47 protein-coding genes (2 of these 47 cut by a window edge) are annotated in these 57,671 nt (G+C 63.8%); 23 read left to right on the top strand and 24 right to left on the bottom strand.

Annotation, left to right across the window (positions count from 1 at the left end; translation table 11 throughout):
* The 3 genes from AC57B1_RS36045 to AC57B1_RS36035 form a co-directional block, all read right to left on the bottom strand.
* Nucleotides 1-1,171, bottom strand: partial view of an MFS transporter gene (locus tag AC57B1_RS36045; RefSeq protein WP_496420074.1) — the 5' portion only. 767 nt of this gene lie to the left of the window's left edge; only the first 1,171 of its 1,938 coding nucleotides appear in the window; its start codon is at nt 1,169-1,171; its stop codon lies off the left edge, out of view.
* Nucleotides 1,172-1,451: 280 nt separating this feature from the next.
* Nucleotides 1,452-1,913, bottom strand: coding sequence for a CBS domain-containing protein (locus tag AC57B1_RS36040; RefSeq protein WP_091792673.1), 462 nt, complete (start codon nt 1,911-1,913; stop codon nt 1,452-1,454).
* A 110-nt stretch (nt 1,914-2,023) separates the two neighbouring features.
* Complete coding sequence (locus tag AC57B1_RS36035; protein ID WP_177204945.1) at nt 2,024-2,176, bottom strand: hypothetical protein; 153 nt, start codon at nt 2,174-2,176, stop codon at nt 2,024-2,026.
* On the opposite strand from AC57B1_RS36035, the gene AC57B1_RS36030 reads away from it, so the two are divergent.
* The 3 genes from AC57B1_RS36030 to AC57B1_RS36020 all read left to right on the top strand — a co-directional run bounded on the left by AC57B1_RS36030 (nt 2,154) and on the right by AC57B1_RS36020 (nt 4,835).
* Entirely contained in the window at nt 2,154-3,506 is a 1,353-nt protein-coding gene (locus AC57B1_RS36030; protein WP_496420073.1) for an O-acetylhomoserine aminocarboxypropyltransferase, read from the top strand. The two genes, AC57B1_RS36035 and AC57B1_RS36030, sit on opposite strands and share 23 nt — an antisense overlap.
* Complete coding sequence (locus AC57B1_RS36025) at nt 3,503-4,336, top strand: alpha/beta fold hydrolase (protein WP_496420072.1); 834 nt, start codon at nt 3,503-3,505, stop codon at nt 4,334-4,336. The genes AC57B1_RS36030 and AC57B1_RS36025 overlap by 4 nt, the downstream gene beginning before the upstream one ends.
* 178 nt (nt 4,337-4,514) lie before the next feature.
* Nucleotides 4,515-4,835 (top strand): Mpo1-like protein, encoded by a 321-nt coding sequence (locus tag AC57B1_RS36020; protein ID WP_012433756.1) that lies wholly within the window; start codon nt 4,515-4,517, stop codon nt 4,833-4,835.
* Between the two features lie 96 nt (nt 4,836-4,931).
* On the opposite strand, the gene AC57B1_RS36015 is transcribed toward AC57B1_RS36020, so the two are convergent.
* A complete protein-coding gene (locus AC57B1_RS36015; RefSeq protein WP_177205075.1) occupies nt 4,932-6,245 on the bottom strand; it encodes a YihY family inner membrane protein in 1,314 nt (437 codons plus the stop codon).
* A gap of 121 nt (nt 6,246-6,366) precedes the next feature.
* Here AC57B1_RS36015 and wrbA point away from each other — a divergent pair, with 121 nt between their 5' ends.
* From wrbA to AC57B1_RS35990, 5 genes are all read left to right on the top strand, one after another.
* On the top strand, nt 6,367-6,969 hold the full coding sequence (gene wrbA / locus AC57B1_RS36010; RefSeq protein WP_091792670.1) for an NAD(P)H:quinone oxidoreductase: 603 nt from the start codon (nt 6,367-6,369) through the stop codon (nt 6,967-6,969).
* Nucleotides 6,966-7,427, top strand: a complete 462-nt coding sequence (locus AC57B1_RS36005; RefSeq protein ID WP_496420071.1) for a DUF2069 domain-containing protein — start codon at nt 6,966-6,968, stop codon at nt 7,425-7,427. Before wrbA ends, AC57B1_RS36005 begins: the two co-directional genes overlap by 4 nt.
* A 106-nt stretch (nt 7,428-7,533) precedes the next feature.
* On the top strand, nt 7,534-8,952 hold the full coding sequence (locus AC57B1_RS36000) for an FAD-binding oxidoreductase (protein ID WP_496420070.1): 1,419 nt from the start codon (nt 7,534-7,536) through the stop codon (nt 8,950-8,952).
* 50 nt (nt 8,953-9,002) lie between these two features.
* Nucleotides 9,003-9,809, top strand: coding sequence for a metallophosphoesterase (locus AC57B1_RS35995; protein WP_496420069.1), 807 nt, complete (start codon nt 9,003-9,005; stop codon nt 9,807-9,809).
* Between the two features lie 100 nt (nt 9,810-9,909).
* A complete protein-coding gene (locus AC57B1_RS35990; RefSeq protein ID WP_496420068.1) occupies nt 9,910-10,632 on the top strand; it encodes an SOS response-associated peptidase in 723 nt (240 codons plus the stop codon).
* A 205-nt stretch (nt 10,633-10,837) separates the two neighbouring features.
* On the opposite strand, the gene AC57B1_RS35985 is transcribed toward AC57B1_RS35990, so the two are convergent.
* Together AC57B1_RS35985 and AC57B1_RS35980 are read right to left on the bottom strand one after the other, a co-directional pair.
* Nucleotides 10,838-10,996 carry a hypothetical protein gene (locus tag AC57B1_RS35985; RefSeq protein ID WP_177204944.1) on the bottom strand — a complete coding sequence of 53 codons (159 nt, stop codon included), beginning with the start codon at nt 10,994-10,996 and terminating at the stop codon, nt 10,838-10,840.
* Between the two features lie 215 nt (nt 10,997-11,211).
* A complete protein-coding gene (locus AC57B1_RS35980; RefSeq protein WP_408354186.1) occupies nt 11,212-12,150 on the bottom strand; it encodes a LysR family transcriptional regulator in 939 nt (312 codons plus the stop codon).
* 155 nt (nt 12,151-12,305) lie between these two features.
* On the opposite strand from AC57B1_RS35980, the gene AC57B1_RS35975 reads away from it, so the two are divergent.
* The 4 genes from AC57B1_RS35975 to AC57B1_RS35960 are packed head-to-tail and all read left to right on the top strand — an operon-like array spanning nt 12,306 to nt 17,151.
* Nucleotides 12,306-13,859 (top strand): efflux transporter outer membrane subunit, encoded by a 1,554-nt coding sequence (locus tag AC57B1_RS35975; protein WP_091792665.1) that lies wholly within the window; start codon nt 12,306-12,308, stop codon nt 13,857-13,859.
* Nucleotides 13,860-13,861: 2 nt separating this feature from the next.
* On the top strand, nt 13,862-16,072 hold the full coding sequence (locus tag AC57B1_RS35970) for an FUSC family protein (protein WP_408354182.1): 2,211 nt from the start codon (nt 13,862-13,864) through the stop codon (nt 16,070-16,072).
* Nucleotides 16,062-16,262, top strand: a complete 201-nt coding sequence (locus tag AC57B1_RS35965) for a DUF1656 domain-containing protein (protein ID WP_011489172.1) — start codon at nt 16,062-16,064, stop codon at nt 16,260-16,262. The genes AC57B1_RS35970 and AC57B1_RS35965 overlap by 11 nt, the downstream gene beginning before the upstream one ends.
* A 13-nt stretch (nt 16,263-16,275) precedes the next feature.
* Entirely contained in the window at nt 16,276-17,151 is an 876-nt protein-coding gene (locus AC57B1_RS35960; protein WP_091792663.1) for an efflux RND transporter periplasmic adaptor subunit, read from the top strand.
* A 157-nt stretch (nt 17,152-17,308) separates the two neighbouring features.
* On the opposite strand, the gene AC57B1_RS35955 is transcribed toward AC57B1_RS35960, so the two are convergent.
* Nucleotides 17,309-18,985 (bottom strand): methyl-accepting chemotaxis protein, encoded by a 1,677-nt coding sequence (locus AC57B1_RS35955; RefSeq protein WP_408300401.1) that lies wholly within the window; start codon nt 18,983-18,985, stop codon nt 17,309-17,311.
* A 489-nt stretch (nt 18,986-19,474) separates the two neighbouring features.
* Here AC57B1_RS35955 and AC57B1_RS35950 point away from each other — a divergent pair, with 489 nt between their 5' ends.
* Nucleotides 19,475-20,737 (top strand): MFS transporter, encoded by a 1,263-nt coding sequence (locus tag AC57B1_RS35950; protein WP_091792661.1) that lies wholly within the window; start codon nt 19,475-19,477, stop codon nt 20,735-20,737.
* 276 nt (nt 20,738-21,013) lie between these two features.
* Nucleotides 21,014-22,918, top strand: coding sequence for a propionate--CoA ligase (locus AC57B1_RS35945; RefSeq protein WP_496420067.1), 1,905 nt, complete (start codon nt 21,014-21,016; stop codon nt 22,916-22,918).
* Nucleotides 22,919-23,008: 90 nt separating this feature from the next.
* Here AC57B1_RS35945 and AC57B1_RS35940 read toward each other — a convergent pair whose 3' ends face one another.
* The 3 genes from AC57B1_RS35940 to AC57B1_RS35930 form a co-directional block, all read right to left on the bottom strand.
* Nucleotides 23,009-23,824 (bottom strand): 5'-methylthioadenosine/adenosylhomocysteine nucleosidase, encoded by an 816-nt coding sequence (locus AC57B1_RS35940; RefSeq protein WP_496420338.1) that lies wholly within the window; start codon nt 23,822-23,824, stop codon nt 23,009-23,011.
* A gap of 110 nt (nt 23,825-23,934) precedes the next feature.
* Nucleotides 23,935-26,286, bottom strand: coding sequence for a UvrD-helicase domain-containing protein (locus AC57B1_RS35935; RefSeq protein ID WP_091792659.1), 2,352 nt, complete (start codon nt 26,284-26,286; stop codon nt 23,935-23,937).
* A 169-nt stretch (nt 26,287-26,455) separates the two neighbouring features.
* The gene (locus tag AC57B1_RS35930; RefSeq protein WP_496420066.1) at nt 26,456-30,328 is read right to left on the bottom strand and encodes a helix-turn-helix domain-containing protein; all 3,873 of its coding nucleotides are present in this window, start codon (nt 30,326-30,328) and stop codon (nt 26,456-26,458) included.
* Between the two features lie 341 nt (nt 30,329-30,669).
* On the opposite strand from AC57B1_RS35930, the gene AC57B1_RS35925 reads away from it, so the two are divergent.
* Both AC57B1_RS35925 and galU read left to right on the top strand, forming a co-directional pair.
* Nucleotides 30,670-33,549, top strand: a complete 2,880-nt coding sequence (locus tag AC57B1_RS35925; protein ID WP_496420065.1) for a valine--tRNA ligase — start codon at nt 30,670-30,672, stop codon at nt 33,547-33,549.
* Between the two features lie 73 nt (nt 33,550-33,622).
* Entirely contained in the window at nt 33,623-34,504 is an 882-nt protein-coding gene (gene galU, locus AC57B1_RS35920; RefSeq protein WP_091792656.1) for a UTP--glucose-1-phosphate uridylyltransferase GalU, read from the top strand.
* 136 nt (nt 34,505-34,640) lie between these two features.
* Here the strand turns inward: galU and AC57B1_RS35915 are convergent, their stop codons facing one another.
* From AC57B1_RS35915 to AC57B1_RS35900, 4 genes are all read right to left on the bottom strand, one after another.
* Nucleotides 34,641-34,868, bottom strand: a complete 228-nt coding sequence (locus tag AC57B1_RS35915; protein WP_041746333.1) for a sulfurtransferase TusA family protein — start codon at nt 34,866-34,868, stop codon at nt 34,641-34,643.
* Between the two features lie 887 nt (nt 34,869-35,755).
* Nucleotides 35,756-36,799 (bottom strand): Gfo/Idh/MocA family oxidoreductase, encoded by a 1,044-nt coding sequence (locus tag AC57B1_RS35910; RefSeq protein WP_496420064.1) that lies wholly within the window; start codon nt 36,797-36,799, stop codon nt 35,756-35,758.
* A complete protein-coding gene (iolG, locus tag AC57B1_RS35905) occupies nt 36,799-37,815 on the bottom strand; it encodes an inositol 2-dehydrogenase (protein ID WP_408354161.1) in 1,017 nt (338 codons plus the stop codon). The genes AC57B1_RS35910 and iolG overlap by 1 nt, the downstream gene beginning before the upstream one ends.
* Nucleotides 37,808-38,689: a MurR/RpiR family transcriptional regulator gene (locus AC57B1_RS35900; RefSeq protein WP_007181073.1), complete on the bottom strand. Its 882-nt coding sequence runs from the start codon at nt 38,687-38,689 to the stop codon at nt 37,808-37,810. The genes iolG and AC57B1_RS35900 overlap by 8 nt, the downstream gene beginning before the upstream one ends.
* A 276-nt stretch (nt 38,690-38,965) precedes the next feature.
* On the opposite strand from AC57B1_RS35900, the gene AC57B1_RS35895 reads away from it, so the two are divergent.
* The 7 genes from AC57B1_RS35895 to iolB all read left to right on the top strand — a co-directional run bounded on the left by AC57B1_RS35895 (nt 38,966) and on the right by iolB (nt 47,973).
* Nucleotides 38,966-40,012, top strand: coding sequence for a sugar ABC transporter substrate-binding protein (locus tag AC57B1_RS35895; protein ID WP_091792652.1), 1,047 nt, complete (start codon nt 38,966-38,968; stop codon nt 40,010-40,012).
* A 145-nt stretch (nt 40,013-40,157) separates the two neighbouring features.
* Nucleotides 40,158-41,312, top strand: coding sequence for an ABC transporter permease (locus AC57B1_RS35890; RefSeq protein WP_091792651.1), 1,155 nt, complete (start codon nt 40,158-40,160; stop codon nt 41,310-41,312).
* 13 nt (nt 41,313-41,325) lie between these two features.
* On the top strand, nt 41,326-42,162 hold the full coding sequence (locus AC57B1_RS35885; RefSeq protein ID WP_496420063.1) for an ATP-binding cassette domain-containing protein: 837 nt from the start codon (nt 41,326-41,328) through the stop codon (nt 42,160-42,162).
* 64 nt (nt 42,163-42,226) lie between these two features.
* Nucleotides 42,227-44,269: a bifunctional 5-dehydro-2-deoxygluconokinase/5-dehydro-2-deoxyphosphogluconate aldolase gene (locus AC57B1_RS35880; protein ID WP_496420062.1), complete on the top strand. Its 2,043-nt coding sequence runs from the start codon at nt 42,227-42,229 to the stop codon at nt 44,267-44,269.
* On the top strand, nt 44,266-46,239 hold the full coding sequence (gene iolD / locus AC57B1_RS35875) for a 3D-(3,5/4)-trihydroxycyclohexane-1,2-dione acylhydrolase (decyclizing) (protein ID WP_408354148.1): 1,974 nt from the start codon (nt 44,266-44,268) through the stop codon (nt 46,237-46,239). The genes AC57B1_RS35880 and iolD overlap by 4 nt, the downstream gene beginning before the upstream one ends.
* Nucleotides 46,240-46,249: 10 nt before the next feature.
* A complete protein-coding gene (gene iolE / locus AC57B1_RS35870) occupies nt 46,250-47,176 on the top strand; it encodes a myo-inosose-2 dehydratase (protein WP_496420061.1) in 927 nt (308 codons plus the stop codon).
* Nucleotides 47,173-47,973, top strand: a complete 801-nt coding sequence (iolB, locus tag AC57B1_RS35865) for a 5-deoxy-glucuronate isomerase (protein WP_496420060.1) — start codon at nt 47,173-47,175, stop codon at nt 47,971-47,973. Before iolE ends, iolB begins: the two co-directional genes overlap by 4 nt.
* Before the next feature lie 78 nt (nt 47,974-48,051).
* Here the strand turns inward: iolB and AC57B1_RS35860 are convergent, their stop codons facing one another.
* The 10 genes from AC57B1_RS35860 to AC57B1_RS35815 form a co-directional block, all read right to left on the bottom strand.
* On the bottom strand, nt 48,052-50,436 hold the full coding sequence (locus AC57B1_RS35860) for a hypothetical protein (RefSeq protein WP_496420059.1): 2,385 nt from the start codon (nt 50,434-50,436) through the stop codon (nt 48,052-48,054).
* A gap of 194 nt (nt 50,437-50,630) precedes the next feature.
* On the bottom strand, nt 50,631-50,828 hold the full coding sequence (locus AC57B1_RS35855; RefSeq protein ID WP_496420058.1) for a hypothetical protein: 198 nt from the start codon (nt 50,826-50,828) through the stop codon (nt 50,631-50,633).
* The gene (locus tag AC57B1_RS35850) at nt 50,825-51,538 is read right to left on the bottom strand and encodes an ABC transporter ATP-binding protein (RefSeq protein ID WP_496420057.1); all 714 of its coding nucleotides are present in this window, start codon (nt 51,536-51,538) and stop codon (nt 50,825-50,827) included. Before AC57B1_RS35850 ends, AC57B1_RS35855 begins: the two co-directional genes overlap by 4 nt.
* On the bottom strand, nt 51,535-52,287 hold the full coding sequence (locus tag AC57B1_RS35845) for an ABC transporter ATP-binding protein (RefSeq protein WP_496420056.1): 753 nt from the start codon (nt 52,285-52,287) through the stop codon (nt 51,535-51,537). Before AC57B1_RS35845 ends, AC57B1_RS35850 begins: the two co-directional genes overlap by 4 nt.
* A complete protein-coding gene (locus tag AC57B1_RS35840) occupies nt 52,284-53,591 on the bottom strand; it encodes a branched-chain amino acid ABC transporter permease (protein WP_496420337.1) in 1,308 nt (435 codons plus the stop codon). The genes AC57B1_RS35845 and AC57B1_RS35840 overlap by 4 nt, the downstream gene beginning before the upstream one ends.
* Before the next feature lie 18 nt (nt 53,592-53,609).
* Nucleotides 53,610-54,548: a branched-chain amino acid ABC transporter permease gene (locus tag AC57B1_RS35835; RefSeq protein WP_496420055.1), complete on the bottom strand. Its 939-nt coding sequence runs from the start codon at nt 54,546-54,548 to the stop codon at nt 53,610-53,612.
* A gap of 4 nt (nt 54,549-54,552) precedes the next feature.
* The gene (locus AC57B1_RS35830) at nt 54,553-55,002 is read right to left on the bottom strand and encodes an acyl-CoA thioesterase (protein ID WP_496420054.1); all 450 of its coding nucleotides are present in this window, start codon (nt 55,000-55,002) and stop codon (nt 54,553-54,555) included.
* A gap of 53 nt (nt 55,003-55,055) precedes the next feature.
* On the bottom strand, nt 55,056-56,204 hold the full coding sequence (gbd, locus tag AC57B1_RS35825) for a 4-hydroxybutyrate dehydrogenase (RefSeq protein ID WP_496420053.1): 1,149 nt from the start codon (nt 56,202-56,204) through the stop codon (nt 55,056-55,058).
* 48 nt (nt 56,205-56,252) lie between these two features.
* A complete protein-coding gene (locus tag AC57B1_RS35820) occupies nt 56,253-56,783 on the bottom strand; it encodes an NUDIX domain-containing protein (protein ID WP_091792639.1) in 531 nt (176 codons plus the stop codon).
* 66 nt (nt 56,784-56,849) lie between these two features.
* Nucleotides 56,850-57,671, bottom strand: the 3' portion of a protein-coding gene (locus AC57B1_RS35815; protein ID WP_091792638.1) for a threonine aldolase family protein. It continues 210 nt past the right edge of the window; only the last 822 of its 1,032 coding nucleotides appear in the window; its start codon lies off the right edge, out of view; the stop codon is at nt 56,850-56,852.

Below are 57,671 nucleotides of genomic sequence, written 5' to 3'. Positions count from 1 at the left end.
TGATTCGCGCCCGGTGGCTCGGCTGGCTGCGGCTCTGGATCAGCGCATACAGCGGTACGCTGTAGAAGCCGCCGAACATGGCGAGCAGGAAGAGATCAGCCAGCACGCGCCAGTGGGCGGGCCGCACGATGAATTCACCGACGCTCAACAGATGGCCCGCGGGCGGCAGCGCATGGCTCGCGAAAAACAGATCGATCGCGAACACGCTCATGCCGATCGAGCCGAGCGGCACGAGGCCGATTTCGATACGCCGCTTCGAGAGTTTCTCGCACATCAGCGAGCCGAGGCCAATGCCGATCGAAAACGTGCCGAGCAGCACGGTCACCACATCCGGATCGGCGGACAGAACGTTTTTCGCAAAACTGAAAAACGACGACAGGAAGATCGCGCCCACGAACCACAGCCAGGAGATCCCCAGCAGACTCAAAAACACGGTCCGGTTTTCGCGCGCCAGCTTCAGGTTGCGCCACGTCTCGCTGACCGGATTCCAGTTGATGCGCAGATCGGCTTGCGGCGCCGGCGTGAGCGGCACGAAGCTCGACACCACGCGCCCCACCAGCGCGATCGTGACGCAGGCGCCGGCCAGCACCACCGCGCCGTGCTCGACGAAACCGGCGCCCACCCCGCCTACAATCGTACCGATCAGGATCGCCACGAAGGTGCCCATTTCGACCATGCCGTTGCCGCCAACCAGCTCCGAACTCGACAGATGCTGCGGCAGGTATGAGTATTTGACCGGGCCGAACACGGTCGAATGGACGCCCATCAGAAATGTGCACAGGTACAGAAGCGGCGCGCTATGCAGCCAGAAACCCGCGCCGCCGATCAGCATCACCACGATTTCGAAACTCTTGACGAAACGCGTGAGCATTGCCTTGTCGTACTTGTCGGCAATCTGCCCGGAGGTGGCCGATAGCAGCACGAACGGCAGGATGAAGATGGCCGAAATCAGGAACGCCGCCGTTTTCGGATCGACGCCCGAAAAGCGCGCCGCCTGGTAGGTGACGAGCGACGTGAAGCCGATCTTGAAGACGTTGTCGTTCATCGCGCCGAGGAACTGGGTCCAGAAAAACGGCGCGAAACGGCGCTCCCCGAGCAGCCGGAACTGGGAGTCGTGACCCTCGGGTCGACGGGCGGAGCGGCGGGCAGCAGGTAACGGACGATCGCTCATGAAGTTCGGCAAGCAGGCTGGAGAGCAACAAAGATGAAAGCACCATGCGCACAACCCGGCGCGGGCGGTTCGCCGGGCAGCACGTAGCGCCGACCTGGCGGCCGAATAGGCGCACTCGCGCCCGCCTCGGCGCCGAGCCAGCTGGAGAGCCGGATAGGCAAGGCTGAACATGCAGACAAGCCCTGCGCCGGACACAAAAAAAGCGCACGCTTTCGCGCGCGCCTTGACCGCCACTTCGCGCTCACGGCAACGACAGAACGTCGCAGTGAGTCGCCGCGCATTAACGCGCCGGCTGCTGTTCCGGCTGTTCTTCCGGCCAGTCGCGGATATAGGCCTTGAGCATGCGGTTTTCGAAGCCCTGCTCTTCCACCACCGCCTTGGCGACGTCGTAGAACGAGATCACGCCCATCAGCGTGCGGCTCTCCAGCACCGGCAGATAACGCACGTGATGCTCGAGCATCATGCGGCGAACTTCGTTGACGTCTGTTTCAGGCGTGCAGGTGAGCGGATGGTCGTCCATGACCTTGCGGATCGTGGAGGTGCCGACGCTGCCGCCGTTCTTGCTTAGCGTCGAAATAATTTCGCGGAAAGTCAGCATGCCGACGAGATCGCCATATTCCATCACAACCAGCGAGCCGATGTCGTGCTCCGCCATGGTATTGACTGCGTCGTGCAGCGTGGTATCCGGCGTAACCGTGAAAAGGGTGTTGCCTTTGACTTTGAGGATGTCGCTGACTCGCATGATCTGTCTCCCGTAATGCCCGCTAAGCTCGTAATACATCAATGATTTTCGATCCTAGCGGAAAGACCCATAAAAGGAAAGCGGCCCGCCCACCAAGGCGCACCGGCCATTCACCGGTTCGAGCCCGGCTCGCCGCGGCTGTGCGCATCGGGAAAACCGCGCTTGAAGCGCGGCGCGCCGGTGATAGGATGGCCGCCACTTTCACCTTTCGCGAGGCCGTTCGTGGCCTCGCCGCCCACGATGTCCGCCAACCGTTTCGACACGCTTGCGCTGCACGCCGGCGCCGCTCCCGACCCGACCACTGGCGCGCGCGCCACGCCGATCTACCAGACTACCTCGTTTTCGTTCCGCGATTCGGACCACGCCGCGGCGCTCTTCAATATGGAGCGCGCGGGTCACGTCTATTCGCGCATCTCGAATCCGACCGTTGCCGTGTTCGAGGAACGCGTGGCCGCGCTGGAAAACGGCGCGGGCGCGATCGGCACGGCGAGCGGCCAGGCGGCCTTGCATCTGGCCATCGCCACGCTGATGGGCGCAGGCTCGCATATCGTTGCCTCCAGCGCGCTGTACGGCGGCTCGCACAATTTGCTGCACTACACGTTGCGGCGCTTCGGCATCGAGACGACCTTCGTCAAACCGGGCGACCTCAATGCGTGGCGAGCCGCGCTGCGCCCGAATACGCGACTGCTGTTCGGCGAGACGCTCGGCAATCCGGGGCTCGACGTGCTCGATATCGCGGCCGTGGCGCAGATCGCGCATGAGCATCGCGTGCCGCTGCTGGTCGACTCGACCTTTACCACGCCGTACCTGCTCAAGCCCTTCGAGCACGGCGCGGACTTCGTTTATCACTCGGCCACCAAGTTCCTCGGTGGCCATGGCACGACGATCGGCGGCGTGCTGGTGGACGGCGGCACGTTCGACTTCGAAGCCTCCGGGCGTTTCCCCGAATTCACCGAGCCTTACGACGGCTTTCACGGCATGGTGTTCACCGAGGAAAGCACCGTCGCTCCGTTCCTCTTGCGTGCGCGCCGCGAGGGTCTGCGCGACTTCGGCGCATGCCTGCATCCGCAGGCGGCGTGGCAACTGCTGCAAGGCATCGAAACACTGCCTTTGCGGATGGAGCGGCACGTTGCCAACACGCGCCGGGTGGTCGAATTCCTCGCCGGTCACGCCGCGGTCGAAACCGTCGCCTATCCGGAATTGCCGACGCACCCCGACCACGCGCTCGCGAGGCGCCTGCTGCCACGTGGCGCCGGCGCCGTGTTCAGCTTCAATCTGCGCGGCGACCGCGCCGCCGGACGCAGCTTCATCGAAGCGCTCTCGCTGTTCTCGCATCTCGCGAACGTGGGCGACGCGCGCTCACTGGTCATCCATCCCGCATCGACCACGCACTTTCGCATGGACGCCGCCGCGCTCGCCGCGGCCGGCATCGCCGAAGGCACGATCCGCCTTTCGATCGGCCTCGAAGATCCCGGCGATCTGATCGACGACCTCAAGCGTGCGCTGAAGGCGTCGCAAAAAGCGAGCAGTTCGAGCGCGCTGCACAGCGGCGCATCCGGCACTCCCCCCCAACCCCGCCCGGAGTCCGCATGATCCTCACCGTTCAAGGCAAGCTCGCCTATGCCTACACCGGCGGCAGAGCGTTCGACGCGCGCCTGCCAACCGCCGTATTCATCCACGGCGCCGAGCATGATCACAGCGTATGGGCGCTGCAAACCCGCTACTTCGCGCATCACGGTTTCGGCGTGCTGGCCGTGGATTTGCCCGGCCACTGCCGCAGCAGCGGGCCGGCCCTGACCACCGTGCCGGCCATGGCTGACTGGCTGGCCGCGCTGCTCGACGCCGCGGGTGTGCAACGCGCCTTCGTAGCCGGCCACAGCATGGGTTCGCTGATCGCGCTCGACTTCGCCGGCCGCTATCCCGAGCGGGCAACGCACCTCGCCCTGCTCGCCACGGCGATGCCGATGACCGTCTCCGATGCACTGCTCGACGCCGCTCTGAACCGTGAACCCGAAGCGATCGGCATGGTCAACCAGTGGTCGCATTCGACCATTGCGGCCAAGCCTTCCTGCCCGGGCCCCGGCTTCTGGCTGCACGGCATGAACCAGCGGCTCATGGAGCGCGTCTCGGCGCGCGGTGAACCGCACCTGTTCCATACCGACTTCGCCGCCTGCAATAGTTACGCGGACGGCCTCGCCCGTGCCGGGCAGGTGCGCTGCGCCACGCGCCTGATCGTGGGGCGGCGTGACGCGATGACGCCGCCGCGCGCAACCAGGGCGCTCGCGGGCGCGCTGGAGCAAACAGGCGTACCGGTCGACACGGTCACGCTCGAAGCCGGCCACGCGTTGATGACCGAGCAACCCGACGCCACGCTCGACGCCCTCTTCAGCTTCGCGACCAGAACTCCTCACACGGTTCGATGAACGTTGCGAGCCATCACGATAATTGCGCCGGGAGCGCTGCGCCATCGGCCGAATGGCCAGGTTGCGCGCATGGCCCGATAGCCGCACAATGGATCAAGCCTGTCCTGTTTCGAGCGCGTGTGTCCGGCATGCCGGCGCACGCCGGAGCATCGAGAAGCGTAGCAATCCGGAGGCCGTGATGGCTCAAACCGCGCACACCGATCACTTCGCGAGTTTCGCGGAGTTCTATCCGTACTATCTGAGCGAGCATCGCAATACGGTCTCGCGGCGGCTGCACTTCGTGGGATCGCTCGGCGTGATCGGCTGTCTTGCCATGGCGCTCGCCACCGGCGACTGGCTCTGGCTGCCCGCTGCCGTGATCTGCGGATACGGCTTCGCCTGGGTCGGGCATTTCTTCTTCGAGAAGAATCGGCCGGCTACCTTCCGGCATCCGCTTTACAGCCTGATGGGTGATTGGGTGATGTTCAAGGACATTTGCGTCGGCAAGATTTCGTTGTAGCGAAGCGCTAGCTTTTCCACTGCTTCGAAGTTTCCGCTGCGGCCGCCTTTCGCTGCATCAGCGCTCGCACGCTGCCTCAACCCGCCTCGTCCGGCATCACGCCGCATGCTGCGGCATGGAAGGCGCGCCAGACTCGTCCTCCGCAGCGCGCGCGGCACGGTCGGCTGCTCGCGCGGCAAGTAAGGCGGCGAGCGTCACTTTCAGCTTGTCGTTTTCGAGCGCCGCCAGCAGCATTTCTCCGTCCACACGCGTGGACGCCAGCTCGAGCTGATATCCGAGTTCCGCGCGGTCGATTACGAACAGTCCGAACAGGCGCTCGACAGTGATTTGCGCCGGATTCGCCAGCAGCAGGAAATGCGGACGCGAGTCGTCCTCCTGCAAGCGTGCGATCCACTCGATCTCTTCGAGCTTTTCCAGCAGGTTGAGCGTGGTGTCCATATCGCGGCGAAGCATGCGTGAAAGTTCGGGCACCGTATAGCCGCGCTTGCCGGCGTCGCGTGCTTCCGAGAGGCGCGCGAGCAGTTCGAGCGAGTCGAACAGATTGCTGCCTTCGAAGGTGGGCCGGTGAAACTGCCCAATGCGAATGGCCGGCAACGCGGACGCGATCATCGCGCCCGCCAGCGTGATGAACCAGCACAGGTACATCCACAGCAAAAACAGCGGCACGGCCGCAAATGCGCCATACACCGCGGTGTAGGTTGGAATGCGCCGCACGTAATAACCGAAGCCGCGTTTCGCAAGCTCGAAAGCGATCGCGGCAGTCACACCGCCGATCACCGCGTCGCGCCATTCCACTCGGCAATTCGGCAGGTACACGTAGAGAATCGTAAATGCGACCGCGGTGAGCGGGAGCGCGGCGCCCGCGAGCGCCCACTCGATGACCGGCGTCATGCGCTGGGCCGCCGTGAAGGTCATGGATTGCGTGAACAGGTACGATGAAATCGACAGGCTCACGCCGATCAGGATCGGGCCAAGCGTGATGATCGCCCAGTACACCAGAATGCGCTGCGCGATTGGCCGCGCCTTGCGCACGCGCCAGATCACGTTGAACGCGGACTCGACCGTCATCATCGTCATCACGGCGGTGACGAACAGAAAAATCATACCGATGGTGGTGAGACCCTTCGCCTTCGAAGCAAACTGATTCAGATAATTGAAGATCTGACTGTTGAGCTGCGCGGGCATCAGATGATCGGCAAGAAAAATCTGCAGCGACATCTGGAAGGAAGCAAAGATCGGAAACGCAGTGAACAACGCGAACGCGACGGTCGCGAGCGGCACGAGCGAGAGCATGGTGGTGAACGTGAGACTGCCGGCCACCTGCGGAATGCGGTCTTCGCTGCTGCGCTGCGCGGCAAACTGCGCGAGGCGTTTGAGCGTGTCGAGATCGAAACGCACCCTGGACAACAAACCCACCTCCCTCGTTTCCTTTGCTGGTGTTTCAGGACCGCGCGCGAGACCTGGCCGAACGGCTATGTGTGGCCTGTGGAGCGGACCCAACCCCTATAATACCTGTTCACCGATGAGGCCTATGAAAGACATTCTCGTGCTCTATTACAGCCGTCACGGCGCCACGCGCGAACTCGCGCTGGCGATCGCGCACGGCGTCGACAGCGTTCCCGGCATGCAGGCGCGCGTGCGTACCGTGCCGGCGGTGTCCACCGTCTGCGAAGCGACCCAGCCCGACATTCCCGCCGAAGGGCCGCCCTTCGTCGAACTGCGTGACCTCGAAGAATGCGCCGGCCTCGCGCTCGGTTCGCCTACCCGCTTCGGCAACATGGCCGCGTCGCTCAAATACTTTCTCGACGGCACCACGCCGCAGTGGCTTTCCGGCGCCCTCTCCGGCAAGCCCGCCTGCGTGTTCACTTCCACCGGCAGTCTGCACGGCGGTCAGGAATCCACGCTGCTCTCCATGATGCTGCCGCTTCTGCATCACGGCATGCTGATCGTCGGCATTCCGTACACGGAGAGCGCGCTGAGCACCACGCAAACCGGCGGCACGCCTTACGGCGCGTCGCATTTCGCACGCGCGGGCAGCGCCGAACACGGCATCTCCGCGGACGAAAAGACGCTCGCCATCGCGCTCGGCGCCCGCGTCGCGCGCACGGCGGCATCCATGAGCGAAAGGCCGTGAACGAGCCGAACGCCCAACCGGCCGCCGACCAGGCAACGCGCGCGCCGAGCGCCACACACGCAGCGTCCGTGCAGCGAAATCGCGCCGCCGCGCTCGGCGCCACCACTGCGCTGGCTGTGCTGATCGCGCTGTGCGTCGTGTGGGAATGGTGGCTCGCGCCGCTGCGGCCCGGCGGTTCGGCGCTCGTGCTCAAGGCCGTGCCGTTGCTGGTCGCTCTGCCGGGCGTCTGGCGGCAGCGGCTTTACACGCTGCAATGGGCTTCGATGTTGATCCTGCTGTATTTTGCCGAAGGCGTGGTGCGCGGCTGGAGCGACCGCGAGCTGAGCGCCGGTCTCGGCTGGCTGGAGGCCGTGCTCTCCGTGGTCTTTTTCGTTTGCGCGCTGGCCTATGTCGCGCCATTCAAACGCGCGGCAAAACGGGCTGCGAAAGAGGCCGCAAAAGAGGCCGCAACAGGCTAAAAAAACAGGCGGCGAAACAAGCCAACACGACCATCTGAACAGAACGCCGCGACATTTCTCCCGAACACGCTGACCGACCAAGCCCGAACACGCTGACTGAGCCAACATGACCCAAACCGCTTTTCTCGCCGCCTGCCGCGACGCCATCGGCGCCGCGCAAGTGCTGACCGATCCGCACGACACCGCCCCTTACCTGACCGACTGGCGGCGCCGCTACACCGGCGCGGCATGCGCAGTGCTCTGTCCCGCCACGCCTGACGAAGTCGCGGCGCTCGTGAAGCTCGCCGTCGAGCATCGCATCGCGCTAGTCCCGCAAGGGGGCAACACGGGCCTTGCCGGCGGCGCCACGCCGGACGCAAGCGGCGCGCAAGCGGTCATCAGCTTGCGGCGTCTGAACCGGGTGCGTGACATCGATCCGCACAACAACACGATCACGGTCGAAGCCGGCGTCATCCTCGCGGAAGTGCAGAAGCACGCCGAAGAAGCCGGCCGGCTGTTTCCGTTGAGCCTCGCCGCCGAAGGCAGTTGCACGATCGGCGGCAATCTCGCCACCAATGCGGGCGGCACCGGCGTGCTCCGCTATGGCAACACGCGCGAACTGTGTCTCGGCTTAGAAGTCGTCACCCCGCAGGGCGAACTGTGGGACGGCCTGCGCGGCCTGCGCAAGGACAACACCGGCTACGATCTGCGCGACCTGTTCATCGGCGCGGAAGGCACGCTCGGCATCATCACCGCTGCCGTGCTGAAGTTGCATCCACAACCAGCCGCGCGCGTCACGGCGCTCGCCGCGCTCGCGTCGCCGCACGCCGCGCTCGATTTTCTCTCACTCACGCAGCGCGTCGCCGGGCCGCTCCTGACCGGTTTCGAATTGATGTCGGATTTCTGCCTGCGTCTGGTCGGCCGGCATTTCGAGCAGATGCGCTATCCGTTCGCCGAGCCGCACGCGCAGGTCGTGCTGCTCGAACTGTCGGACAGCGAAAGCGAGGAGCACGCACGCGAACTGTTCGAGCGTTTAATGGAAACGGCGCTGGAAGAAGGCCTGGTGCAGGACGCGGTGGTCGCGGAAAACCTCAGCCAGTCGCGGGCGTTCTGGAACCTGCGCGAACACATTCCGCTCGCCCAGGCCGAAGAAGGGCTGAACATCAAGCACGATATCGCGGTGCCGATCTCGCGCATCGGCCACTTCATCGAAGAAACCGACGCCGCGATCGCGCAAGCCGTGCCCGGTGCGCGCATGGTGACATTCGGCCATCTCGGCGACGGCAATCTGCACTACAACGTGCAGGCGCCCGAAGGCGTCGACGCCAAGGCGTTCCTTAAACAGCACCAAGGCCCGATCAACCAGATCGTCTACGACAGCGTGCATCGGCATCGCGGCAGCATCAGCGCTGAACACGGTCTCGGCCAGTTGAAGATCGACGAGGCGATGCATTACAAGCAGGACGTCGAGGTGCAGTTGATGCGTGCCGTCAAGCGCGCGCTCGATCCGCTGAATCTGATGAATCCGGGCAAGGTGCTACGCTAGCGTCTGAAGCTGCGCGTTCCCTTGCGGAGCCCCTTGCAGGAGTCGTGGTCGTGAAGATTCGAGTGCTGTCCGATCTGCATCTGGAAAATGACGAGCCCGAGTTGATCCCGCATGCGCAGGCGGATCTGATCGTGCTGGCGGGCGACATCCACAATCACGCGGCCGGACCGCGCTGGGCCGCGCAAACTTTCGACGGCGCCGTGCCGGTGGTCTACGTGCCGGGCAATCACGAGTACTACGACGGCGAGTTCGGCGCGCTCGAAGCCGCGCTCCATGACGCGGCCGCGCAGGTCGACAATGTGCACGTGCTGAACAACGCCGCGCTGGTCGACCCGCAAGGCCGGTGGCGCGTGCTCGGCACGACCTTGTGGACCGACTTCGCCTTATACGGAAACGACGCCGATACGCTCGCGGAGTCGATCGGCGCGTCGCGGCGGGTCATGCTCGATTTTCGCGGGCTGATCCAGATGAACTGGCCGCACGACACCCACGATGCAACGCGCGACTTTACCCCCGACGATTCGCTCGCGCTGCACCGGCAGGCGCGGGCCTGGCTCGAAGGCGAACTCGCCAAACCGTTCGGCGGCAAGACGATCGTCGTCACGCATCATGCGCCGCATCGGTTGAGTCTGGCCGAACGTTACGCGGAAGACCGCGTGTCGGCGGGCTTCGTCAATCACTTGCCGGATCTCGTGGGGCCGCCGGTCGCGTTGTGGATTCATGGACACACGCATACGCCGTTCGACTACCGCGTGAACGGCACGCGCGTGGTGTGCAATCCGCGCGGATATCTCGACCGGCGCACCGGGCTGCTGGAGAATCCGCTGTTTGCGTGGGATAAGGTCGTTGAGATTTAGCGGCCGCTGAATAGCGAGCCCGCACGGCAGGCGCTACGCTCGCGACGTTATCGAACCGCAACGGTCGAAACCCAAGACGGGTCGTATTCGGAGGTCGCTCATGTGTGGTCGAATCAGCCAGTACCGCGATCCGCATTTCTACGCCGAGCACCTTGGTCTCGCCGATCCACTCATGCTTTTCGATGCCGCCGACCGGCGTCCCGGCTACAACCTCGCTCCCGGCACGCACCCGCTCACGGTGTACCCGGATCAGACGGTGCGCGCAATCCACTGGGGATATCGTCCCGACTGGGCACGCGAACAGCATCTGCCGCAGACCATCAACGCGCGCGCGGACGCCGCGCCGAACGGGCGCTACTTCAAGGAATTGTGGAAGACCGGGCGCGTATTGGTGCCTGCGGACGGCTGGTTTGAATGGCGCGTGGAAACCACGCCTGTGACAGCCATCGCGCAGAGCAAGGACAGAGCGGACGAACCGCCGATCCGTCAGCCCTACTTCGTGCATCTGAAAAGCGATGCCCCCATGTATCTCGCGGCGCTGTCGAGCGTGCGCGGCACGGAACCTCAAACAGAAGGCATGGGAATGGTGATAGTGACGGCCATCGCCGATACGGGTCTCGTCGATGTGCACGATCGCCGTCCGCTGGCATTCGCATCGGAAGCGGCCCGCCGCTGGCTGGATCCCGCCTTGCCGCTCGACGAACTCGAGCAATTGACACGCAGCGCGGGCATGGCCGCCGGGCGCTTCCGCTGGCACCGGGTGAGCCACGAGGTGGACCGCACGCTCAATGACGAACCGGGTCTGATCGCGGCAATAAACTGAAAACCGGTGCCTGACGTAAGCCCAAACTTGAGCCCGAACCGCAAAGCACCATGAGCCAACGGCGCGATCGCCGCACTTAACCCGATATAAGCCAGAAAAGGAGCAAGAAGCGAGCAACAAGCGCGGACAACCCACGCACCCCGAACCAAACTGCGCGCCGCCGCCCGAATAAACGGCGCCTGCTAGACAGGCGCCTCGGCGAAACTCAACGGTCGCGCCGCTGTGCCTTCAGATCCGGGCGCTCGACCTTGATCGGCACCAGTTGCGGCTGCTGCTCGCGCAACCGGCGCAGCAGATCGCGCGAAGCGGCAATCCCGATCAAGCCAATCATGACGGCCACGCCAATCATCAGATGCGTATCCATGAATCCCTCGTACTTCTGTTGTTGCAATATTGCCGAACCGCGGCGAACTGAGCGCCCCCGGTCTACTACCGCAGCGCATGAACGACACGTTAGCAAATCGATCGGGCGGCGAAAGTAAGGAAATGTTGCGGCGCGGCACTTATGTAACAGGCGGTCACTGCACCGCCCGCCGCCCGGTCAACCGTTCAAGGATTGCCAAAGACGCGCGCCTGATCTCAGGTCCGCGCGAATTCGCGCAATTCCGCCTGATCCGCAGCCAGCGTAGCAGGTAGTTCATCTCGCAGGAACTCGACCCACGTACGGATCTTGGCGTCCAGATATTGCCGGGACGGATACAACGCGTACAGATTCATCTCCTGCGACGTGTATTCGGGCAGCAACCACACCAGTTCGCCGCTTCGCAAACCGCTGATCGCCGAGTAGATCGGAATCAGCCCGACGCCCATGCCGCTCGACACGGCCACCGCCATGGCTTCGGCCACGTTCACCTGGAAGGTGGTCGGGCCGAGGGCGATGGTTTCCTCGCCGTTCGGGCCGTCGAAGGTCCATTTGTCGGTCGGGAAAACCGGCGTGACCATTTGCAGGCAGGTGTGGCGCACCAGGTCCGCGGGCGTTTGCGGCACACCGCGCCGCTCCAGATAGGCGGGCGACGCGCACGCGATGCTGAACGCGCTGCCAATGCGCTGCGACACCAGCCCCGAATCCGGCAGACCGGTGGCGAGCGTGAGCGACACGTCGAAACCTTCGTCGAGCAGATCGGGCATGCGCTGCGCGAGCGTCAGTTCGATATGCACTTCCGGGTAGCGCTCCTGATAGCGGCCTACGGCCGGCACCACGTAGTGCTGGCCGAAACTCGTCATTGCGTGGACTTTGAGTTTGCCGGACGGGCGGGCGTGGGCGTCGCTCGCCTCGGCTTCCGCCTGATCCACGTACGCGAGGATCTGCTCGCAGCGCTGCAGGTAGCGCTCGCCGGCCTCGGTCAGCGCGATGCGGCGCGTCGTGCGGTTCAACAGGCGCGTGCGCAGGTGCGCCTCCAGATCGGATACCGCGCGCGACGCATACGCGGTGGTCGTGTTCAGATGCTGAGCGGCGCCCGTAAAGCTGCCCGCTTCGACGACGCGGACAAATACGCGCATGTTTTGAAGCGTATCCATAACTTTCCCTTGTGATCGGAAGCGATTGTTACACGATTCGCAAAGGCGATTGTCTCATATCGCGTAAAAATGCCTTGCATCTTTACCGGTTATTCCGCAATTGATCAAAAAATATAATGACGCACATGCTTCTATAGTCATTTCTGGAGGAAATCGTGCAGTCTCCGGTACCGAAAGGGATCGCCGCAGCCGCGGTTCTTACGATCCTATTAACAATCGCCGGCTGTGCCAGTACCGGAGGCGTCGCGCCGCAAGCGAGCGGAGTCCAGCCCGCTTCGCTCGACGCGGGCAACGCGATCCGCGCCGCCAATGCGGACGCCCAATGGCCGGCCGTCGACTGGTGGCGCGCCTATAACGATCCGCAACTCAACGAGTGGATCGACGCCGCGCAAGCGGGCAACCCGAGCCTCGCGGCCGCCCAGGCACGCGTGCGCGAAGCCATGTCGATGGCGGGTGTCGCCCGTGCGGCATTGTCGCCGCAAGTCAACGGCAGCCTGTCGATCCAGCGCCAGAAGTGGGCGGACAACCTGTACTACGGTCCCGGCCCGCTCGCGGGCGAGCAATCGTGGAACAACACCGGCACGCTCGGCCTGTCGTATCACCTCGATATCTGGGGCAAGGACAAGAATGCCGCCGAGCGCGCGCTCGACGCCGCCCACGCGAGCTCAGCCGACGCCCGCGCCGCCCAGCTCGAGCTGGAAAACAACGTGGTGCGCACGTACATCGAGATGTCGCTGAACTACGCGCTCCTCGACATCGCCAAGTCCACCTTGCAGCAACAGCAGCAGATCGTGGACCTGGCTAGCCGGCGCCTGAAAGGCGGCATCGGTACGCAGCTGGAAGTGAGCCAGGCCGAAACGCCGTTGCCCGAATACGAACGCCAGATCGACGAAATCGAAGAAAAGATCGCGCTCGGCCGCAATCAGCTGGCCGCGCTGGCCGGTAAAGGTCCGGGCGCGGGCGATTCGATCCAGCGTCCGACGCTTTCGCTGAACGCGCCGGCCGGCCTGCCGAGCGCCCTGCCCGCCGACCTGATCGGCCACCGGCCGGACGTGGTCGCGGCGCGCTGGACGGTCGCGGCGCAGGCACGCGGCATCGACGTGGCCAAGGCCGACTTCTATCCGGACATCAACCTGCTTGCGTCGATCGGCGGATATGCGGCAATGGGGCCGCTGTTCCAGTTTCTAAAGAACCCGTCGCATAGCTGGAGCGCGGGGCCCGCGCTGTCGCTGCCCATCCTCGACGGCGGCCGCCTGCGTTCGCAACTCGGCGCAGCCTCGGCGAGCTATGACGAAGCCGTCGACCGTTACAACCAGTCGATTGTCGGCGCGCTCAAGGACATTTCCGATCAGGTGATCCGGATCCGCTCGCTCGCGACCCAGGCCGACGACGCCGACCGCTCAGTCGCGACCGCCCGCAAGAACTACGATCTGTCGCGCGAAGGTTATCGGCGCGGTCTGACCGACTACCTGAACGTGTTGATCGCGCAAAACCAGTTGCTGCACGCACAGGAAGGCGTGGCCAGGATCCAGGCCGAACGGCTCGGCGCGCATGCCTCACTGGTCACGGCATTGGGCGGTGGACTCGACGACCCGGCCAACGGTCCGCTGGCGAAAGAAACGCTGCCAGCGCATGGCAAGGGCAAGACGGTCGCGCCCGGTTCGACCGCCAGCGCCGAGCCGGCCAAGCCCGCCAGGTCGGGAAGCTGATCATGTCCGCTTCTCCTTTTTCCGCGCCGCGTCCGGCGTCGTTCGCAGCGTATTACGCGGCCGCCGCCGACTGGGCGCGTAACGACGGTCTGACGTGGATCTATCTGTTCAAAGCGCTCGCCGCCTGCTTCCTCGCGCTCGGCGTCGCGATGAAGCTCGACCTGCCGCAGCCGCGCACGGCAATGACCACCGTGTTCATCGTGATGCAGCCGCAAAGCGGCATGGTGTTCGCAAAGAGCTTCTACCGGATCTGCGGCACGCTCGTCGGTCTCGTCGTGATGCTCGCGCTGATCGGTCTGTTCGCGCAGCAGCCGGAACTGTTCATTGTCACGACCGCGATCTGGGTTGGCATCTGCACGGCGGGCGCCGCGCGCAACCGCAACTTCAGGTCGTACGGTTTCGTGCTGGCGGGCTACACCGCAGCGCTGATCGGCATTCCCGCTTCGCAGCACCCGGACGGCGCGTTTCTGAGCGCGCTCACGCGAGTGGCCGAAGTGGTGGTCGGCATTATCTGCGCGGGCGCTGTGAGCGGCCTCGTGTTTCCGCAGTTTGCCGGCTTGCAGATGCGCGGCACCGTGCGCGCGCGTTTCTCGGCCTTCGTCGAGTATGTGTCGGCGTCGCTCGCCGGCCACAATGACCGCGCGCAGATCGAAGCGACCAATGCACGCTTTGTCGCCGACATCGTCGGCTTCGAAGCGGCGCGCAGCGTGGCCGTGTTCGAGGGTCCCGACTCGCGCATGCGCGGCGGCCGCCTCGCCCGTCTGAACAGCGAGTTCATGACTGCTTCGACGCGCTTTCACGCGCTGCATCAGCTGATGAACCGCTTGCGCGACGCGAACACCAGCGGCGCGGCGACCGCTGTCGATGCGCTCGAGCCGTACTTCCGGGAAATCGCCCCGCTGCTCGCGAAATCCGGTGAACCCGTGCTGAGCGCCGCCGACGCCGTTCACGCCGCCGCGCAACTCGAGGCCTTCAAAGCCGAGTTGCCCAAGCGCGTGCGCGCGACGCGAGCGGGACTGGAAGCGCATCCCGACGCCCCGCTGCTCGATTTCGACACCGGCGCCGAACTGCTGTATCGCTTTATCGATGACCTGCACGCCTATGCGGCCACGTACGCGTCGCTCTCCGTCGATACGCACGAGCGCGAGCGCTGGGTCGAACGTTACGAACCGAAAACGAACGCGATTGCGGCAAGCGTCTCGGGCGTGCGCGCCGCCATCGTGATGATGGTGCTCGGCGCGTTCTGGATCGCCACCGCGTGGCCGAGCGGTTCGACCCTGACGCTGAACGCCGCGGCGGTGTGCGCGCTGGCGTCGTCGTCGCCGAATCCGAAACGCACCGCGTTCCAGATGGCCGCCGGCACGCTGGTCGCCACGGTGATGGGAATGATCGCGGTGTTCGGCGTGTTTCCGCACATCGACGGCTTCCCGCTGCTGTGCGCCGCGCTCGCGCCTTTCCTGCTGCTCGGCGTGTTCATGACCACGCGGCCCGCGCTGGCCGGCTATGGCGTCGGCTACTGCATCTTCTTCTGTTTCCTCGCCGGCCCGGACAACGTGATTCACTACGACCCGAGCAGTTTCATGAACGACGCGATGGCGCTCGTGCTGTCGATGCTGGTGGCCTCGATCGCGTTCGCGGTGTTGCTGCCGCCATCCACTCCGTGGCTGCGCAACCGCCTGCTGATGGATTTGCGCCGCCAGGTGGTGCTGGCGAGCCGCGCGGGCATGCGCCGGGTGCGCTCGCGCTTCGAGAGCGGCGCACGCGACCTGATGTTCCAGATCAACGCGCTCGCGCAACACGAGCCCGAGCTGAAACGCGATACGTTGCGCTGGCTCTTCTCGGTGCTCGAAGTGGGCAACGCAGTGATCGACTTGCGCCGCGAACTGGCCACGCTGCCCGCCGACGCGCGTTATGCGCCGTCGATGCCGTGGCGCGCCTCGCTGCGCACCATGCGCGACGCGCTGGCCGCGCTATTCGAGCGGCCGCGTGAAGACCGCTTCGACCGCGCGCTCGCCGCGACCACCGACGCTATCACCGCGCTTCAGCAGATGCTGGTCGCTTTCGCGCCGCCGCGTGAAGAGCGGCACCAGCTGCAACGCATTTTGAGTCAACTGCATTTCATTCGTACCGCGCTGCTCGATCCGCAATCGCCGCTTGAATCGTTGATGAGCGGACGTGCCGGCGCGTCAGAAGGAGTTCGTCATGCCACGTGATATCGCCGTTCTGGACGCGTACATCCCGGCCATCGTGTTGCTGTTCATCGCAGGCGCCGCGCTTACGTGGGTGCTGGACCGCGTGATCGCCCATACGGGCCTGTATCGCGTGGTGTGGCATCCGTCCTTGTTCCGGGCCAGCTTGCTCGTGTGTGTTTGCGGCGTGCTGGGTCTCGCCGTTTATCGTTGATAAGAGTCGAAACATGACCATCCGAAATATTGTGGGCTTCGTCGCGACAGCCGTTATTTTTATCGTCGCGATTTTGATTGGACGCGTGCTGTGGGTTCATTACATGGATGAACCGTGGACACGCGACGGTCGCGTGCGCGCCGAGATCGTGAATATCGCACCGGATGTTTCCGGGGCGATCGTCGATCTGCCGGTGAAGGACAATCAGCTCGTGAAGAAAGGCGACCTGTTGATGCAGATCGACCCGTCGCACTATGCGCTCGCGGTTGAACAGGCGCAGGCCGCGGTTGCCGCGCGAAAGGCCGAGTTGCAGATGAGGCGCGATGACGCGCAACGGCGTGCCGATATGGATGCGCTGGTCGTGTCGAAAGAGAACCGCGAGAACGCGACTCACACTGCTTCGGCTGCCGAGGCGTCTTATCAGCAGGCTTTGGCCACGCTCGACGCGGCCAAGCTGAATCTCGAGCGCACGCGGGTCGTGTCACCGGTCGACGGGTATGTCACGAATCTGAGCGTGTTCCGCGGCGATTATGCGACGGTGGGTTCCGCGAAGCTGGCGATTGTCGATAGCCATTCGTTCTGGGTGTACGGGTACTTCGAGGAAACCAAGCTTCCGCATGTGCGCGTTGGCGACAAGGCTGAAGTCCGGTTGATGAGCGGTGGCACGCTGCAGGGGCACGTCGAGAGTATTTCTCGCGGCATTTATGATCGGGACAATCCTGAGAGCCGTGAACTGCTTGCCGATGTGAATCCGACTTTTAACTGGGTACGGTTGGCGCAGCGCGTGCCCGTGCGGGTGAAAATCGATTCAGTGCCCGACAATGTCGTGCTGGCGGCGGGGATTACCTGTACGGTTGTGGTTACGCCCGGGAGTGGTAAGGCAAGCTAATTTTTGCTTGCGTGCTTTTGGGTATGTTTCGGGAATGTCGCGGTTGGTTAGCGAGCGCTTCACCAACGCACGCGGGTAAATCCACCAGCCGCCTCGCACGCAAAAGTGCGGACGGGTTCCAAGTCGCGATCCTCTACGAGGATCGCTTCACCCGCGCTCACAACCTGAACTTACCCACCATCACCTTCAGCCCGCGTGCCTGATCATCCAGCGACCTGGCAGCCGCAGTAGCCTGCTCCACCAACGCCGCATTCTGCTGCGTCCCGGCATCCATCTGCGTGACCGCGAGGTTGATCTCCTCGATCCCCGCGCTCTGCTCGGACGAAGCCGCCGAGATTTCACCCATGATGTCGGTCACACGCTTCACCGCCTTGACGACCTCGTCCATGGTCTGCCCGGCGTCCTGGGCAAGCGTCGAGCCATTGCTCACCCGCTCGACCGACGTACTGATCAAACCTTTGATCTCCTTGGCGGCCGCCGCACTACGCTGAGCCAGATTACGCACTTCCGCGGCGACCACGGAAAATCCGCGCCCTTCCTCACCGGCACGCGCTGCCTCGACCGCCGCGTTCAACGCAAGAATATTGGTCTGAAACGCGATCCCCTCGATCACGCCGATGATGTCGCCGATACTGCGCGCGCTATCGTTGATCTCGTTCATCGTCGCAACCACGCGGCTCACCACCTCGCCGCCCTTCTCCGCGATCTCCGACGCGTTGTTGGCGAGCGTGCTCGCCTGCTTCGCATTGTCGGCATTCTGGCGCACCGTCGAAGTCAATTGCTCCATGCTGGTCGCCGTGCGTTCGAGCGCCATCGCCTGTTGCTCGGTGCGCTGCGACAGATCCAGGTTACCCATCGAAATCTCGCCCGATGCCGTCGCGATCGCGTCCGCGCTCGAGGCAATGTCGGCGACCGTTGTCGCAAGGCCGCTTTGCATGTCGTTGAGCGCGAAGAGCATGCTCGACTTGTCCTTGCGGCCGAGCGCGATGTCGACGGACAGATCACCCGCGGCGATACGGCTGGCGATTTCCTTCGCGTACGCCGGCTCGCCGCCGAGCTGACCGGCAAGGCGTCGCACCACCCACTCGCTGATACCGAACGCGAGCACGATCAGGCCGAGCGTCGCCAACGCGATCATCACGAACGACGAATGGTAGATAAACCCCGATGCCTCGATGGTTGCCTTCGCAGCCGTAGCGCGCTGCGCGACGAGTTCGTCGACCAGTTTTTCGAGCTTGCCGGTTTCGACCAGCAGCGACACGTCCTGCGTGCCGACCTGCCAGTTCATCTGCGACAGGTCGAGCGGCTGCGCTTTCACGAGCGTCACGAAGTCGCGCAGATGGCCGCTCCACGCCGTCACGGCGGCGGCAAATTTCTTCTGCTGGTCGACCGCCTTCGCGTCGGAAGTGTCGACGTACTGCTGCAGCGTGCCGAGTTGCGAAGCGAGACCGCTCAGGCCCGTTTCGATATCGGCGCCGAGATCGTCGCGCTCTTTCGCGGTGGTCGCGGTGAGCAGCATTTTCTGCGCGCGGCTCGCGCGCAGCATGTAGCCGCGTGCCTCTTCGGCCGCACGGCTGGCAACGTGCCCCTGATCGTAGATGGATTGTGCCGATGCATTCAGGCGGCTGATCTGGGTCAGCGAAAACACGCCGATCAGCAGCGTACCGATCAGCAGCACGGCAAACGCGAGGCGCAGCATTGCCTTCACCGACAAACCCTTGAGCCTGACCGCCCGCGAGCGGCTGCGCTCGCCCTGTGGCGGCGTTTTGCCAGCCGCTTCTCCCTCCGGTACGAATCCCGCGCCCGTCTGGCTACCCAGCGAAACTGCTTTCATATTCCCCGTCCCCACGTGTAGAACTGCCGGAAAGGTCGGTTCCGGCATTGCTGCTCATCTCTCCGGGTCAACGGCATAAACGTCTGCGATCTTTAGCGTCGCTCGCGAAATGCCGATCGTATGTCGCCCGGTCCTCGACGCGCCGCCTCGTAAGCCGCGCGCCCGCGATCGGTTTTATACATGGCCAAAAATCGTCGGGTCGGCATTTATCAGACGAGAGGCCGTGCGCGCGTGCTCAGGCCGACACAATTGTTTTTGCACCGCCGGGGTGCGCGCGGCGCGCGATTCCGACGCCCTCACGCCGGCCCTCATCAACATCGCATGTCCGATTCGCGACAAAACTTGTCCTTACAATTCGCTCAGGCCACATTAAACTGCGACAAATAGCTGACTTCGCAAAAAACCGCGTCGAAATGCCGCAGCGCTGAAAACGGTGTTTGAACCACATCGGCGGCGTCAGATCACTCTTTCTCCTCTCTCATCTAGTGTATGGAAACGAGCCTCGATAAAAGCGCCCTCGCCGGCGCACCAGCCGGCGCCGGAACCGCCACCACCACCGCTGCGCAGCCGGCCGTCAAGGTCCAACGCACGGTCTACTCCGTGCTCGGCGCAATCAGCTTTTCGCATCTGCTCAACGACATGATCCAGTCGTTGATCCTCGCGATCTACCCGATGCTGAAAGACAACTTCTCGTTGTCGTTCGGACAGATCGGCCTGATCACGCTGACCTACCAGATCACCGCGTCGCTGCTGCAACCGCTCGTCGGCATTTATACGGACAAGCATCCGAAGCCGTATTCGCTGCCCGTCGGCATGGGCTTCACGCTCGCCGGACTACTGTTGATGTCGGTCGCGCCCAATTTCGGCGTGCTGCTGGTCGCGGCGGCGCTGGTCGGCTGCGGCTCGTCGGTGTTCCATCCGGAATCGTCGCGGGTGGCGCGCATGGCGTCGGGCGGCCGTCACGGACTTGCGCAGTCGCTGTTCCAGGTGGGCGGCAACGCGGGTTCGTCGCTCGGGCCGCTGCTCGCCGCGTTGATCGTGATTCCGCACGGCCAGCGCAGCATTGCGTGGTTTTCGGTGGCGGCGCTCGTCGCGATCGTCGTGCTGACGCAGATCGGTCGCTGGTACAAGCAGCATCCGTCGGTGAAGAAAGCGCGCGGCGCGGCCGGTCATGCCACGCTCTCGCGCAACAAGGTCATGTTCGCAATGGGCGTGCTGATTCTGCTGGTGTTCTCGAAGTACTTCTATCTCGCCAGCATCAACAGCTACTTCACCTTCTATCTGATCGACAAATTCCATCTGCCTGTGCAGGCCGCGCAGGTCCATCTGTTCGTGTTCCTTGCGGCAGTGGCGGCGGGCACGGTGATCGGTGGACCGGTCGGCGACCGGATCGGCCGCAAGTATGTGATCTGGGTCTCGATTCTCGGCGTGGCGCCGTTCACGCTGCTGCTGCCCTACGCCAATCTGTTCTGGACCGGCGTGCTGACGGTAATCATCGGCGTGGTGCTGGCTTCAGCGTTCTCGGCGATCCTCGTGTATGCGCAGGAGTTGATCCCCGGCAAGGTGGGCATGGTGGCGGGCCTGTTTTTCGGCTTCGCGTTCGGCATGGGCGGGATCGGCGCGGCCGTCCTCGGGCAACTGGCCGATGCCACCAGCATCACGTATGTCTACAAGGTCTGCTCGTTCCTGCCGTTGATCGGCGTGCTGACGGTGTTTCTACCGGATGTGGAAGGAAAGCGCGCGAAGGCATGAAGACATTCCGACCTCAGGTCTGATGAGAAAAGGCGCTTCGGCGCCTTTTTCTTTGTCTTTATCCTGGCGTGAACTCAGGGACTGCGACGTATCAGTGACGCGGCCCCTTGCCACGCCTGACAGCGCACCGCATCGCTCATGGTGAACCCGCGTTGTCCGCCGAGCCACCCCTGCTCTATGCTTGTGCGGATACCCGCCTTGTCCTCGCGCAGCGCAGCGCCGCACGGCGACGCGCGCCGACATGCATTCACTCACGCAGCAGAAGGATCGCCGCAGATGACCAGCTACCGCGACTTCCACCGCCGTTCGATCGAGCATCCCGAAGCATTCTGGCGCGAAGAAGCGCGGCGCATCCATTGGCAGACGCCGTTCGATACGGTGCTCGACCGGTCGAATCCGCCGTTCGCGCGCTGGTTCGTCGGCGGTCGTACGAATCTGTGTCATAACGCGGTGGACCGGCATCTGGTCGAGCGCGCGCAGCAGAACGCGCTGGTCTATGTCTCGACGGAAACCGGCATCGAGCGGCGCTACACCTACGCCGAGCTGTACGCCGAGATCAACCGGATGGCCGCCGTCATGCGCTCGCTCGGCGTCAAGCGCGGCGACGTGGTCCTGCTCTATCTGCCGATGATCCCCGAGGCGCTGTTCGCGATGCTCGCCTGCGCGCGGCTGGGCGCGATTCATTCGGTGGTGTTCGGCGGCTTCGCGGCGCCCAACCTCGCGGCCCGCATCGACGACGCGAAGCCCGTGCTGATCGTCACCGCCGACGCGGGCGCACGCGGCGGCAAGGTGATCGACTACACGCCGCTGATGGACGAAGCGCTCGCACGCGCGAACCACAAGACGCCGCGCGTCTTGCTGATCGACCGGCAGCTAGCGCCCGAGCGCCTGAACGCCAGCTACCTGGTCGCCTACGAGCCGCTGCGCGAAAAGTTCTTCGATGCCCATGTGCCCTGCGAGTGGCTCGAATCGAATGAGCCTTCCTACGTGCTGTACACGTCGGGCACGACCGGCAAGCCGAAGGGCGTGCAACGCGACGTCGGCGGCTATGCGGTCGCGCTGGCGGCGTCGATGGAGCATATCTTCCAGGGCAAGCCGGGCGACACGATGTTCACCGCGTCGGACGTGGGCTGGGTGGTCGGCCATAGCTACATCGTCTACGCGCCGCTGATCGCGGGACTCACCACGGTGATGTACGAAGGCACGCCGATTCGTCCGGACGGCGGCATCTGGTGGCGCCTCGTCGAGCATCACAAGATCAATCTGATGTTCACCGCGCCGACCGCCTTGCGGGTGCTGAAAAAGCAGGACCCGGCGTTCCTGAAGAAGGCCGATCTGTCTAGCCTGCGCACGTTGTTCCTCGCCGGCGAACCGCTCGACGAACCGACCGCCGCATGGATCTCCGACGCGCTCGGCAAGCCGGTGATCGACAACTACTGGCAGACCGAGACGGGCTGGCCGATGCTCGCCATTCCGCGCGGCGTCGAGGCGCTGCCCACCAGGCTCGGCTCGCCGGGCGTGCCGTCGGCGGGTTTCAATCTGACCTTGCGCAATGAGTTGACCGGCGAGCCTTGCCCGCCCGGCGAAAAGGGCGTGCTCACGCTGGCCTATCCGCTGCCGCCGGGCTGCATGTCGACGGTGTGGGGCGACGACCGGCGCTTCGTCAGCACGTATTGGTCGAGTGTGCCGAACCAGCAGGTCTATTCGACGTTCGACTGGGGCGTGCAGGACGAAGACGGTTACGTGACGATCCTCGGCCGCACCGACGACGTGATCAACGTCGCCGGCCATCGGCTTGGCACGCGTGAGATCGAGGAGGCGTTGTCGAGCCACGCGGCCGTCGCGGAAGTCGCGGTGGTCGGCGTGACGGACGCGTTAAAAGGCCAGGCGGCGATGGCCTTCGTGGTGCTGCGCGACGCGCAGGCTTACGCGGACGCCAGGAAGCGCGGCAAGCTGGAAACCGAGCTGATGGCGACGGTGGACCGCCAGCTCGGCGCAATTGCGCGGCCCACGCGGGTCGTGGTGGTGTCGATGCTGCCCAAGACGCGTTCCGGCAAGCTGCTGCGCCGCGCGATTGCGGCACTCGCCGAAGGCCGCGAGCCAGGCGACTTGCCGACCATTGAAGATCCGTCGGCATTGCAGCAGGTGCGCGAAGCGCTGGACGACGCCGGGGTTAAATAGCCGGGAACGTGCGCGGTGGGCGCGGAGGGCGCGGTGGGTCGATGCCCGCCGTTGCGGTCGGCGGCGCCAATACGCGTTCGACGCCGATCATCAGCCCTCTGAAATCCGCGCTTGCAGAAACCGCGTCAGAATCGCGTTCGAATATGTCCCGGCGATCTCCGTGAGAAACGACACGAAAGACGCCGGCGCGTGATCGTCGGCGGTATCCGAGATCGTGCGGACCACCGCGCAAGGCACGCCGTATTCGTGACAGACCTGCGCGATTGCCGCGCCTTCCATCTCCACGGCGAGCGCGTTCGGCAGCGCCTCGCGCAAAGCCCGAACGCCCGCGGCGCTCGCCACGAACTGATCGCCGCTGATGATGAGACCGCGATGCACGCGCGGCTCGCGCGTGCCGAAACGCGCCGCCGAGGCCGCGCCCTCTTCCGCGACGAAGCATTCGCAGGCCGCGGCGAGCTGCGCGGCGAGCGCCGCGTCGGCGCTGAAATGCGAGACGCCCAGCAACGGCACTTCGAAACGCGGAAACAACGGCGACGCGTCGAGATCGTGCTGAAGCAGCGTGTCGGCGACGACGATATCGCCCACTCGCACCTCGGCCCCGACGCCGCCGGCCACGCCGGTGAACACGATGGCTTCGACGTCGAACGCATGGATCAGGGCGCTGACCGTGGCCGCCGCCGCAACCTTGCCGACGCGCGCCAGCGTGACCACGCATGGCGCACCGTGCACGGTGCCCAGGTGATAGTCGCGCTGACCGTGCGTGATGGTGCGCACGCCGGCCTCGGCGCGCATTGCTTCGAGCAGATCGCCGAGTTCCTGTGGCAAAGCCGCCAGAATCCCGAGCGGCCGATGCGAAACCGAAGCGCCGCCGAGGCTCGGGCCGATCGCGGACGTGCGCGCGGCCATCGTGCCTGCGTCAGCCGCTTCCGCGCCGGCCACTCGTGTGCCGGCTGCGCCTGCGTCAGTCGCTGCTGCGCCGGCCCCGCCCATCTCCGGCGTGCCCATGCCCGCCCCGCTCATTCCACCGCCTGCAATTTGGCGACCGCGAGCGCCAGCCACTTCTCGCCGTGCCGTTTGAATTTGACCTGCGCCTTCGCGTCGGTGCCGCCGCCTTCAAGCGCGGTAATCGTGCCTTCGCCGAACTTGGTGTGAAACACCTGCTGGCCGACCCGGAAACCCGTTTCCGCCGCACGCTGTTCATTAGCGAACGCAGGCAACTGCGCAGGTGTCGACGATGCCGGTCCCGTATAACCCGGCCGCGCGAACCAGTCACGCCCATAACCCGCGTTGTCCGAACGGCCGCCCCAGCGCGCGCCCGCCTCGACCTTCGGCGTGAGCCACTTGAGCGTTTCCTGCGGCAGTTCGTCGAAGAAGCGCGAGCGGATGTTGTAACGGGTCTGGCCGTGCAGCATGCGGCTTTGCGCGAACGACAGATACAAGCGCTCCTTCGCCCGCGTAATCGCGACGTACATCAGGCGGCGCTCTTCTTCCAGACCGTCCGATTCCATCGCGCTGTTCTCGTGCGGGAACAGCCCTTCTTCAAGACCGGTGATGAATACCGCCGTGAACTCGAGGCCCTTGGCCGCGTGCACTGTCATGAGTTGCACGGCTTCCTGGCCGGCCTGCGCCTGGTTGTCGCCCGCTTCGAGCGACGCGTGCGACAGAAAACCGGCGAGCGGCGTCATAGTGTCCGGGTTTTGCGCCGGATCGGCGATGCCGGGTGCGTCCAGCACGACGGTATTCGGGTCGTCCGTGGCAACCACCAGTTCGGGGGCGGCGGTCGCGCCGGGGCGCAGCGGAATGGAGCGCGCCGGCGTGTCCATGCCGTAGCCCTCTTCGCTGACGAACGCCGCGGCCGCGTTGACCAGTTCCTGCAAGTTTTCCAGCCGGTCCTGGCCTTCGCGTTCGTTCTGATAGAACTCCGATAGACCACTTGTGCGAACCACGTACTCGACGGTTTCCGGCAGGCTCATCTGCTGCGTTTCCGCGCGCATCTTGCCGACCAGATTGGCGAAGCCCGCGAGACTCGAACCCGCCTTGCCCGCCACATACGGAATCGCGGCGGCCATCGAGCAGTTGTACAGACGCGCCGCGTCCGCGAGCTGCTCGATCGACCGCGCGCCGATGCCGCGTGTCGGGAAATTGACGACGCGCGCGAACGCGGTGTCGTCGTTCGGATTGTCGATCAGGCGCAGATAGGCGAGCGCGTGCTTGACTTCCTGACGCTCGAAAAAGCGCAAGCCGCCGTACACGCGGTAGGCGATACCCGCGTTGACCAGCGTGTGCTCGATCGTGCGCGACTGGGCGTTGCTGCGGTACAGGATCGCGATCTCGCTGCGCGACGTGCCGGTGCTGATCAGCGCCTTGATTTCCTCGACGATCCAGCCGGCTTCCTGCGTATCGGTCGCGGATTCATACACGCGCACCGGTTCGCCGTGACCCGCGTCAGTACGCAAATTCTTGCCCAACCGCCGCGAGTTGTTGGCGATGAGCTGATTGGCCGCATCGAGAATATGGCCGTGCGAGCGATAGTTCTGCTCGAGCTTGATCAGGTGGCGCACGTTGAACTCGTGTTCGAAGTCGCGCATGTTGCCGACGTTCGCGCCGCGGAAGGCGTAGATCGACTGGTCGTCGTCGCCGACCGCGAAGATCGAGTTGGTCTGGCCCGCCAGCAGCTTGAGCCATGCGTATTGCAGCTTGTTGGTGTCCTGGAACTCGTCGACCAGAATGTGCCTGAAGCGCGCCTGATAGTGGGCGCGCAGCGGCGGATTGTGCGCGAGCAGTTCATGGCAGCGCAGCAGCAGTTCAGGAAAGTCGACGACGCCTTCGCGCTGGCACTGCTGGTCGTAGGCCTCGTAGAGTTCGACGAATTTGCGGTTGAAGTTGTCGGTGGCGTCGACGTCTTTCGGCCGCAGTCCCTGTTCCTTCGCGTTGTTGATGAAGTACTGGAGATTTTTCGCCGGATACTTTTCATCGTCGATATTGAGGCCCTTCATCAAACGCTTGATCGCGGAGAGCTGGTCCGCGGTATCGAGAATCTGAAAAGTGGCCGGCAGGCCCGCGTCGCGATGATGCGCGCGCAGCATGCGGTTGCACAGACCGTGGAAGGTGCCGATCCACATGCCGCGCGTGTCGATCGGCAGGAGCGCCGACAGACGCGACATCATTTCGCGGGCCGCCTTGTTGGTGAAGGTCACCGCCAGAATCGTGGCGGGCGACGCCAGCCCGTGCTGGATCAGCCACGCAATACGCGTGATGAGCACGCGGGTCTTGCCGCTGCCCGCGCCGGCGAGAATGAGCGCCGGCTCGTTGGGGAGCGTGACGGCGGCGTGTTGTTCGGGGTTTAGATTGGCTAGCAGGTCGGGCATTTTTCTGGAGGGGCGGCAGATCGTTCGACATTATATGCCCCCGGGAGGAATGGCTTTTTTGTCGTCGCGGCGCGTTTGTCCATGCCTGTTCAGGCGCGCCGCTGCGCGGCCCCGCCATGAGAAAGCGCCCGACACCTGGCAAGCGCTTTCTCATTTGATGTCGGAGTGCTCAGGGAGTCGAGTCCAATATTGTCTGAACGTCTTCCACGGGTGCGCCAATCAGATTGGCAATGAATGACGCGCTCACGCCGCTCCTCTGCGCCAGAATTCGAATCTCAGTTCGATCCGCTTCGCTGAACGCAGTCGTTGCCGGATGAGGCAGTGCTACCGGGACGGCGTCGATAGCCTCGTCCTGCGGCGCGAGGAGGGGCAGATCCCCCTCGTGCAAACGCTCAATCGCCGCGTAAGGCTGCTTGAGTCGCGCAGCCACGTCCTTCAGACTCTCGCCTTCATTCATTGCACGAACTGCCTCGATTTCCTGCTCCGGCGAGAGCGGAGGAATCCATTCGTAATGGTCGATGGCACCCGGCGACATGGCTGAGGATGTGCCCGGTTGAGGCGACCGCGAGGGCGCTATGAAGCCACCCGCATATTCCTGCTCGACGAGCGCGATCGTGCTCTCGGGCAAGGCGGTTGCCTGGGCGAAATCGCCAGTCGACAAGCTGTAGTTCACGTTGCTGAGTATTCGCGCGATATCGTCGAGTTGCTCGGACGTGACAGAGTGCATGCTTTGCGTCTGGAATTCCTTCACAAGACTGCGTGCCTTCCATGGGGAGATGCCGAGTTTTCTCGCAACCTCCTCTTTGTCATAACCCTTTTCGAACATGTCCATTGCCGCGTCCCGGTCTTTCGACGTGAAATGTAGGTCGTGTGTACTCTCGGGTCCGCCGTGCGTCAGACGCCTCACATATTCCGGATGCATGTCCAGGGAGTCAGCCACCTCTTCAGGAGATTTGCCTTTGGCTAGAAGTTCGCTCGCCAGCGAATCCCTTGCCATCCGGTGCTCATTGGCCACCCCCCGTACCGTTTCAAGTGGAAGATTCAGGTCCCGGGCAACTTCTCTGGACGTTTTGCCCTCGTCCAGTTGCTGGATCGCCGCTGTGCGGTTTTCCGGCGTCGTATCCCACCACGACCTTTTGTAGGTATTGGCGTTGTAATTCGCAAGAACGTCTCTGACCTTACCCCTCGACAACTTGACTGCACCGGCGATTTCGCCGGTGTTTTTCCCTTGGTCGTTCAGTGCGAATATCTGGTCGATCTGCTCGGGCGTAACGCCCTTCGGCAGCGGAGGAGCCAGGCCCGCCCGCCTCGCAATCAACGACACGTTCGATTGAGATGCACCGGTCTGCGCGACTATTTCCCGGCTCGTCATTCCCTCCTTGAGTCGCTCGATGATCTTCTCACGGTCTCCCGGTGACGTTTTCAGATTGCGCAGGGAGGCCGCGGCGGTAAGCGGGATATTCTGTTTCTTCGCGATATTGTTCACTGTAAAAAGGGAGACCCCCAATTCGCGTGCTATTTGTCTATGTGAAAGATCGCCTTTCTCTAACAGTTGAATGGCTTTCAGTCGAATTTCCGGCTTGATTGCCCGTTGAGGAAACGCGCGTCTGGCGGTTGACCTGATGCCGGCAGTCGCCGCAATCCTGCTGACAGTCATTTCCGAAATTCCCAGTTGATCGGCTATCTGGACCTGTAACAACTGACCCTCTCTCAGCAGCCTGATAACCTCTCGTCGCATTTCATCCGTGACGGGTACTTTAGGCTTGTAGATGGCCCGAACCCCGGTGATTTTCTCGTTATCCGCAATTCTTCTCACTGTTGAATCAGATATTCCGAATCTCTTTGCAATCTGGCTGACCGATAACTCTTTTTCTTTTAGCAGTCTGATGAGTTCCTGCCGGACTTCGGGGCTCATTTTTTTCCCCGGGGCTCCGCCCCTCAGCCCCACCTCACTGTCAAGCTCCCACTGGTGCGATGTTTCATTCAGGCGAACGGGATATTGCGGTTTCAAATCCGCTCCTTTGCTAAACACCCGCCAGCTTTCGGTGTCCCGGTCAAAGCGGACGTGATAGGCCGCTCCGCCCAGTTCGATATACCGGTCACCTTTGGCATCCACGAGGATCCCCGGGGTCGAGCCCGGACGGAGATCTTTCAACGAGACGCCAGGATCGGCATAGCTCGCCATTGACCCATAGGGGCTGTCCCCCACGCTCTGGCGCGCAAGCAGGCTGATCGGATCCACTGCGGGCCCCGCCTCGGCAACGGTCTGCTCCCGCAACGCTTTTTCCGCTGCCTGCGCGTCGCGACTCAAGGTCTGTTCTGCCTGTCGCCCCTCGAGAATGCCTTCGCCCGCGGCCTGAATCAGACCTTTGCCTGCTGAGGCGCCTCCTTCTCCCGCCATATTGACCGCCTCGACATCTTGCGCCGCTGCGGAAAGCGCCTTACCCGAAAGACCGATTTCTCTGGCGATACCCCAGCCTTCTCCTCCCAGCACGCCCAGCAACGCCGAACCGTAATCGAGTCCCATGCGGACGTTGTCCGGCAGGGAGGAAGGCTGGAGATCCGCCAGCGGCGCTAAAGGCGTCAGACCGAGAAGCACACGCTCGACGCCTTCCAGGACTTGCCCGGCCGTTTTTTCCGCGCGCGCCGCGGGAGTGATCGAATAGTCTTTGTAAGTGACGTCCTTGAGGACGGCGTTGTACCGGTCGCTGAGATCGCGCACGTAGTCGGCGCTCACCGGCGGCAGGTCGCCGAGAATATCCGTATATCGTTTGGCCGCGCCGACTGAATGCGCATTGAGTGGGCCGCTGACCTGATCGTGCCAGGTATCCAACGTGTCCCGCCATTGCGGCGAGTCGTGCATGCGCTGGGTAAAGGCCAGAACGACTTTATCCTTCAAATCGTCCTGTCCGGGGTTGATCTGAAAGAGTTGGCGGCCAATCAGTTCGTAGCGCCTGGCGGGATCGGTCTGCGCCTGTGCTTCCTGCAGAATGCGGTCCACTTCGCCGTTGGCCTCTTTCCAACGGGCCTTTTCCACGAGCTGGCGTTTGCCGACTTCGACCGAGATTCGCCCTTGGAGTTTGCTCTTGAGGTCGCTGGCTTCGGCGAACAGATCCTCCCGTTCGCCGGCGTCCGCAGCCCCGAGGAATTCTTCGCGCAATTTCTCCAGTTGACCGACACGCTCCCGGTCTTCCTTATTCAGATAAGCCTCTCCCATGGGCGGGTTGAAATGACCCAGCACCCGCTCGACAGGATTGTTGCGAACCCGGCTGACTCCTTCACGAACGGCGTTCTCCACGCCGGTCAATTTCTCATTGATCGCGTAGCGTTTGTCCTGATCGGTTTCAAGCTGATAGGCCACGCCCAACGTCGCAAGAACGCCACTATAGAATTGACGTTCGCTATCCGGCAGCTCGGCCAGCATCCCTTGCAGGTGCGTTTGTCTTTCCTGGAGCTGGATCACCTGAGGCGGATATCCGGTCATTTCCTGCTGGATACCGGCTTCAATTTTTTGCGCAATTCGGGAGTTCGCCTCGCTGCTGCGGTGAGCTTCGCCATCTAGCGTGTCGTAGTTCGTGTTGAGTGCCTTGAACTCCTCCAGACTCGCATCGGGCAGCGCGCGAGCGGTTGGCGTGGCCTGCTGCGGGTCGGCGGCCGCAGCGGGAAGCGTGCCGTTCAGGCCGTGGGGAACCCGTCCTGCCACGGCACCGGCGTGAGCGGATACAGCCCTCGGGGAACGGCTTTGAACCGATGGCACCTCCAGCGTGTCGCCTCTCCCCGTCGCGTGGCCCGATCGTGCGACATGCGCCAGGAGCGCCTCGCCGGATGTCTGGCGCGACGATAAAGCGGCTGACGTGGAAAACCGCGGCCGAGGGGCACGGGCTTCGCTCTGCTTCGCGGCCGCCAGCGCAGCTATCGGTCGCGCGAGAGTCGGATCCGGCGGCGCATGGTCTGCCGGCTTGGGCTTTTCAGTCTCTCTGTTCTGTCTGGAAAAATCGTCCCGGACGGGAGAAGTCCAACCGCTCGCTGGGGATATCGTCATTTTTCCAGACTCCGTATGAAGGAAAGAATGACAGCAAACATGGGAGAGGCGCCGTGCTGTCGGGCCCATTGCAGCATGGCCGAAGTCCGGAGATGTCGTACCTGGGTGTATCGACCCCGATGTCGGTCTTCGCGGACGGCTCCGGCTTGCGCGGCGGCAGCTGCCATGCCGCGAATGCCCGTCCGCGACAGTCCCGAGAGGCCAGCGGCCCGAGCACGACCCGAAAAAGGCCGAAGCCGCCGACGCACACGCGAGCGGCGTCTCAAAACAGCAAAAATCCCTGGCCGCGGAGCGCCGCTTATAATCGAGCATTCTTTGCATTCACCAGCCGACCCGACACAATGAGCGAGACCCCGAGCGACACCACCTCCACGCTTGCCAAGAGCTTCGAGCCCCATACCATCGAAGCCCACTGGGGCCCTGAATGGGAAAAGCGCGCCTACGCGGCGCCCTCCTTCGAGCCGAACAAAAAGGATTTCTCGATCCAGCTGCCGCCGCCGAACGTCACGGGCACCCTCCACATGGGCCACGCGTTCAACCAGACGATCATGGACGGCCTCACCCGCTACCACCGCATGCTCGGCGAAAACACCCTGTGGGTGCCGGGCACGGACCACGCGGGTATCGCCACGCAGATCGTCGTCGAACGGCAACTGGACGCGCAAGGCGTCTCGCGCCACGACCTCGGCCGCGAAAAGTTCGTCGAACGCGTGTGGGAATGGAAGCAGCAATCCGGCTCGACCATCACGAACCAGGTGCGGCGTCTGGGCGCCTCGATCGACTGGTCGCGCGAATATTTCACGATGGACGACAAAATGTCGGCCGCCGTGCGCGACGTGTTCGTCCGCCTGTATGAACAGGGCCTGATCTATCGCGGCAAGCGCCTCGTGAACTGGGACCCGGTGCTGCTCACCGCCGTCTCCGACCTCGAAGTGGTCAGCGAGGAAGAAAACGGCTCGCTCTGGCACATCCAGTACCCGCTCACGGACGGCTCGGGCCATCTGACGGTCGCCACCACGCGCCCGGAAACCATGCTCGGCGACACCGCCGTGATGGTCCACCCGGAAGACGAACGCTATGCGCAGTTGATCGGCAAGACGGTCACGCTGCCGCTGTCGGGCCGCGAAGTGCCGATCATCGCGGATGATTATGTCGACCGCGAATTCGGCACCGGCGTCGTCAAAGTCACGCCTGCGCACGATTTCAACGACTACCAGGTCGGCCTGCGCCACAAGCTGCCGCAAATCGAAATCCTCACGCTCGACGCGAAGATCAACGACAACGCGCCGGAAAAATACCGCGGCCTCGACCGCTTCGAAGCCCGCAAGCAGGTGGTGGCCGACCTCGAAGCGCTCGGCGTGCTCGAATCGGTCAAGCCGCACAAGCTGATGGTGCCGCGCGGCGACCGCACGGGCGTCGTGATCGAGCCGATGCTGACGGACCAATGGTTCGTCGCCATGAGCAAGCCGGCGCCGGAAGGCACCTTCAATCCCGGTAAATCGATCGCGGAAACGGCGCTCGACGTGGTGCGCAGCGGCGAAATCAAATTCGTGCCGGAAAACTGGACCACCACTTACTACCAGTGGCTCGAAAATATTCAGGACTGGTGCATCTCGCGCCAGCTCTGGTGGGGCCACCAGATCCCGGCGTGGTACGGCGAAAACGGCGAAATCTTCGTGGCGAAGACCGAAGAAGACGCGCGCGCCAAGGCCGCTGCGGCCGGCTACACGGGCGCCCTCAAACGCGACGAAGACGTGCTCGACACGTGGTTTTCGTCTGCTCTGGTGCCGTTCTCGTCGCTCGGTTGGCCGAATGAAACGCAGGAACTCAAGCACTTCCTGCCGTCGTCGGTGCTGGTCACCGGCTTCGACATCATCTTTTTCTGGGTGGCGCGCATGGTCATGATGACCACGCACTTCACCGGCAAGGTGCCGTTCGACACGGTGTACGTGCACGGTCTCGTGCGCGACGCCGAAGGCCAGAAAATGTCGAAGAGCAAGGGCAATACGCTCGACCCGATCGATATCGTCGACGGTATCGACCTCGACGCGCTGGTCGCCAAGCGCACCACCGGCCTGATGAACCCGAAGCAGGCCGCGTCGATCGAAAAGAAGACCCGTAAGGAATTCCCCGACGGCATCCCGGCGTTCGGCACCGACGCGCTGCGCTTCACGATGGCTTCCATGGCCACCCTCGGGCGCAACGTCAACTTCGATCTCGCGCGCTGCGAAGGCTATCGCAACTTTTGCAACAAGCTGTGGAATGCCACCCGTTTCGTGCTGATGAACTGCGAAGGCCACGATTGCGGCTTCGGCAAGCCGGAACAATGCGGTGAATGCGGCCCGGACGGGCACCTGACTTTCTCGTCGGCCGACCGCTGGATCGTCTCGCGCCTGCAACGCGTGGAAGCGGAAATCGCCAAGGGTTTCGCCGACTATCGTTTTGACAATGTGGCCAACGCCCTATACAAGTTCGTATGGGACGAATACTGTGACTGGTATCTCGAACTCGCCAAGGTTCAGATCCAGACGGGTCAACCGAACCAGCAGCGCGCAACACGCCGCACGCTGCTGCGCGTGCTCGAGACGGTGCTGCGCCTCGCGCATCCGGTGATTCCGTTTATCACCGAGGCGCTGTGGCAAAAAGTGGCGCCGTTGGCCGGACGTTACCCCGAGGGCAAAGCCGAGGGCGAAGCGTCCATCATGGTGCAGCCCTACCCCGTTGCGGAACCGTCGAAGATCGATGAAGACGCCGAGCAGTGGGCGGCCGACCTGAAAGCAGTGATCGATGCGTGCCGGAATCTGCGCGGCGAAATGAATCTGTCGCCGGCGGTGAAGGTGCCGTTGCTCGCTACCGGCAACGCGGAGCGCTTGCGCACCTTTGCTCCGTACGCACAGGCACTGGCCCGTTTGTCCGAAGTGCAGATCATTGCCGACGAGGCAACGCTGGATGCGCAGGCGGATGGCGCGCCAATTGCTATCGTAGGGAATGACAAGCTCGTGCTGAAGGTGGAAATCGATGTGGCAGTCGAGCGCGAGCGGTTGTCGAAGGAGATTGCGCGGCTGAGCACGGAAATCGTCAAGTGCAACGGCAAATTGCAGAATGAGAGTTTCGTTGCAAAGGCGCCGCCGGCAGTCGTTGAGCAGGAGCAGAAAAGACTGGCAGAATTCGAAGCCACAGTGGGCAAGCTGAAAGCCCAATTGGCGCGCTTGCCGGTCTGATCGACGCTCCATGCCCGCCCCCTAAGAGGCGGGCAAGGACCGATAGCTAATCCAGAGGATTCAGGGTAATCACATGCTAAAAGTTACAAAGGCGGTTTTTCCGGTAGCAGGTCTTGGCACCCGGTTCCTCCCTGCCACGAAGGCGAGCCCGAAAGAGATGCTGCCGATCGTCGACAAGCCACTGATCCAGTACGCGGTCGAAGAGGCGATGGCGGCCGGCATCACCGAAATGATCTTCGTCACCGGCCGCAGCAAGCGCGCGATCGAGGACCATTTCGACAAGTCGTATGAGATCGAGGCCGAACTCGAGGCTCGCGGCAAGGACAAGCTGCTGGAGCTCGTGCGCAGCATCAAGCCGAGCCACGTGGATTGCTTCTACGTGCGTCAGCCGGAGGCGCTCGGCCTCGGTCACGCGGTGCTGTGCGCCGAGAAGCTGGTGGGCGACAACCCGTTTGCCGTGATTCTCGCGGACGACTTGCTGTACGGCACGCCGCCTGTCATGGCGCAGATGATCGAGGTGTTCGACCACTATCACAGCTCGGTGATCGGCGTGGAAGAGATCCCGGCGCAGGAAACCAAGTCGTACGGTATTGTCGACGGCAAGGAATGGGAAGATTCGATCATCAAGATGTCGGGCATCGTCGAGAAGCCGGAGCCGAACGTGGCGCCGTCGAATCTCGGCGTGGTGGGCCGCTACGTGCTCAAGCCGCGCATCTTCGAACATCTGCGTGCGTTGAAGCCGGGTGCAGGCGGCGAATTGCAGCTGACGGACGCAATTCAGTCGCTCCTCGCCGACGAACAGGTGCTGGCCTACAAGTATCACGGCACGCGTTTCGACTGCGGCAGCAAGCTGGGTTATCTGAAGGCGACGGTCGAATTCGCCTTGCGTCACCCGGAAGTGGCTGCGGATTTCGAAGAATATCTGCGCACGCGTTCGCCGGTGCTGGAAGGTTGAACGGCTTTCTTCCGCCAGACTTTCGTTAGGCGTCGAAGCTAAGCAAAAAGGCGCTGTGCCCCGCTTTCGCGGGCACAGCGCCTTTTTTGTTTTCTGGACGGCAGACTGGGCCGGCATGAACGCCGGTGCGCCGGTTTCAGCGGCGTTTCATCAGGAAGGTGAAAACCTTGTCCTGCGCCGAGCTTTCGACGATTTCATTGCCGGTCTGCTTCGCGAACGCGGCGAAATCGCGCTGCGAACCGGGATCGGTGGCCAGCACCTTGAGAATCTGGCCGCTTTCCATGTCGGCGAGCGCCTTCTTGGCGCGCAAAATGGGCAGCGGGCACATCAGCCCGCGCGCATCGACTTCCTTGTGAATCTGAATTTGCATCGACGATGACCTTCGGGGAGAGGGGCGTCGTGGGTGACGCCGGACGGAGGGTTGAATTCTACCGCAGGGGCAGTGGGGGTGCCGGAGGGGCGCGGTTTTGGTTGTTGTTCTTTTAGGGTTTTGGCCTTTTTCCTGAGTTCGCGGTGCTCTATGCGTTGCCCCTGTGCGGGGCGGCATCTGCTTGTTCTCGCCGGGGTGTTGGCCTTTCCTTGATTTGTTGGTGGTGTATTAGCGTTGCCCCTGTGCGGGGCGGCACCTCCTTTCTTTGCCGCGGCAAAGAAAGGAGGCAAAGAAAGCCGCTTTGACCCGCCAGCTCATAAGCGGGCCCCCCGCACAGTTGCAGTAGTGGCGCATCTGGAATCGGTGTCCTCGCACATTCGGCTTCAGTGACAAGGGCGTCATCCCTCCCACCTCGCGCTCCGCGCTCGTCGGAACGGTCCACCTTTGAACCAGCGGTTGCGTCTGCGCTACCGCGGCCATCGGCTACGCCTCGGCGATGCTTTGAAGGGGCAGTGGTTTTGGAGGTCCTGACGTGGGCGACGCGGCATCGCAATCTGCTGCCGGTCGCGTCAGAGCCCAACTGGGTAACCCAGTCCCGCCGCCAAGCCCAAACACACTTGGTTATTTGAACGACCACAACGGCGCGCGCAGCGCCGCCGGAAGAATGACTGCTTTGTCACGAAGGCTGAATGTGCAAGGACACCGATTCCAGATGCACCACTACTGCAACTGTGCGGGGGACCCGCTTATGGGCTGGCGGTTCAAAGCGGTTTTCTTTGCCTACTTTCTTTGCCGCGGCAAAGAAAGTAGGTGCCGCCCCGCACAGGGGCAACGCTAATACACCACCAACAAATCAAGCAAAGGCCAACACCCCAAAAACCCTACAACCCAACCGCCTCCCCGCTCAACAACGACTCCCTCAACGCCCCCCCAATCCGCGTAGCCTCCAAAGCATCGGCAAGCGAAGCCCCGGCCTGCGCAGCCGCAGAACCAGCCCCACCTCGCACGGCAGCGACAAACGCCCGCGCCTCCAACAAGAACGCATCCTCGAACCGATCAAAAAAATTCGCCGTACATTCGTTCCGGATCCCAGTGGCGTCATAAATCTCGACGCGATTCGCACGCGGATTATGGCCAATAGCCAGCGCCCCACCACTACCAATCACTTCGCTATGCGTATCATTTCCGTGCGCCTGCGTCCGTGACGCATAAAACATGGCCAGCTTGCCGTCTTCGAACTCGCAGATCGCCACACCGTTATCGACATCGCCGAACTCACGCAGCCCTTCGTGCATCGCGGCAACACCCGCCGCAAACACGCGTTTGGCCCGCGGCCTGCCCAATAACCACCGGGCCACATCGATATCGTGCACCGTGCAATCTAAAAAGATCCCGCCAGACGTCGCCGCAAAGCGCACAAAAAAACCGTCGCTATCGTTCTGATCGGCAGTCTGCGAGCGCACCAGAAACGGCCTGCCGATCTTGCCCGCTTCGATCTTGTCGAACGCATCCTTATAGCTCGGATCGAAGCGCCGCATGAAGCCGATCGTCGCCTGCAAATGCGGATAGCGCGCCGACTCGGCCAGCACCCGCTCGCACTCCGCGAGATCCAATGACAAGGGCTTCTCGCAAAACACATGCTTGCCGGCGCGCAACGCATCGACAATCTGTTGCGCGTGCAACGAAGACGGCGTCACCAGCCAAACGGCATCCACCTCCCGATCGGCGAGCAACGCCGCGTAATCGTCGTACAGCCGCGGCGCGGGCAACGCTTCACGCGCCCACGCCCGCTCCTCTTCCACAGGACTGCAAGCCGCCACGACCGACGCGCCCGGCACGCGATACGCCAGATTTTCCGCATGCCGCTTGCCGAGACGCCCGAGTCCGACCACGCCCACCCGCAGCCGTGCCGCAGCCGCCGTCATCACAACGCCTCGCCCAGTTTGACCACGCGGCCCTCGCGCCACGAACGGCTCGCGGCTTCGGCGAGTTCGAGCGCTTTCAGGCCGTCCGCCACCGTGGTGCGCACCGGCTTGCCGTGCGTCACGGCATCGAAGAAATGCGCGATTTCATGCGCGTAAGCGGCCCGATAACGTTCGAGGAAAAACGCCTCGGGCACATCGCTCGACACCTCGGTTTTCGAGTACGCTGTGACTTCCGTGGGCCGCACGTTGCCCGCCTGCAGCATGCCGGCGCTGCCCAGCACTTCGAAGCGCTGGTCATAGCCGTACGCGGCGCGACGCGCGGTGTTGATCTGGCACAGGCGGCCGCGCTTCGTGCGGATCGTCACAGCGGTCGAATCGATATCGCCCGCATCGGCGATCGCCGGGTCGCTCAAACAGCTGCCGGTGGCATGCAGCGTGTCGGCTTCGTCGTCGAGAATCCAGCGGAAAATGTCGAAGTCGTGAATCAGCATGTCCTTGAAGATGCCGCCCGAATGCCGGATGTACTCGACCGGCGGCGCACCCGGATCGCGGCTCGTCACCACCAGCATTTCCGGCGTGCCGATTTCGCCGGCGTCCAGACGTGCCTTCAGCGCCGAGAAGGTCGGGTCGAAGCGGCGCTGAAAACCGATCATGCATACCACGCCCGCGCGCTCGACCGCGTCCGCGCAAGCCTGCGCGCGCGCCAGCGTCAGATCGACCGGCTTCTCGCAGAACACATGCTTCTTCTGCGCCGCGGATTGCATGATCAAATCCGCATGCGTGTCCGTGCTCGAACAGATCACGGTCGCGCCAACGGACGCATCACCCATCGCGCCGTCGATATCCGCGACCTGCGCGCCGTGCTCGGCGGCGAGCGCGGCGGCCGCCTCGCGATTCACGTCGACCACGTACTTGAGCCGCACGCCCGGCTGCCGCGCGAGATTCGCCGCATGAATCTTGCCGATGCGCCCCGCGCCGAATATGGCCACGTCGATCGTCTTTGCCCCATCAGTCATCGTATCCTCCGGTGTCTTTGGATTCTTCAACATTCAATTCGAGCTTGTACGCGAGCGCGATGAACAACGCCTGGCACAAGCAGATCGTGCTGGTCAGCGAGCGGAACGCGAACGCGCTGCCCTCTTTTACATACAATTGCGTGGTGGCGTAACGTGCGAGCGGAGATAGTTGGCTATCCGTAATAACGAGCGTCTTTGCCTGGTGATGATGCGCAACACGCAAGCAATACTGCGTTTCCTTTCCGTAGGGCGCGAAGCTGATCGCAATCACCACGTCGCCTTTTTTCACGCTGCGAATCTGTTCGCGGTACATGCCGCCGAAACCGGACACCAGATGCACGCGTTTGGGCGTGTGCTGCAACGCATAAACGATATAGCTCGCCACCGGAAACGAACGCCGCACGCCGATCACGTAAATGTTGTCGGCCTGCTGCAGCATCTTCACCGCGGCGTCGAACTGCTTGTCGTCGAGCCCTGCTTCGAGTTCTTCGAGACCGCCGCGCGAGGCCGCGATGAATTCACGCGCCACTGAGCCGCCGGACAGCGCGCCCGGCTTTTCGTCGATCAGCTTGCGAATCCGCTGCTGATAACTCGGCGACGAACTGCCCTGTCCGGTGTAAGCCTGCCGAAATACCGCCTGCAGATCAGAGAATCCGGAAAAGCCGAAGCGCTGCGCAAAACGCACCACGGCGGACGGATGCACGCCGCAACTCGCGGCAATGTCGCTGGTGCGGTCCACCATCACGCTCGAACGGTGCTGCTCGATATAGGTCGCGACATTCTTCAACTGACGCGGCAACGCGTCGTAGTTTTCCGCGATGCGCTGCATCAATTCTTCGACGCTTGGCAATTCTTCGGTGCTCTCTTCCGCCATGGCTCTCTCTCGGGTGCTTTATTGCAGTGCGGCAGCCGCTCGTCACGCCCGCCACACGGCCTCCTGACGCTGCCGATTATAGGCAGCCGCCGAATCAAATGGAACGTATTTTCCATTTTTATTTGCAATGAAATTTTCATTGCAACACCTTGGAAGATGGCCTAATCTTGGTCGTGAGCGATGGTGCTTTGGTGGACACACCCGGGCCGTATGCGGATGAAAAGCCGCCCGCCAGACGCTCCCTTCAAAAACGACATACCGAGAAAGGTGGAGACAATGAGACTTTGCAAGGGCAAGGCTACGCTCAGGATTCTGGTGACGGCATTGACGTTGGCGACGGGATTCGGCGCGGCCTCGGCCGCCCGCGCGGCTGACGCACACTTCGTGCTGATCAGCCACGCGCCGGATTCGGATTCGTGGTGGAACACCATCAAGAACGCCATCAAACAGGCCGACGAGGACTTCAACGTCGAGACCGACTATCGCAATCCGCCGAACGGCGACATTGCCGATATGGCGCGTCTGGTCGAGCAGGCCGCCGCGCGCAACTACGACGGCGTGATCGTCACCATCGCCGACTTCGACGTGCTGAAGAGCTCGATCAACAAAGTCACCGCGAAAAAGATTCCGCTCGTCACGATCAATTCCGGCACGGAGGAACAGAGCGCGCAACTCGGCGCGATCATGCACGTGGGCCAGCCCGAATATGTGGCAGGCAAAGCCGCCGGTGAGAAAGCCAAGGCAGCAGGCGTGAAGTCGTTCCTGTGCGTGAATCACCTCGCCACCAACACCGTGTCGTTCGACCGTTGCCGCGGTTTTGCCGAGGCGATCGGCGTCGATTACAAGTCGTCCACCATCGACTCCGGCCAGGACCCGACCGAAATTCAATCGAAGGTCAGCGCGTATCTGCGTAATCACCCGAACACCGGTGCAATCCTGACGCTCGGACCGACCCCGGCTTCGGCCACCCTGAAAGCGGTCACGCAAATGGGTCTGGCGGGCAAGATCTACTTCTGCACGTTCGACTTCTCCGACGACATCGCCAAAGCGATCCAGAACGGCACGATCCAGTTCGCGATAGACCAGCAGCCGTACCTGCAAGGTTATATCCCCGTGGCCGTGCTGGCGATCGTGAAAAAAGAGCACACCACCGATCCCGCGAAGATCCGCAAGATTCTCGAGGCGAATCCGAAGTTCAAGGAACGGCTTGCCACCTACGGTCTCGCGCCGTCCTACGGGCCGAAGAATATCCGTTCGGGCCCGGGCTTCATCACCAAGGAAAACCTCGACAAGGTCATCAAGTACGCAGGGCAGTACCGCTGATTCTTTTCTCTAGTTAGTCACGCGCACGGCGGGCACCGTTCCGATACCGGAAGGGCCGCCCGCCGCCACCGCGCATTTCACCGGCTGTCGTTCTCGCAATTCATCCCCGCGCGAGGCAGGCACAACCGGGTTCCAAGGAGACATCATGGGTGTAGCCGGCAAACACTTCCCACCGCACGTCAAGACGAATGCCGAGGCAGCCCCGCCGCTGCCCGATTCGGATGAACGGCTGCGCAAGGAATCCAGGTTCGGCCATGTGCTGAACCGCCCCGAATTCGCCGCGATTTCCGGCGCGGTACTGGTGTTTCTCGTTTTCGCGCTGACGGCCGGCAACTCCGGCATGTTCAATCTCGACGGCGTGATGAACTGGTCGCAGGTGTCCGCGTATCTGGGCATTCTCGCCGTGGGCGCGTGTCTGTTGATGATCGCCGGCGAGTTCGATCTGTCGATCGGTTCGATGATCGGTTTCGCCGGCATGATGGTCGCGATTCCATCGGTCTATTTTCACTGGCCGATTTCCCTCGCCATTCTGTTCGCGTTTGCGGGCTCGATGCTGCTCGGCGCGCTGAATGGCTATCTTGTCATGCGTACGCGCCTGCCCTCGTTCATCGTCACGCTCGCGTTCCTGTTTATCTTGCGCGGCCTCACGCTCGCGCTGTCGATCATGTTCGCCGACCGCACCATCGTCTCCGGCGTCGGCGATCTCGCGCAACAGGATTGGCTTGCGAACACGCTGTTTCACGGCGTCGCGCTGAACGGTCTTTTCACGATGCTCGCGCATCACGGCATCGGCACGCTGCTCGATAACGGCCACGCGCTCGTGCCGGGCATTCCGAAGGTGATTCTGTGGTGGCTCGGACTCGCCGCGGTCTGCGCGTTCGTGTTGGCGAAAACACGCGCCGGCAACTGGATTCTCGCGGTAGGCGGCGACGCCAACGCCGCCAAGAACGTCGGCGTGCCGGTGCGTCGCGTGAAGATTTCGCTGTTCGTGTTGACCGCGTTCTGCTCGTGCCTGTTCGCGGTGCTGCAGGTGTGCGATATCGGCTCGGCTGCCGCCGACCGGGGCTTGCAGAAGGAGTTCGAAGCGATCATCGCCGCGGTGATCGGCGGCACCTTGCTGACGGGCGGCTACGGATCGGTGGTCGGCGCGTGTTTCGGTGCGCTGATCTTCGGCGTGGTGCAGATCGGCATTACCTACACGAACGTAAGTTCCGACTGGTTTCGCGTATTCCTCGGCGTGATGCTGCTGATCGCCGTGCTGTTTAATCACTATGTGCGCCGCCGCGTCTCGCAGGCGTAACGAGGAGACGACCATGTCCGATACGAATAACGTAGCGAATACCGTGGGCAGCGCGAGCGATCGCGAGGACGACGTGATCCTCGCGCTCGAAAACGTCAACAAATACTTTGGCAAAGTGATCGCGCTAAGCGGCGTGACCTTGCGTCTGAGACGCGGCGAAGTGCATTGCCTGCTCGGCGACAACGGCGCGGGCAAGTCGACGCTGATCAAGACGCTCGCCGGCGTGCATCAGCCCTCTTCCGGCCAGTATCTGGTGGATGGCAAACCGGTGTTGTTCGAGTCGCCGAAAGACGCGCTCGACCTGGGCATCGCCACCGTCTATCAGGATCTGGCGCTGGTGCCGCTACTCTCCGTCGCACGCAACTTCTTCATGGGACGCGAGCCGCAAAAGAAACTGTTCGGCTTCCTGAGCGTGATGGACCTGGAAACGAGCGCCACCACCGCGCGCGACAAGCTCGCGGAAATGGGCATCAACGTGCGCGACCCGCATCAGCCGATCGGCACCATGTCTGGCGGAGAGAAACAGTGTCTGGCCATCGCGCGGGCGATTCACTTCGGCGCACGCGTGCTGATTCTCGACGAACCGACTGCCGCGCTCGGCGTGAAGCAGAGCTTCAATGTGCTGAAGCTGATCCACAAGGCGCGCGCGAAAGGCATATCCGTGATCTTCATCACGCACAACGTGCATCACGCGTATCCGATCGGCGATTCGTTCACGGTGCTCAATCGCGGCAAATCGCTCGGCACGTTCACCAAGGAAACCATCAGCAAGGACGAAGTGCTCGACATGATGGCCGGCGGCGCCGAGATGCAGAAGATGATCGGCGAACTCGAAGGCGCGACGATCTGATTCATTCGCGCGAGGAACCGGCGCCGCTGCGCCGGCCACCGCGCTCAGCTATTCAGGAAACTTCATGGATCATTCCAGCACATCCAGCGCAATCACGTCCGCCCCGGCGACGGCGGCCAGCCGCTTCGCGCCGGGCCGCAGCCGCGACATCGTCTGCCTCGGGCGCCTCGCCGTCGATCTGTACGCGCAGCAGGTCGGCGCGCGGCTCGAAGACGTGTCGAGCTTCGCGAAGTATCTCGGCGGATCGTCGGCGAATATCGCGTTCGGTTGCGCGCGCCTCGGTCTCGCGTCAGCGATGCTGGCACGCGTCGGCAACGATCATATGGGCCGCTTTCTCACAGAGACGCTTACCAAAGAGGGCTGCGACGTCAGCCACGTGCGTATCGACCAGGAGCGCCTGACCGCCCTCGTGCTGCTCGGCCTGAAAGACCGCGACACGTTCCCGCTGATCTTCTACCGCGAGAACTGCGCGGATATGGCAGTGGATGAAGCGGATTTCGACGAGGCTTTCATCGCGTCGTCGAAAGCGCTGCTGATTACCGGCACGCACTTTTCCACCGAGCAGGTGAACCGCACGAGCCGCCGCGCGCTGGATTACGCACGCCGCAACCAGGTGCGCACCGTGCTCGATATCGACTACCGTCCGGTCTTGTGGGGTCTCACCGGCAAAGCGGACGGTGAAACGCGTTTCGTCGCGAGCGAAGGCGTCACCGCGCATTTGCAGCGCATTCTGCCGCTGTTCGATCTGGTGATCGGCACCGAGGAAGAATTCCGTATCGCCGGCGGTAAGACCGAACTGGTCGACGCACTCGCGATGGTGCGCGCCGTCACGCCGGCCACGCTGGTGCTCAAGCGCGGTCCGCTGGGCTGTCAGATTATCGACGGTGCGGTGCCCGCCTCGCTCGACGACGTGCCGATTCAAGGTGGCGTGGAAGTCGAAGTGCTGAACGTACTCGGCGCCGGCGACGCGTTCGCCTCGGGCTTTCTCTCGGGCTGGTTGCGCGATCAACCGCTCGAAGCGTGCGCACGCGCCGCGAACGCGAGCGGCGCGCTGGTCGTGTCACGTCACGGCTGCGCACCGGCCATGCCGACGCCCGCCGAACTCGACTACTTCCTGCGCGAAGCCAAAGCCGATCCGCAGCGCATGCGCCGCCCGGATCGCGACGCGCGCCTCGCACGACTGCATCGCGTCTCGCCGGCCCGCAAGCAATGGGACGAAGTGCTCGGCTTCGCCTTCGACCACCGCAACCAGTTCTTCGAACTCGCGCAGCAAACCGCCGCCGACGACGCGCGCATTGCGCAACTGAAAGGCCTGTTCGTGGAAGCCGTCGCGCAAACCGAGCGCGCGCTGGGTTTGCAAAACCGCATCGGCGTGCTGATCGACGACCGCTACGGCCAGGACGCGCTGAACGCGGCCACCGGCCGCGGCTGGTGGATCGGCCGCCCGGTGGAACTGCCGGGCTCGGTGCCGCTCGTGTTCGATCATGGCCGTTCGATCGGCACCACGCTGATCCCTTGGCCGCAGGAACATATCGTCAAATGCCTGGTGCAGTTTCATCCCGACGAACCCATCGAGCAGCGCCTCGAACAGGAAGCCCAATTGCGCGCGCTCTACGACGCGACGCAGGCAAGCGGCCATGAACTGCTGCTCGAAGTGATCCCGCCGAAGCACGCGCATTTGCCGCAAGCGCCGGACACCGTGTATCGCGCATTGAAGCGCCTGTATAACATCGGCATCTATCCCGAGTGGTGGAAGCTCGAACCGATGGACGCCGCGCAATGGCGCAACGTCGACGCGCTGATCGCCGAGCGTGATCCGTATTGCCGCGGCGTGGTCCTGCTCGGTTTGTCGGCGGCCGTCGAACAGTTGAACGAGGGTTTTCGCGCGGCGGCGCAATCGGCGACATGCCGCGGCTTCACGGTCGGGCGCACGATCTTTCACGAACCGAGCCATGCATGGCTGGCCGGAGAAATCGGCGACGACGAATTGATCGCGCGCGTGCGCCGCACCTTCGAAACGTTGATCGCTTCGTGGCGCGCAGCACGTGGCGCGAGCGCCACGCAACCGGGCGCGACCCACCACGTCCATCAGGAGCAGGCCGCATGAATCAGCGCGTAATGCATCACGACGCGGCGTCCGCCAACGACGCCAGCCTTGCTCGCACGGGCTCGGGCGGCACGGTGCGCCTGACGGCCGCGCAGGCGCTGGTCCGCTATCTCGCCGCGCAACGCGTCGCGACCGAGGACGGCCACGGTACCGATCCGCTGTTCGGCGGCGTGTTCGCCATCTTTGGCCACGGCAACGTGGCGGGGATCGGCGAAGCGCTGTATCAGCACCGCGACGAATTACCGACTCTGCGCGCCCATAACGAACAGGCGATGGCGCACAGCGCGATCGCCTATGCGAAGGCGCATTTCCGCCGCCGCATGATGGCCGTCACGACGTCGATCGGACCGGGCGCCACCAACCTCGTGACCGCGGCGGCGCTGGCCCACGTGAACCGTTTGCCGGTGCTGCTGTTGCCCGGCGACATCTTCGTCTCGCGCGCACCCGATCCTGTATTGCAGCAGCTCGAAGACTTCCACGACGGCGGCGTCTCCGCCAACGACGCGCTCAAGCCGGTGTCGCGCTACTTCGACCGCATCGTGCATCCGGCGCAATTGCTCAATGCGCTGCCGCGCGCCGTGCGCGTACTGACGGACGCCGCCTTGTGCGGACCGGTCACGCTCGCGTTGCCGCAAGACGTGCAGGCGCAGGCATGGGATTTCCCCGTCGACTTCTTCAAGCCGCGCATCGTCACGTTTCATTCGCCCGCGCCGCGCATCGACGAAATCGAGGCCGCCTTCGCGCGTCTGCGGCAGGCCAAACGGCCGTTGATCGTCGCGGGCGGCGGTGTGCTCTACGGCCGCGCCTCCGATGCACTGCATAGTTTCGCCACCGCGCACGGCGTTCCGGTCGCGGAAACGCAGGCCGGCAAAGGGTCGCTTGCCTGGAACGATCCGTTGAACGCGGGCGCGCTGGGCGTGACGGGCTCGCCCGCCGCGAACGCGCTCGCGCACGACGCCGATTGCGTGCTGGCGATCGGCACGCGCTTGCAGGACTTCACGACCGGCTCGAACACCTTGTTCACGCAAGCCGATGTGATCGCCATCAACGTCAATGCTTTCGACGGCCTCAAGCATCGCGCGCTGGTGGTCGAAGCCGACGCGCGGCTTGCGCTCGATGCACTCGCCGAACCCCTGCAAGGCTGGCACGCCGATCGCACCTGGACCGCGCGCGCACACAAACTCGCGGCGGGCTGGCGCGATACGGTGAGCACGCTCACCCATGCGCCGCAACGCGACAGCGTGCTGCCTTACGAGGGCGATGTAATCGGCGCGATACAGCGTTCGAGCGCAAGCTCGCCGGCGAACGATATCGTCGTCTGCGCGGCCGGCACGCTGCCCGCCGAATTGCATAAACTGTGGCGCGCCGGCAAACCGGGCTCGTATCACGTCGAGTACGGCTATTCGTGCATGGGCTACGAGATCGCCGGCGGACTCGGCGTCAAGCTCGCACGGCCCGCGCGTGAAGTGATCGTGATGGTCGGCGACGGCAGCTATCTGATGATGAACAGCGAGATCGCGACCTCCGTGATGATCGGCGCGAAGCTGATCGTCGTGGTGCTCGACAATCGCGGCTATGGTTGCATCAACCGCTTGCAGCAGGCATGCGGCGGCGCGCCGTTCAACAACCTGCTCGAAGACTGCAAGCAGGGCCCGCTCGGCGCACCCAAGATCGATTTCGCCGCCCATGCGCGCGCCCTGGGCGCCCAGGCCGAACACGCCGCGAACGTCGCCGAACTCGAAGCTGCGTTGCAACGCGCCCGCGTGGCCGATCGCACCTATGTCATCAGCATCGATACCGACGCTGCCCGCACCACGGACGACGGCGGCTGGTGGTGGGAAGTGGCCGTGCCGGAAGTCTCGGCGCGCCCCGCGGTACGCGACGCCCGTGCGAAATACGAAACCCAACTCGCGGCACGCGCCGAACCGTCCAGCTCCGCGCCAAACGCCGGCCCCACCGACAACGAATGAGGACGCCCGCATGACTGCTTTCGACGTACGTATCGGCATCAATCCGCTCTCGTGGATGAACGACGATCTGCCTTCGCTCGGCGGCGAGACGCCGCTCGAGGTGGCGCTGACGGAAGGCCGCCAGATCGGCTATCAAGGCTTCGAACTGGGCAACAAGTTTCCGCGCGAGCCGCAGGCGCTGAAGACGCTGCTCGCGCAATACGATCTTGCGCTGGTCTCAGGCTGGTATTCCGGACGTCTCGCTCGGCAAAGCGTAGCGGAAGAAATCGCCGCCGTCGGCCCGCATCTGGAGTTGCTCGCGCAAAACGGCGCGACGGCGATGGTGTATGGCGAGGTCGCCGATTCGATTCAGGGCGCGCCGCAGCCGCTTTATCAACGGCCGCGTTTTTTCAGCGACGCGCAATGGGCCGCTTATGCGGAGCGTGTCGACGAATTTGCGCGCTATACCCTAAGCCGCGGCGTGCGGCTCGCGTACCATCATCACATGGGCGCTTATGTCGAGACGCCTGCCGATGTCGATCAGTTGATGGCGCGCACCAGTGACGCTGTCGGCCTGCTGTTCGACGCGGGACACATCACGTTTGCCGGCGGCGATCCCATTGCCGTGCTCGACAAACATATCGCACGGGTCTGCCACGTGCATTGCAAGGACGTGCGCCCCGCCGTGATGAAACTCGCGCGCAATCGCAACTGGAGTTTTCTGGACGCGGTGATCGCCGGCGCCTTCACGGTGCCGGGCGACGGCGCGGTGGATTTCCCGGCGATCATCCAGCGATTGAAGCGGCACGGTTATCGCGGCTGGCTGGTGGTCGAAGCCGAACAGGACCCGGTCGTGGCGCCTTCGTTCGAGTATGCGCAAAAGGGCTACAAGACGTTGCGCGCGTTGGTCGACGCACCGCTCGACGCCGCAAACAGGACAGAGCAGGAGGCAGCATGAGCTTGTTGGTGAAGGCGCAGCGCGAAGGCCAAACGATCGCGCGAGTGACACCGGAGTCGGCCTGCTGGCGATATGTGGGGTTTGCCGCTTACCGCCTCGGCACGAACGAAGTGGTGCACGTGCACGAGCCAGCTCGCGAAGTGTGCATTGTCGTGCTCACCGGCACAGTGGACATCGAAACCGCGGAGACGACCTGGCGTTCCATCGGCTCGCGTGACAGCGTGTTCGAGGACGCCGCGCCTTATGCGGTGTATCTGCCGCCGAACGTGCGGGCGACGGTTCGCGCTTGCCGCGATGCCGAGATCGGCGTGGCGAGCGCGCCTGCCGAAGGCAAGTATCCCGCGAGGTTGATCGAGCCCGTTTCGATGAAGCGCTCGACACGCGGCAAAGGCCTGAATACGCGATACGTCTGCGATATTCTTCCGCAGACCGAGCCCGCGGAATCACTGTTGGTGGTCGAAGTCAGAACGCCTGGCGGACACGCTTCGAGCTACCCGCCGCATAAGCACGATACCGACAACGTGCCGCACGAGAGTTCGCTCGAAGAGACTTACTATCACCGGCTCGATCCGCCGCAAGGGTTTGCGTTCCAGCGCGTGTACACCGACATGCGCGATATCGACGAGTCGATGGCGGTGGAGGACCACGACGTCGTCATGGTGCCGCGCGGCTATCACCCCGTGGTCGTGCCGTATGGCTATGACTCGTATTATCTGAACGTCATGGCAGGCGGCAAGCGGACCTGGCATTTCCGCAATGACCCGGCGCACGAGTGGATCATCAATAAGGACGCTTGAACTTGCGGCCTGCGCGGCGCATCAAGACGGCATCGCGCAGGCTTCAACCAATTTCAAACGGGCTCCAGTTGAGCCACGCTACTTCCTGACGGCCAGATCGACATCCAGGCCGCCATCCTCGCCCATCCTCACGGTTCCCTTCGACACGTCCTTGCGATAAGCGTACAGATCGAACTTCATGACGCCCGCGTTCGAGCTGTCCTTGATGAACGTGCGCGTATTCGTCACCAGCGAATTGAACATCTTCACGTCGCCGGACTCGATCCAGACGAAGCTCTTGCCCGCGCCCGCAGGCGGCCTTGCCGCCGCGACGTTGCTATCGCGCTTGAACTTCAGCACGAGGCCTTCATCCGTAACCGTCGCGCTCGCGAGACGCCCTTGCAGGACCGGCGGCGGAAACACCGTGTACTGATCGAACACCAGCTCGTTACCCTTGAGCGCCACACCCTTGCGCGTGAACGGCGTGAGTGAGGCGAGCGGAATATCCAGCGCGCGCAGCAAGCCGGCCTGCGGCACGCCCAGCACCTTTACTGAAGTCGGTTCGTACACCAGGTGCCGCTCGTCTTTGGCGACGATCGTGCCGCTCATCGTGGTCGGCAGCCAGACTCCAGGAAAGTGATTCCACAACTTGATGCCACCTGTCACTTCGAGTTTGCCGTCCACGGGTTTCAACTGCAGGTCGTTGAGCGAACGCGGCTCGTAGTCGAGCAGATAGTCGTTAAAGAGCGCCGCCATGGCGGGCCACGGCTCCACGACCTCGCCGCCGATAATGCGGATATCGTACTGATCGGGATCGTCCAGATCGACCGGTTGTCCCGGCTTTTTCGGCACCATCTGCGCGTCCAGCGAACGCACATGAAAACCGATGCGCCCCGCCACGTAGAAGTCGACGTTCTCGACGTGAATCAGCGGCGCGGGGCCCGGCGAATGGCGCTCATCGCTGAACGCCGAACCCGGCGTCGACATGCGCTGCCCGGAAAACGCCGCGCGTGTGCCGACCGGAATCGCGCGCGCCACCGCGGCGGTTTGCACGGTCTGCGGCACGCGTTGCCACACGAGCCGCGCCTGCGCGAGCGCTGCCTGCTGGGCGCGAATGAAGCTGTCGTTATAACGCGCGCTCGCGCTGCCGGTTTGCGCCGGCGAGTCCTTGTCTTTGTCCGCGCTGGCTAGCGTCGTATACGACGGCAGATGCACGTCCAGCGCGCCCGCTTCGTCGAAGGTGAAAAAACCGGCCGCCATCTGCTCGCGATAGTGATACAGATCCAGCACGAACGGTGCTTTGTTGTCGATCGGCGTGAGCGCCATGTCGATGTTCATCGGCATCGAGCGCATGAATTTGACGTCGCCGCCCTGCACCAGCATGCCGCGCGCGGGCATCGTCGCGGGCCAGACGATGTTGGGCACGCTCCGGTCGTCGAGCGTGAAGCGCACGCCCGTGGCGCTCGTCTCGATCTGCGTGATCGTCATGCGCAACGCGGGCGGCGGCGTCAGTTTGGCCACCTGCATCACGACGTCGTCACCGTCGAGACGCGCGATCGGCGTGTCCACTTTCAGCAGGTCGGCCATCTTCACGTGGGCGGCCTGCATCAGCTTGTCGGCGCCCACGCCGGCCACTTCGACATGATCGGCGTGAAACACGAGTTCCTCGGTGTTGCGCATCGACAGTGATCCGCTCAACACGATCGGCACCCATGTCTCGCGATGCATCTCGCCGGTAATGCGCAAGTTGCCGCCGTCCTGCGGAACGACGCGCATGTTGCGCAGCGGCGAGCCCTGATACTGGAACAGGTAGCGATTGAAGATCGCGGTGAGCTTGGCGCTGTCCAGCGTGACATGGCCGCGGTGGACGTTGATTGTGACGCTGGTGGGATCGTCGAATACGATCGGCTGGCCGGCGCGCGCCGGGCTCAGCGTCGCCGCCATGTCGTGGATCATGAAGCCGATGTCGCCCGTCACGCGGAAGTCCACGTCGCGCGCGAACATCAGCGAACCGTCGATGCCGGAATCGCGCAGCGTCAGCGGGCGGCTGCGCTTTTCGGTCAGGCCGCTCGCCGATGGCACGCGCGCCGCGACGCTTTGTTCCGCGAGTAGCTGTTTCGCTTTGGCCAGTTCGAGTGCGGGACGACGTGTAGAAGCGGCAGGTTGAGTGGCGAGCCCGGAATCCGTAGTGGCGGCGTTGGCGTTGGCGTTGGAATTGGCGTTGCCGTTTCCACGGCTGTCATTCGTGCTGACGTTGTTGCTCGCCACATCGGCTGCCCTGTTCGCGGGATTTGCCGGTGCGGATGCCGCGTCGCCCGTCGTCGAACTGGCATCGGCGCAGGCGGACATCAGCAACGCCGCCGTCAGAAGCGCGGCGCCTGCGCTGATCGGCGAGCGCCAGGCGCGCTTCGGGCTTGCCTCGTGCGAAGCCGGCATCGGCGCATGATTCGCCGACACCTTATCCAACGCGCGTCCGTATCTCATGATGTCTCCTCCTGGAGCCGCGACGCGTCTTCGCGCGCCGGGCACGGCATGGTGAGTCGCGCATACGCAGGCTTTAAACAGCAAGCCGCCGTCGCGCGTCTTTTACCCGATTGTCTTTATTTGTCAGCGCGCTGCCGACAAGATTTCTGGAGGACGCTCACCAAACGATCAAGCGTTTGAATCGGCGTGACGCGTCATCGGAAAGCCGCATGCGCGCGGCCTGAGCGGCGCACCGGCAAATGAGATTCAAACGGCATGTCCGGCGCGATTGCCGCGCCGCGCACGCAATGCGCTCGCCAACCGACGCGCAAGGCATTCAGCAGCACAGCAAAACGATCATCCTTCACCATGCGGCGCTGCAATAAAACACGGCGAGTCAGCGCCTCGATCAACCAACGCCGAGCCATTCCTGCATCACGTCAGTCCTCTGCACGAACGACGCGAGCGCATCGTCGAACACCACTTCGCCATGCCCCATCACCGCGACGCGGCTGGCGATGTCCTGTGCGATCACGAGCCGCTGTTCGATCAGCAGCATCGCCACACCGCGATCGCGCAGCGCCCGCAAACATCCGGCGACCTGTTCCATCACGAGACGTGCGAGACCCTCGCCCGGTTCGTCGATCACGAGCAGATCGGGATCGCCGAGCAGTGCCCGCGCGAGCGTCAGCATCTGCTGCTCGCCGCCCGACAGCGCGCCCGCGCGCGTGCGCTTGCGCTCGTGCAGCACGGGAAAAAGCGCATAGGCGTCGTCGAAAGTGAAGCGCGGCGCACGGCCGCGATCACGTGGCGCAACGCCGAGTTGAAGATTCTCGTGCACGCTTAGCGTTGGGAAGACGTCCCGATGTTCGGGCACGTAACCCAGCCCGAGACGCGCGATTTCGAAGGTGCGCAGACCGCCGAGCGAGCGGCCCGCAAAACGCAGTTCGCCTTCGCTGCGCACGAGACCCATGATCGCGCGCGCGAGTGTAGAACGGCCCGAGCCGTTGCGGCCGACCAGCGCCAGCACTTCGCCCGCCTCGATGCGCAGCGTCACGCCGTGCAATGCCTGGCTCGCGCCGTACCACGCATTGAGTCCGCGAATGTCGAGCAAGGCGCTCATGTCCCGAACCCTTCGCCGAGATACGCGGCACGTACCGCCGCATCGGCGCGGATCGCCGCCGGTGTGCCGCTCGCGATAATGCGCCCTTGCACGAGGACAGAAATGCGATCGGCGATCGCGAACACTGCGTCCATGTCGTGCTCGACCATCAACAGCGTGCGGCCCGCCGTGGTCTCGCGGATCAGTTCGATGGCATGCGCCGCCTCCGCGCGATTCATGCCCGCAGTCGGTTCGTCGAGCAGCAAGGTATGCGCGCCGCCCGCGAGCGCGATGCCGAGATCGAGCGCGCGTTGCTCGGCATAGCTGAGCGTACCCGCCTGAGCGTGGCGGCGCGCACTCAGGCCCACCGCGTCGAGCATCTGTGCCGCCCGCGCGTCGACCGTGCGCGAGCCGCTGAAACGCTGCCACCAGCGCGTGCGGTCGCGCTCCGCCAGCAGCGCCGCGCAGCGCAGGTTGTCGAACACGCTGAGGCGCGTGAACACGCTGGTGTTCTGGAAGCTGCGCGCAAGTCCGCGGCGCGTGATCGCGGCCGGCGCAAGGCGCGTAATCTCGGCGCCGAACAGATCGATGCGCCCGGCGTTCGGCCGCGCGCCGCCGGCGATCAGATTGAAGAGTGTCGACTTACCCGCGCCGTTTGGACCAATCAACGCGTGCCGTTCGCCGGGCTGAACCGCGAGATCGACGCCGCGCAGAATCTGCGTAGCGCCGAAACGTTTTTCGATACCGTAGAGCGCGAGCGCCGGGATCATCGCTCGTCTCCGTCGGTGTGCGTAGCGCTCGAAAGCGCGGCTGCGAGGCGGGCCTGCGCGCGAATCGCGTAATGCGTCGCGACTCCGCCGAGCGCGGCCAGCGTGATGAGCGCGGCGCCGAGCGTGAGCGGCGACCCGCCCAACCAGACCAGCGCGCCCATGCCGCCGGCGCCACCGGTGCCGCTAAAGACCCCGCCGTCGTCCAACCCGAATTGCACGGCGTACGCCCATTGCACCGCGAGCACGACGACCGCCGTCCACAGCAGCGCGGCCGCCGTGCCCCACAGGTACGCTGCGCGGCATCGCTGCCAGCCGTGCGTGGCTACACGCGCGGCATGCCGCTGCACGAAACCCGCGAGTCCGTCGGGCGAAATCACCACCACCACGATGAAGAAGAGTCCCAAATAGAACAGCCATGCGCGCGCGACGCTCGCCACCGCGACACTGAAAAACGTCAGAACGACCGCGCCCGCAACCGGACCGAAAAACACCGCCGTGCCGCCGATCACCGTGGCGATCAACACTGCGCCCGAGCGCATCATGCCGACGCTTTCCGTCGACACCAGTTCCACGTTGATCAGCGCCAAGGTTCCCGAGATACCCGCGAAAAACGCCGACACCACCACCACACCGTAACGGATGCGGCGCGGATAACAGCCGATCGCCGCCGCCCGCACCGGGTTGTCGCGCACGGCATTGGCAACGCGCATGAAGGGCGTGCGCGAGAGCGCGAACATCGCCCCGCTCGCGAGCAGACACCACACGACGATCAGTGCATACGCCTCGCGTGCAGGACCGAAGCTCCAGCCCCACGACGCTCCGCTCGCGCGATCGATCGCCACGCCCGCCTCGCCGCCGAACCAGTCGGGCAGCGTCCATGCGGCGGCGGCCACGAGTTCGCCGAGACCGAGCGTGATCATTGCGAAGGCGGTGCCGGCACGCCGCGTCGAGACGAAACCGAACAACACACCGCACAGCGCGCCGCCGATGCCGCCGACCAACGGCAACAGCACGAGCGGCACGCCGATCCGGTTGAACACCTGCGCGGCGAGGAGTGCGCCAAGGCCGGAATAAGCGGCATGCCCGAAAGACAGCAGTCCCGTCTCGCCGAGCAGCAGATTGTAGGAAAGCGCGAACACGATCATCGTCGCGGTCTGCGCGAGATAGGCGAGCAGCCAGCTTTGCGGCCAGACAAAAGGCGGCGCGGTGAGGAACAGGATAAGCGCGAGCCACGGCGCGAGCACGCGCCACACCGCACGCGGCGCGGTCGCGGACAGCGCGGACGATGCGCCTGGGTCACGCACGGTCGTCACGCACGGTCGTCACGCATGGTCGTCACGCCGCCCGAAGAGGCCGCGCGGGCGCAGCGCCAGCATCGCGACCAGCAGCAGATAAGGAATCAGCGGCGCGAGTTGCGCGAGCGTCAGCGCGTCCCATTGCGCCGGCAGCGATGCGTCGAATAGCGACAGCACGTCGCCCAGCGACACATTGCTCGCCACGGCCAGCGTCTGCACGCAGCCCACCAGCAGCGACGCCGCCAGCGCCCCGCTCAGCGAGCCCAGCCCGCCGATCACGACCACCACGAACACAATCGAGCCAAGCGACTCCGCCATGCCCGGTTCGATCACGAAGAGCGGCGCGCCGATCACGCCGGCCAACGCGGCGAGCGCCGTGCCGGCCGCGAACACGCCGGTGAACACGCGCGGCACGTTGTGGCCGAGCGCTTCGACGGCGCTCGCGTGCGTAAGCGCGGCGCGCACGATCAGCCCCGCCTTCGACACGCGCAACACCGCGTAGAGCACGCCCAGCATGGCGAGCGATACCACCATCATGAACGCCCGATAGCGCGCGAACGCCGCGCCGTAGACCGTGAAGAGCGGCCCCTCGAGCACGGCCGGCACCGTCGCGGAAAGCGGGCTCAAGCCCCAGCCGAGCTTGACAAGTTCACCGAGGAGATACGCGGCGCCGAACGTCAGCAGTAATTCCGCGAGATGGCCGTGCACGCGCACGCGCCGCAACAGCCAACGCTCAAGGCCCGCGCCGATCAGCCCGACGACCAGCGGTGCGATCACCAGCGCGCTCCAGAATCCCGCGCGCGCCGCCACCGAAAAGCCGACGTACGCGCCCAGCATGTAGAAGCCCGCGTGCGCGAAATTCAGCACGCCGAGCATGCTGAAAATCAGCGTCAAGCCTGCCGACAGCATGAACAGCAACAGGCCGTAACTGACACCGTTGAGCAGATTGATGACGAACGACTGCACGCGCCTATTCCGCCTGCCCAGAGACGCACAGCGGTTCGAGCGCCGCGCGCAATTCGGCGGGCAAGCTCACGGGACGCCGTGTGACGCGATCCACATACACATGCACGAAGTGTCCTTGCGCGGCGGGTTGATCTTCGCCCTCCTTGAAAAGCCCCACTTCGTAGCGCACGCTCGACGTACCGAGCCGCACCACCCGCAGGCCCGCTTCGATCCGCTCGGGAAACACCAGCGGCGCGAAGTAATTGCAGTGCGTCTCGACCACCAGCCCGATCGTCGCGCCATGCTCGAAATCGAGCACGCCGGTGCGGATCAGATACTCGTTCACCACCGTGTCGAAGTAGCTGTAGTAGACGACGTTGTTGACATGGCCATAGACGTCGTTGTCCATCCAGCGCGTGGTGATCGGCAGGAAATGCCGGTAGGCGATGCGCGCGGCGGGTACGGGTTTGTTCATGCTGGCGTGAGTATCTTTAGCGTTGTCGTGCGCGGTGCGCGGCGATTGTTTTTTCAGAGCGATTCGCTCAGCATGCGGCGGTAGTCGTCGGCCGTCGCTTCGCGTGGATTCGTGCGGTGACAGTGGTCGGCGAGCGCACCCTGAATCACCTTGTCGAACATGCTTTCGTCGACGCCCATCTGCCTGAGGCCGGTCGGTAAACCGAGCCGCGCGGTCATGTCGAACAGCGCCTGGGCGAGATCGGCATTCTCCGGCAAATTCATCACGCGGCGCATTCTTGCATAGCGGCGCTCGGCCACCACGCTGTCCGCCGTCTCGTTGAAACGCAGCACGGCGGGCAGCACAACCGCGTTCAGCGTGCCGTGATGCAGCGACGTGCGCCCGTTCACCGTCAGGCCGCCCAGCGGATGCGACAGCGAGTGCACGCAGCCCAGCCCTTTCTGGAAGGCCATGGCGCCTTGCATCGAAGCGCTCATCATGTTCAGGCGCGCGTCGCGATCGCTACCGTCCGCCGTCGCGCGTTCGATGTTGGCCCACGCGCGCTCCAAGCCGTCCAGCGCGATGCCGTCCGCGGGAGGATTGAAGGCGGGCGCGAGAAAAGTTTCGATGCAGTGCGCGACCGCGTCCATGCCGGTGGCCGCCGTCAACCCCGGCGGCAGGCCGAGCGTGAGCGCCGGATCGCACAACGCCGACTTGGGCAGCAGATGCCACGAATGAAAGCCGAGCTTGCGGCCGTCGTTCAGGATCACGATTGCACCGCGCGCGACTTCGCTGCCCGTGCCCGCCGTGGTGGGAACCGCGATCAGCGGCGCGACCGCGGCCGTGATCTTCGGGCTGCCGCCTTCAATGGTGGCGTATTGCGTCAGCGCGCCTGGATGCGTGGCGGCGATCGCTACGCCCTTGGCCAGATCGATGGACGATCCTCCGCCCACCGCGACCAGGCCGTCGCAGCCTTCGTCGCGGTACATCTGAGCGGCCGCGAGCACCATCGCCTCGGTCGGGTTCGACGGCGTGTCGTCGAAGACCGGGACGTCGCCGAACTTCAGCGCGTCGAGCGCGCGCTGCGCGAGGCCGGCTGCAACCACGCCCTTGTCCGTGATGATCAGCGGCCGCTTGATGCCGACGCGTCCGCATTCCGACGGCAACTGCGACAGCGCGTCGTAGCCGAGATGGATATGGGTCAGATAGAAAATATAGGCCATGCCGTGCTCCTCCCTGAGCGCGAGCTCGTTTACCTGCTGCCTGGTCTGTTACTGCCCGGGCCTTTCGACAAACTCGAACGGCAAGCCGCGCCGCCGCATCCACTCGCCGAGCGCCTGGCCGGTGCCCGCGCGCCACGGCCGCAACCTGGCCGGCTCGACCAGCCGGTATTCGAGCAATTCCGGCGAGAGCGCAACCGTGCCGTATGCCTTCACGTGGTACGCGATGATCAGCTCGTTCTTGCGGATGAATTCATACACGCCGATCAGCTCGACCGTCTCCGCGTGCAACGAAGTTTCCTCGAGGACTTCCCGGGCAATCCCCTCTTCCGGCGTCTCGCCGTTTTCGAGGAAGCCCGTAATCAGCGCGAATACGCCTTCCTGCCACGCGGCATTGCGCGCCAGCAGAATCTTGCCTTCGTATTCGACGATCGCCGCCACCACGGGCAGCGGGTTGTTCCAATGGACGTAGCCGCACTCGGTATCGGGACAAGTCTGGCGGATGCGCCCGCCTTCATGCGCTTCATCGGCGCGCTCGATCAGCGGCGTGGAACAGCGTGGGCAGAATCGGTATTCGGTCATGGCGTGAGAGAGACGTCCCGTTTGTTTTGTGTGATTGTGTCTGACTTCTGGGGAATGGCGTTCGGGTCACGCCGCGCACAACTCCCGCACCTCGGCGGCGAACCGTTCGACCGTTTCCGGCTGCGTGTCCCATGCGCACATCAGCCGGCAACCGCCCGCGCCGATGAATTCGTAGAACTTCCAGCCGCGCGCGCGCATGGCCTTGGCGGCTTGCGTGGGCAACTGCGCAAAGACCGCGTTCGATTCTCTGGGGAACATGATGCTCACGCCCGGAATTTCCTGCAACCGCGTTTGCAGCAGTTGCGCCATCGCATTCGCGTGACGCGCGTTGCGCAACCAGACGTCGTTATCGAGCAGACCCAGCCACGGCGCGGAAATAAAGCGCATCTTGGAAGCCAGTTGGCCCGCCTGTTTCAGGCGGTAGGCGAAATCGTCGGCGAGCGCGCGGTCGAAGAACACCACCGCTTCACCGACCGGCAAGCCGTTCTTGGTGCCGCCGAAACACAGCACGTCCACGCCCGCGCGCCACGTGATCTCCGACGGATGCACGTCCAGCGCGGCGACCGCGTTGGCGAAACGCGCGCCGTCCATATGCACTTTCAGATGACGCCGTTTGGCGATCGCCGCGATCGCCCGCACTTCCTCGACGCTGTAGACCGTGCCGACTTCCGTCGATTGAGTCAGCGTGACGACTTTCGGTTTCGGGTAGTGGATGTCGGCACGGCGTGTGACCACCGCTTCGATCGCGTCCGGCGTGAGTTTGCCGCCGACGCCGGGCGCCGTCAGCAGTTTCGAGCCGCCCGAGAAGAACTCCGGTCCGCCGCATTCGTCGGTTTCGATATGCGCGAGTTCGTGGCAGATCACCGAGTGATACGACTGGCATAGCGA

The organism is Paraburkholderia sp. BGA-UO-ETr-F21, from assembly GCF_059567925.1.
This window is presented reverse-complemented; position numbering and strand designations above follow the sequence as displayed.

Coding starts and splice junctions, on each gene's coding strand:
- AC57B1_RS36040 (WP_091792673.1), bottom strand. CDS start 1,913: ATGCGAGTCAGCGACATCCTCAAAGTCAAAGGCAACACCCTTTTCACG.
- AC57B1_RS36030 (WP_496420073.1), top strand. CDS start 2,154: ATGTCCGCCAACCGTTTCGACACGCTTGCGCTGCACGCCGGCGCCGCT.
- AC57B1_RS36025 (WP_496420072.1), top strand. CDS start 3,503: ATGATCCTCACCGTTCAAGGCAAGCTCGCCTATGCCTACACCGGCGGC.
- AC57B1_RS36020 (WP_012433756.1), top strand. CDS start 4,515: ATGGCTCAAACCGCGCACACCGATCACTTCGCGAGTTTCGCGGAGTTC.
- wrbA (WP_091792670.1), top strand. CDS start 6,367: ATGAAAGACATTCTCGTGCTCTATTACAGCCGTCACGGCGCCACGCGC.
- AC57B1_RS36000 (WP_496420070.1), top strand. CDS start 7,534: ATGACCCAAACCGCTTTTCTCGCCGCCTGCCGCGACGCCATCGGCGCC.
- AC57B1_RS35990 (WP_496420068.1), top strand. CDS start 9,910: ATGTGTGGTCGAATCAGCCAGTACCGCGATCCGCATTTCTACGCCGAG.
- AC57B1_RS35985 (WP_177204944.1), bottom strand. CDS start 10,996: ATGGATACGCATCTGATGATTGGCGTGGCCGTCATGATTGGCTTGATC.
- AC57B1_RS35980 (WP_408354186.1), bottom strand. CDS start 12,150: ATGGATACGCTTCAAAACATGCGCGTATTTGTCCGCGTCGTCGAAGCG.
- AC57B1_RS35970 (WP_408354182.1), top strand. CDS start 13,862: ATGTCCGCTTCTCCTTTTTCCGCGCCGCGTCCGGCGTCGTTCGCAGCG.
- AC57B1_RS35965 (WP_011489172.1), top strand. CDS start 16,062: ATGCCACGTGATATCGCCGTTCTGGACGCGTACATCCCGGCCATCGTG.
- AC57B1_RS35960 (WP_091792663.1), top strand. CDS start 16,276: ATGACCATCCGAAATATTGTGGGCTTCGTCGCGACAGCCGTTATTTTT.
- AC57B1_RS35955 (WP_408300401.1), bottom strand. CDS start 18,985: ATGAAAGCAGTTTCGCTGGGTAGCCAGACGGGCGCGGGATTCGTACCG.
- AC57B1_RS35950 (WP_091792661.1), top strand. CDS start 19,475: ATGGAAACGAGCCTCGATAAAAGCGCCCTCGCCGGCGCACCAGCCGGC.
- AC57B1_RS35945 (WP_496420067.1), top strand. CDS start 21,014: ATGACCAGCTACCGCGACTTCCACCGCCGTTCGATCGAGCATCCCGAA.
- AC57B1_RS35940 (WP_496420338.1), bottom strand. CDS start 23,824: ATGGCCGCGCGCACGTCCGCGATCGGCCCGAGCCTCGGCGGCGCTTCG.
- AC57B1_RS35935 (WP_091792659.1), bottom strand. CDS start 26,286: ATGCCCGACCTGCTAGCCAATCTAAACCCCGAACAACACGCCGCCGTC.
- AC57B1_RS35930 (WP_496420066.1), bottom strand. CDS start 30,328: ATGACGATATCCCCAGCGAGCGGTTGGACTTCTCCCGTCCGGGACGAT.
- AC57B1_RS35925 (WP_496420065.1), top strand. CDS start 30,670: ATGAGCGAGACCCCGAGCGACACCACCTCCACGCTTGCCAAGAGCTTC.
- galU (WP_091792656.1), top strand. CDS start 33,623: ATGCTAAAAGTTACAAAGGCGGTTTTTCCGGTAGCAGGTCTTGGCACC.
- AC57B1_RS35910 (WP_496420064.1), bottom strand. CDS start 36,799: ATGACGGCGGCTGCGGCACGGCTGCGGGTGGGCGTGGTCGGACTCGGG.
- iolG (WP_408354161.1), bottom strand. CDS start 37,815: ATGACTGATGGGGCAAAGACGATCGACGTGGCCATATTCGGCGCGGGG.
- AC57B1_RS35900 (WP_007181073.1), bottom strand. CDS start 38,689: ATGGCGGAAGAGAGCACCGAAGAATTGCCAAGCGTCGAAGAATTGATG.
- AC57B1_RS35895 (WP_091792652.1), top strand. CDS start 38,966: ATGAGACTTTGCAAGGGCAAGGCTACGCTCAGGATTCTGGTGACGGCA.
- AC57B1_RS35890 (WP_091792651.1), top strand. CDS start 40,158: ATGGGTGTAGCCGGCAAACACTTCCCACCGCACGTCAAGACGAATGCC.
- AC57B1_RS35885 (WP_496420063.1), top strand. CDS start 41,326: ATGTCCGATACGAATAACGTAGCGAATACCGTGGGCAGCGCGAGCGAT.
- AC57B1_RS35880 (WP_496420062.1), top strand. CDS start 42,227: ATGGATCATTCCAGCACATCCAGCGCAATCACGTCCGCCCCGGCGACG.
- iolD (WP_408354148.1), top strand. CDS start 44,266: ATGAATCAGCGCGTAATGCATCACGACGCGGCGTCCGCCAACGACGCC.
- iolE (WP_496420061.1), top strand. CDS start 46,250: ATGACTGCTTTCGACGTACGTATCGGCATCAATCCGCTCTCGTGGATG.
- iolB (WP_496420060.1), top strand. CDS start 47,173: ATGAGCTTGTTGGTGAAGGCGCAGCGCGAAGGCCAAACGATCGCGCGA.
- AC57B1_RS35860 (WP_496420059.1), bottom strand. CDS start 50,436: ATGAGATACGGACGCGCGTTGGATAAGGTGTCGGCGAATCATGCGCCG.
- AC57B1_RS35850 (WP_496420057.1), bottom strand. CDS start 51,538: ATGAGCGCCTTGCTCGACATTCGCGGACTCAATGCGTGGTACGGCGCG.
- AC57B1_RS35845 (WP_496420056.1), bottom strand. CDS start 52,287: ATGATCCCGGCGCTCGCGCTCTACGGTATCGAAAAACGTTTCGGCGCT.
- AC57B1_RS35830 (WP_496420054.1), bottom strand. CDS start 55,002: ATGAACAAACCCGTACCCGCCGCGCGCATCGCCTACCGGCATTTCCTG.
- gbd (WP_496420053.1), bottom strand. CDS start 56,204: ATGGCCTATATTTTCTATCTGACCCATATCCATCTCGGCTACGACGCG.
- AC57B1_RS35820 (WP_091792639.1), bottom strand. CDS start 56,783: ATGACCGAATACCGATTCTGCCCACGCTGTTCCACGCCGCTGATCGAG.